Origin of the sequence: Streptomyces sp. NPDC001027 (assembly GCF_040299045.1) — a bacterium.
GTDB lineage: Bacteria > Actinomycetota > Actinomycetes > Streptomycetales > Streptomycetaceae > Streptomyces.
In genome coordinates this window covers 1-51,620 of sequence record NZ_JBEPBI010000042.1, presented here as the reverse complement: position 1 = coordinate 51,620, position 51,620 = coordinate 1, and the positions used below count along the sequence as shown (strand labels likewise).

General features: G+C 68.7%; 43 protein-coding genes and 14 pseudogenes. 39 read left to right on the top strand and 18 right to left on the bottom strand.

The genetic code is table 11. The features are described 5' to 3' along the window. Window positions 1-65: 65 nt before the first annotated feature. The 3 genes from ABT300_RS15080 to ABT300_RS15070 form a co-directional block, all read right to left on the bottom strand. Window positions 66-275 (bottom strand): transposase, encoded by a 210-nt coding sequence (locus tag ABT300_RS15080; RefSeq protein ID WP_502977942.1) that lies wholly within the window; start codon window positions 273-275, stop codon window positions 66-68. 180 nt (window positions 276-455) lie between these two features. Beyond that, a complete protein-coding gene (locus tag ABT300_RS15075) occupies window positions 456-1,640 on the bottom strand; it encodes an IS701 family transposase (RefSeq protein ID WP_351675145.1) in 1,185 nt (394 codons plus the stop codon). A gap of 198 nt (window positions 1,641-1,838) precedes the next feature. Beyond that, window positions 1,839-3,338 carry a cytochrome P450 family protein gene (locus ABT300_RS15070; protein WP_351675143.1) on the bottom strand — a complete coding sequence of 500 codons (1,500 nt, stop codon included), beginning with the start codon at window positions 3,336-3,338 and terminating at the stop codon, window positions 1,839-1,841. A gap of 259 nt (window positions 3,339-3,597) precedes the next feature. Here ABT300_RS15070 and ABT300_RS15065 point away from each other — a divergent pair, with 259 nt between their 5' ends. From ABT300_RS15065 to ABT300_RS15020, 10 genes and pseudogenes are all read left to right on the top strand, one after another. Then, on the top strand, window positions 3,598-3,858 hold the full coding sequence (locus tag ABT300_RS15065; protein WP_351675153.1) for a UBP-type zinc finger domain-containing protein: 261 nt from the start codon (window positions 3,598-3,600) through the stop codon (window positions 3,856-3,858). Between the two features lie 20 nt (window positions 3,859-3,878). Continuing rightward, window positions 3,879-5,265, top strand: a pseudogene (locus ABT300_RS15060) (NAD(P)/FAD-dependent oxidoreductase); the annotation flags it as partial. A gap of 354 nt (window positions 5,266-5,619) precedes the next feature. After that, complete coding sequence (gene glnT, locus ABT300_RS15055; RefSeq protein ID WP_351675141.1) at window positions 5,620-6,951, top strand: type III glutamate--ammonia ligase; 1,332 nt, start codon at window positions 5,620-5,622, stop codon at window positions 6,949-6,951. A gap of 30 nt (window positions 6,952-6,981) precedes the next feature. Further along, entirely contained in the window at window positions 6,982-7,893 is a 912-nt protein-coding gene (locus ABT300_RS15050; RefSeq protein WP_351675139.1) for a class II glutamine amidotransferase domain-containing protein, read from the top strand. Further along, window positions 7,890-8,582, top strand: a complete 693-nt coding sequence (locus tag ABT300_RS15045) for a GltB/FmdC/FwdC-like GXGXG domain-containing protein (protein WP_351675137.1) — start codon at window positions 7,890-7,892, stop codon at window positions 8,580-8,582. The genes ABT300_RS15050 and ABT300_RS15045 overlap by 4 nt, the downstream gene beginning before the upstream one ends. Before the next feature lie 11 nt (window positions 8,583-8,593). Continuing rightward, window positions 8,594-9,937 (top strand): FMN-binding glutamate synthase family protein, encoded by a 1,344-nt coding sequence (locus tag ABT300_RS15040; protein ID WP_351675135.1) that lies wholly within the window; start codon window positions 8,594-8,596, stop codon window positions 9,935-9,937. After that, the gene (locus tag ABT300_RS15035) at window positions 9,937-11,115 is read left to right on the top strand and encodes an NAD(P)/FAD-dependent oxidoreductase (protein ID WP_351675133.1); all 1,179 of its coding nucleotides are present in this window, start codon (window positions 9,937-9,939) and stop codon (window positions 11,113-11,115) included. The genes ABT300_RS15040 and ABT300_RS15035 overlap by 1 nt, the downstream gene beginning before the upstream one ends. A gap of 10 nt (window positions 11,116-11,125) precedes the next feature. After that, window positions 11,126-11,563, top strand: a complete 438-nt coding sequence (locus tag ABT300_RS15030) for a HutD/Ves family protein (protein ID WP_351675151.1) — start codon at window positions 11,126-11,128, stop codon at window positions 11,561-11,563. Then, on the top strand, window positions 11,556-12,758 hold the full coding sequence (locus ABT300_RS15025; RefSeq protein WP_351675131.1) for an allantoate amidohydrolase: 1,203 nt from the start codon (window positions 11,556-11,558) through the stop codon (window positions 12,756-12,758). Before ABT300_RS15030 ends, ABT300_RS15025 begins: the two co-directional genes overlap by 8 nt. A 30-nt stretch (window positions 12,759-12,788) precedes the next feature. Continuing rightward, a pseudogene (locus tag ABT300_RS15020) lies at window positions 12,789-12,983 on the top strand (S-(hydroxymethyl)mycothiol dehydrogenase); the annotation flags it as partial. Between the two features lie 418 nt (window positions 12,984-13,401). On the opposite strand, the gene ABT300_RS15015 reads toward ABT300_RS15020, so the two are convergent. Together ABT300_RS15015 and ABT300_RS15010 are read right to left on the bottom strand one after the other, a co-directional pair. Further along, window positions 13,402-14,052, bottom strand: a complete 651-nt coding sequence (locus tag ABT300_RS15015) for a helix-turn-helix domain-containing protein (protein ID WP_351675128.1) — start codon at window positions 14,050-14,052, stop codon at window positions 13,402-13,404. A gap of 88 nt (window positions 14,053-14,140) precedes the next feature. Beyond that, window positions 14,141-15,046, bottom strand: coding sequence for a LysR family transcriptional regulator (locus tag ABT300_RS15010; protein ID WP_351675125.1), 906 nt, complete (start codon window positions 15,044-15,046; stop codon window positions 14,141-14,143). Window positions 15,047-15,241: 195 nt separating this feature from the next. On the opposite strand from ABT300_RS15010, the gene ABT300_RS15005 reads away from it, so the two are divergent. The 5 genes and pseudogenes from ABT300_RS15005 to ABT300_RS14990 all read left to right on the top strand — a co-directional run bounded on the left by ABT300_RS15005 (window position 15,242) and on the right by ABT300_RS14990 (window position 19,092). After that, on the top strand, window positions 15,242-16,042 hold the full coding sequence (locus ABT300_RS15005) for an electron transfer flavoprotein subunit beta/FixA family protein (RefSeq protein ID WP_502977941.1): 801 nt from the start codon (window positions 15,242-15,244) through the stop codon (window positions 16,040-16,042). Window positions 16,043-16,062: 20 nt separating this feature from the next. Next, complete coding sequence (locus tag ABT300_RS15000) at window positions 16,063-17,028, top strand: electron transfer flavoprotein subunit alpha/FixB family protein (RefSeq protein WP_351675122.1); 966 nt, start codon at window positions 16,063-16,065, stop codon at window positions 17,026-17,028. Between the two features lie 1,110 nt (window positions 17,029-18,138). After that, complete coding sequence (locus ABT300_RS14995; RefSeq protein ID WP_351675119.1) at window positions 18,139-18,564, top strand: hypothetical protein; 426 nt, start codon at window positions 18,139-18,141, stop codon at window positions 18,562-18,564. After that, window positions 18,471-18,701: pseudogene (locus ABT300_RS44485) on the top strand (ATP-binding protein); the annotation flags it as partial. The gene ABT300_RS14995 and the pseudogene ABT300_RS44485, both read left to right, overlap by 94 nt. Before the next feature lie 223 nt (window positions 18,702-18,924). Continuing rightward, window positions 18,925-19,092, top strand: a complete 168-nt coding sequence (locus ABT300_RS14990) for a hypothetical protein (protein WP_351675116.1) — start codon at window positions 18,925-18,927, stop codon at window positions 19,090-19,092. A 136-nt stretch (window positions 19,093-19,228) separates the two neighbouring features. On the opposite strand, the pseudogene ABT300_RS14985 reads toward ABT300_RS14990, so the two are convergent. Together ABT300_RS14985 and ABT300_RS14980 are read right to left on the bottom strand one after the other, a co-directional pair. After that, window positions 19,229-20,137 (bottom strand): annotated as a pseudogene (locus ABT300_RS14985) (non-ribosomal peptide synthetase); the annotation flags it as partial. A 670-nt stretch (window positions 20,138-20,807) separates the two neighbouring features. Beyond that, complete coding sequence (locus ABT300_RS14980; protein ID WP_351675114.1) at window positions 20,808-21,128, bottom strand: TetR family transcriptional regulator C-terminal domain-containing protein; 321 nt, start codon at window positions 21,126-21,128, stop codon at window positions 20,808-20,810. A 133-nt stretch (window positions 21,129-21,261) separates the two neighbouring features. On the opposite strand from ABT300_RS14980, the pseudogene ABT300_RS14975 reads away from it, so the two are divergent. Next, window positions 21,262-21,970: pseudogene (locus ABT300_RS14975) on the top strand (IS3 family transposase); the annotation flags it as partial. A gap of 85 nt (window positions 21,971-22,055) precedes the next feature. Here ABT300_RS14975 and ltrA read toward each other — a convergent pair. Continuing rightward, window positions 22,056-23,312, bottom strand: a complete 1,257-nt coding sequence (gene ltrA, locus ABT300_RS14970) for a group II intron reverse transcriptase/maturase (protein WP_351675111.1) — start codon at window positions 23,310-23,312, stop codon at window positions 22,056-22,058. A gap of 457 nt (window positions 23,313-23,769) precedes the next feature. Here ltrA and ABT300_RS14965 point away from each other — a divergent pair, with 457 nt between their 5' ends. From ABT300_RS14965 to ABT300_RS14955, 3 genes are all read left to right on the top strand, one after another. Continuing rightward, window positions 23,770-24,393, top strand: a complete 624-nt coding sequence (locus ABT300_RS14965; protein WP_502977940.1) for an IS3 family transposase — start codon at window positions 23,770-23,772, stop codon at window positions 24,391-24,393. 318 nt (window positions 24,394-24,711) lie between these two features. Next, on the top strand, window positions 24,712-25,302 hold the full coding sequence (locus ABT300_RS14960) for a hypothetical protein (protein ID WP_351675108.1): 591 nt from the start codon (window positions 24,712-24,714) through the stop codon (window positions 25,300-25,302). 130 nt (window positions 25,303-25,432) lie between these two features. Next, window positions 25,433-26,017 (top strand): TetR/AcrR family transcriptional regulator, encoded by a 585-nt coding sequence (locus ABT300_RS14955; RefSeq protein ID WP_351675105.1) that lies wholly within the window; start codon window positions 25,433-25,435, stop codon window positions 26,015-26,017. A gap of 261 nt (window positions 26,018-26,278) precedes the next feature. Here the strand turns inward: ABT300_RS14955 and ABT300_RS14950 are convergent. Together ABT300_RS14950 and ABT300_RS14945 are read right to left on the bottom strand one after the other, a co-directional pair. Next, window positions 26,279-26,404 (bottom strand): annotated as a pseudogene (locus ABT300_RS14950) (ABC transporter permease); the annotation flags it as partial. Between the two features lie 189 nt (window positions 26,405-26,593). Beyond that, complete coding sequence (locus ABT300_RS14945) at window positions 26,594-27,046, bottom strand: DUF1569 domain-containing protein (protein ID WP_351675102.1); 453 nt, start codon at window positions 27,044-27,046, stop codon at window positions 26,594-26,596. 116 nt (window positions 27,047-27,162) lie between these two features. Here ABT300_RS14945 and ABT300_RS44480 point away from each other — a divergent pair. The 8 genes and pseudogenes from ABT300_RS44480 to ABT300_RS14930 all read left to right on the top strand — a co-directional run bounded on the left by ABT300_RS44480 (window position 27,163) and on the right by ABT300_RS14930 (window position 29,907). Further along, window positions 27,163-27,615: pseudogene (locus ABT300_RS44480) on the top strand (DUF2264 domain-containing protein). After that, window positions 27,603-27,665 (top strand): annotated as a pseudogene (locus tag ABT300_RS44475) (hypothetical protein); the annotation flags it as partial. The pseudogenes ABT300_RS44480 and ABT300_RS44475, both read left to right, overlap by 13 nt. A 146-nt stretch (window positions 27,666-27,811) precedes the next feature. Then, window positions 27,812-27,880 (top strand): annotated as a pseudogene (locus ABT300_RS44470) (DUF2264 domain-containing protein); the annotation flags it as partial. A 37-nt stretch (window positions 27,881-27,917) separates the two neighbouring features. Beyond that, window positions 27,918-28,061, top strand: coding sequence for a DUF2264 domain-containing protein (locus ABT300_RS44465; RefSeq protein WP_502977944.1), 144 nt, complete (start codon window positions 27,918-27,920; stop codon window positions 28,059-28,061). A 98-nt stretch (window positions 28,062-28,159) separates the two neighbouring features. Continuing rightward, window positions 28,160-28,642, top strand: coding sequence for a hypothetical protein (locus tag ABT300_RS44460; protein WP_502977943.1), 483 nt, complete (start codon window positions 28,160-28,162; stop codon window positions 28,640-28,642). Next, on the top strand, window positions 28,585-28,947 hold the full coding sequence (locus ABT300_RS44455) for a hypothetical protein (protein WP_502977939.1): 363 nt from the start codon (window positions 28,585-28,587) through the stop codon (window positions 28,945-28,947). The genes ABT300_RS44460 and ABT300_RS44455 overlap by 58 nt, the downstream gene beginning before the upstream one ends. Before the next feature lie 284 nt (window positions 28,948-29,231). Further along, a pseudogene (locus ABT300_RS14935) lies at window positions 29,232-29,423 on the top strand (helix-turn-helix domain-containing protein); the annotation flags it as partial. Between the two features lie 13 nt (window positions 29,424-29,436). After that, window positions 29,437-29,907, top strand: a pseudogene (locus ABT300_RS14930) (MmyB family transcriptional regulator). A gap of 27 nt (window positions 29,908-29,934) precedes the next feature. Here ABT300_RS14930 and ABT300_RS14925 read toward each other — a convergent pair. After that, a pseudogene (locus ABT300_RS14925) lies at window positions 29,935-30,381 on the bottom strand (ATP-binding protein); the annotation flags it as partial. Window positions 30,382-30,552: 171 nt separating this feature from the next. On the opposite strand from ABT300_RS14925, the gene ABT300_RS14920 reads away from it, so the two are divergent. From ABT300_RS14920 to ABT300_RS14910, 3 genes are read left to right on the top strand one after another with little or no spacing between them, the layout of a single operon-like run. After that, the gene (locus ABT300_RS14920; protein WP_351675096.1) at window positions 30,553-30,747 is read left to right on the top strand and encodes a hypothetical protein; all 195 of its coding nucleotides are present in this window, start codon (window positions 30,553-30,555) and stop codon (window positions 30,745-30,747) included. Continuing rightward, complete coding sequence (locus ABT300_RS14915; protein ID WP_351675093.1) at window positions 30,748-33,837, top strand: tyrosine-type recombinase/integrase; 3,090 nt, start codon at window positions 30,748-30,750, stop codon at window positions 33,835-33,837. It begins immediately after the preceding gene. After that, the gene (locus tag ABT300_RS14910) at window positions 33,834-34,283 is read left to right on the top strand and encodes a DUF6262 family protein (protein WP_351675090.1); all 450 of its coding nucleotides are present in this window, start codon (window positions 33,834-33,836) and stop codon (window positions 34,281-34,283) included. The genes ABT300_RS14915 and ABT300_RS14910 overlap by 4 nt, the downstream gene beginning before the upstream one ends. 73 nt (window positions 34,284-34,356) lie before the next feature. Here ABT300_RS14910 and ABT300_RS14905 read toward each other — a convergent pair. Next, window positions 34,357-34,686, bottom strand: a pseudogene (locus ABT300_RS14905) (ATP-binding protein); the annotation flags it as partial. Continuing rightward, complete coding sequence (locus ABT300_RS14900) at window positions 34,683-35,498, bottom strand: Mu transposase domain-containing protein (protein WP_351675085.1); 816 nt, start codon at window positions 35,496-35,498, stop codon at window positions 34,683-34,685. The gene ABT300_RS14900 and the pseudogene ABT300_RS14905, both read right to left, overlap by 4 nt. 74 nt (window positions 35,499-35,572) lie before the next feature. On the opposite strand from ABT300_RS14900, the gene ABT300_RS14895 reads away from it, so the two are divergent. From ABT300_RS14895 to istB, 4 genes are all read left to right on the top strand, one after another. Beyond that, window positions 35,573-35,842 carry a DUF5372 family protein gene (locus ABT300_RS14895; RefSeq protein ID WP_351675082.1) on the top strand — a complete coding sequence of 90 codons (270 nt, stop codon included), beginning with the start codon at window positions 35,573-35,575 and terminating at the stop codon, window positions 35,840-35,842. A 174-nt stretch (window positions 35,843-36,016) separates the two neighbouring features. Beyond that, window positions 36,017-36,508, top strand: coding sequence for a helix-turn-helix domain-containing protein (locus tag ABT300_RS14890; protein ID WP_351675079.1), 492 nt, complete (start codon window positions 36,017-36,019; stop codon window positions 36,506-36,508). A 144-nt stretch (window positions 36,509-36,652) separates the two neighbouring features. Then, window positions 36,653-38,071, top strand: a complete 1,419-nt coding sequence (istA, locus tag ABT300_RS14885; RefSeq protein ID WP_351675076.1) for an IS21 family transposase — start codon at window positions 36,653-36,655, stop codon at window positions 38,069-38,071. Continuing rightward, window positions 38,068-38,838, top strand: coding sequence for an IS21-like element helper ATPase IstB (gene istB / locus ABT300_RS14880; RefSeq protein WP_327579963.1), 771 nt, complete (start codon window positions 38,068-38,070; stop codon window positions 38,836-38,838). Before istA ends, istB begins: the two co-directional genes overlap by 4 nt. Here the strand turns inward: istB and ABT300_RS14875 are convergent. The 3 genes from ABT300_RS14875 to ABT300_RS14865 all read right to left on the bottom strand — a co-directional run bounded on the left by ABT300_RS14875 (window position 38,784) and on the right by ABT300_RS14865 (window position 41,473). After that, entirely contained in the window at window positions 38,784-39,590 is an 807-nt protein-coding gene (locus ABT300_RS14875; RefSeq protein WP_351675073.1) for a DUF6083 domain-containing protein, read from the bottom strand. The genes istB and ABT300_RS14875 overlap by 55 nt on opposite strands. Window positions 39,591-39,750: 160 nt before the next feature. Beyond that, complete coding sequence (locus ABT300_RS14870; RefSeq protein WP_351675070.1) at window positions 39,751-40,014, bottom strand: helix-turn-helix transcriptional regulator; 264 nt, start codon at window positions 40,012-40,014, stop codon at window positions 39,751-39,753. Window positions 40,015-41,332: 1,318 nt separating this feature from the next. Next, window positions 41,333-41,473: a hypothetical protein gene (locus ABT300_RS14865; protein WP_502977938.1), complete on the bottom strand. Its 141-nt coding sequence runs from the start codon at window positions 41,471-41,473 to the stop codon at window positions 41,333-41,335. Window positions 41,474-41,607: 134 nt separating this feature from the next. Here ABT300_RS14865 and ABT300_RS14860 point away from each other — a divergent pair, with 134 nt between their 5' ends. Further along, on the top strand, window positions 41,608-42,225 hold the full coding sequence (locus tag ABT300_RS14860) for a TetR/AcrR family transcriptional regulator (RefSeq protein ID WP_351675067.1): 618 nt from the start codon (window positions 41,608-41,610) through the stop codon (window positions 42,223-42,225). An 899-nt stretch (window positions 42,226-43,124) separates the two neighbouring features. On the opposite strand, the gene ABT300_RS14855 is transcribed toward ABT300_RS14860, so the two are convergent. Next, window positions 43,125-43,787 (bottom strand): pentapeptide repeat-containing protein, encoded by a 663-nt coding sequence (locus ABT300_RS14855; RefSeq protein ID WP_351675064.1) that lies wholly within the window; start codon window positions 43,785-43,787, stop codon window positions 43,125-43,127. Between the two features lie 453 nt (window positions 43,788-44,240). Between ABT300_RS14855 and ABT300_RS14850 the strand changes: the two genes are divergently transcribed. The 4 genes and pseudogenes from ABT300_RS14850 (at window position 44,241) to ABT300_RS14835 (ending at window position 47,133) form a co-directional block, all read left to right on the top strand. Beyond that, window positions 44,241-45,224, top strand: coding sequence for an aldo/keto reductase (locus ABT300_RS14850; protein ID WP_351675061.1), 984 nt, complete (start codon window positions 44,241-44,243; stop codon window positions 45,222-45,224). Continuing rightward, complete coding sequence (locus tag ABT300_RS14845; protein WP_351675058.1) at window positions 45,121-45,633, top strand: TetR family transcriptional regulator C-terminal domain-containing protein; 513 nt, start codon at window positions 45,121-45,123, stop codon at window positions 45,631-45,633. The genes ABT300_RS14850 and ABT300_RS14845 overlap by 104 nt, the downstream gene beginning before the upstream one ends. Before the next feature lie 91 nt (window positions 45,634-45,724). Then, window positions 45,725-45,917: pseudogene (locus ABT300_RS14840) on the top strand (transposase family protein); the annotation flags it as partial. A gap of 694 nt (window positions 45,918-46,611) precedes the next feature. Further along, entirely contained in the window at window positions 46,612-47,133 is a 522-nt protein-coding gene (locus tag ABT300_RS14835; RefSeq protein ID WP_351675055.1) for a peptidase inhibitor family I36 protein, read from the top strand. 332 nt (window positions 47,134-47,465) lie between these two features. Here ABT300_RS14835 and ABT300_RS14830 read toward each other — a convergent pair whose 3' ends face one another. Beyond that, the gene (locus ABT300_RS14830; RefSeq protein ID WP_351675053.1) at window positions 47,466-51,035 is read right to left on the bottom strand and encodes a BTAD domain-containing putative transcriptional regulator; all 3,570 of its coding nucleotides are present in this window, start codon (window positions 51,033-51,035) and stop codon (window positions 47,466-47,468) included. Between the last annotated feature and the right edge of the window lie 585 nt (window positions 51,036-51,620).

Here is a 51,620-nt window from a genome sequence, read left to right as displayed (position 1 = left end):
TACATGCTTCCCACCTGGCACTGCTTCCTCTGGAACCTCAGATCCCAGTCTCCAGGTGTCCACGATCAAGGGGAAGCTTCACACACCGCTCGCCTGCGTTGCGACGGCGGCACTGAGACTTGTCGAAGGCCGGTGGGGGCCGTTGGCGGACTCGTGGTGGCCTGGGCAGACCCCAGGGCCCAGGACGCGAGGTGCCTTGCGGAGGTGAACCTGGCCATGTCGCCGCCGGTCTCCGCGATGATCACTTCGGCGACAGCCTGGTTGATGCCGGGGATGGTGAGCTGTACTGAGATTTGTGGAGTCCAGCTTGTTCTGATTGCTGGGCAGTTTTCAGGGGCTGTGTCCGCGTTGTTTGTAGTGGCTGATGCGTGCTTGGTGTTGGCGTCGTCGGCGCCATGTCGACCAGTGCAGGATGTGGTCGATGGGGGTGAGGCGGCGGTCGGTGAGGCGGGTGATCAGTCGTCGGATCTCGGCGAGGCTGAGATGGATGAGCTGGGAGGATCCGTTTCTGCTTTCTCTGTGTCCAGCTCTCGGGCTCGCAGGACGGTGAGGCAGGCGTGGGCTGCCATGGCCAGGGTCATGTGGCGGTGCCAGCCGGGATAACGGCGAACCTGATAGTCGTCCAGGCCGCACTCCTGCTTCGCGGTCTGGAAGCATTCCTCCACGGCCCAGCGGCTGCCCGCAATGCGGATCAGTTCGTCCAGCGTGGTGTCGGCCGGGCAGTAGGCGATGTAGTAGGAGATCTCCTCGGGGCGGCTGACGCTGCGGCGGGCGAGAACCCAGTGCCGACGGTCCTCGCGGTGCCAGGGCCGCACTTCGACGCGGGCCCAGTCGTAGATCCGCCGGCCGTGGGCTCCCTCACCGCAGGAACGGCGCTTCCACTTCTGCCGTGGCAGGCCGGGAAAGAGGTCGTGGACGGGGTGATCGATGGACCAGCGGGTGACGACAGTGTCGTGCCGGGTGGTGGCCATGACGTGGAAGACGTCCGCCTGCTCCAGCTCGAACCGCCAGCCCTTGCTGAAGCCGTAGGCGGCGTCCGCCGTCACCCAGCCGAAGGGGATCTTGTCGGCGATGGCCCGGCGGACCATCGCCTTGGCCATCACCACCTTCGTCTCGAAGGCGACACTGTCGTCGATGCCCGCCCGCCGGCATCGCTCACGGTCATCCGTCCACGACGTGGGCAGATACAACCGCCGGTCGATCAGCGTGCGTCCGCGGCCGGTGGCATAGGCGAGGAACACACCGATCTGGCAGTTCTCCGTGCGTCCGGCGGTGCCGGAGTACTGCCGCTGGACCCCGGCCGAGCGGGTGCCCTTCTTCAAGAAGCCGGTGTCGTCGACGATGAGCACCGCTTCGCGGTCACCGAGGTGGTCGACCACGTAGCGGCGCACGTCGTCGAGGACCTCGTCGGCGTCCCACTCGATCCGGTTCAGCATCCGCTGGATACGGTCCGGCCCACCATGGCCCGCCTCCTCGGCCAGCGTCCAGCCGTTCTTGCGCTGCAACGGAGCGATCAGCCCTCGCATATAGGCCAGCGCCGACTCCCGCGGCTCCGACCGGCTGAACCGGTGCACGAACCGCCCGTGCACCGCATCCAGTTCCCTCGCCCACGCACACACATCAGCAAGGTCCCCACCCATAACCACACCAACGACGCACCTGGCCAGCAGTCACGGTAAACACCGTTGCAGTACTGGCCCGTGTTGCGGAAGTGGGCGGTCAGGTCCGCTATTCGTCCCGCGCGCTCACCGGTTGCGGCCAGGGTGACGGTGTGGCTGTCCGAGGGCTGTTCTGCCGAATCTGATCTGCTGGTCAGGGCATATGGGACACCGGTCTGCTCACGCCGGCAGGCAGAGCCCGGGCAAGGGAAGACGGGCGTCATCAGCAGGCTGTCCTTGGTCGCAGGACCCTCCCGCCAGACAACGGTGCGTCACCTTCGACGAACTATCAGGCTTCGTAGTGTTGACAGCAACCCCTTGGCCTCCACCTTGTGTGTGCGGCTCTTCCGTCCGGGTGACGTAGGCGTCCCAAGAATCCCGGGCGGTGGGCTGCTGTGGCCTTTTAGTGCTGCGCAACTCGTAGCGCACCGGGAGCAGCCGTAGCCCACGCACCACCGGGCCTGAACGCCACGGCAATTGGTCGGGGGGCAGCGTGAGTTCCACCCTGGAGAAGTGCTCGAAGATCCGGGCCACTGCCGTGGTCACGATCATGCTGGCCAGTTCACGGGCGGCGCTCGGGCACTGGTGCGGGCCCGCTCCCCATCCCAGATGCGCTCGTGTACTGAGATCGTGGGCGAACAGCTTGGAGGAAGTCATTGCCTGCAGGTCTTGGTGGGCGGCTGCGGCCGATACCGAGACGGCGTCGCCTGACCGTATCCAGAAGTTACCCATCCTCACATCGCGGGCGGCGAAGCGGAAGCACATGTTCGCAGTCGGCGGATTGATGAGCGCGACGCGGTTGGCCGATTCGCTGAACAAGCCGATCGAGGCGCTGTGCCGCACTGCGTCATTGCCGCGTAGCACCTCGAGCAGGGTGTTCAGCACCATAGAGCCGGTGATGTCGTTGAGGTATACGGCGTTCATGAACAGCTCGCGCCCGAGCTGCTCGTCGGTGAGCTGGGGATCCGCGAGCAGCATGTACGACGTAAGATCGTCGCCAAGTGCCGCCCGGCGGTGGGCGGACAGTCGGGTCATGGCAGTGAGGGCCCTGCTGGTGGCCAGTCCGGCGGTGGGCCCGCCGTCCAGCATCCGCCACAGGTCCATCACCAGTTCGTCGCTGAGATCGCCGGGGAATCCCAACAGATTCGCAGTCGTCATCAGGAGCAACGGCCTGGTGTACTGGGCACACAGATCAACGAATCCCACTGGACCCGACTCTGCGGCGAGTGTCGCGATGAGACCATCCGCGTGCCTGAGGACGGTCAGGCACAAATCCCGCCCCTGGGGGGTATCCCAGCTCATGAAGGGGCGAAGGGCAGAGTGGTGGGTTCGCCGGGCGCGCACGTGCTCGTCGCCGTCCATGAACATGGTCTGCCGAACCTCGTAGCCTGAGAGGAAGGGCCAATCACGCGGCAGCAAGCCCTCGTTCCTCGCCCTCCAGTGCCGAACGTCGCGGCGCCACAGGCTGTCGTTCCGCAGTACCTCTACAGCCTCCCTGTAGTCGAGAACCAGCCACACTGGAACACCCATGAGCGCCACAGGTGCGACGGAACCGAAAGTGCTGCGCAGCCGCTCGTAGATCCCGCTGGGGTTAGCGTCGAACTCGGCCGTGAGCAGTGGCTCCACGGGGAGCGACTCAAGCGTCGGGCTGCCTGGTGGCGCGCTCTCGATCTTGTCCATACGACTACGTATATCCACAGAAACTTAAAGTTTCAAGGTTTTACCAAGGGATATGCGTACAGGCGCTGCCATTCGCCACATTTCCTCCGCGAGCGAGCGCTTTGAAAGGGAGGCTTCCATCCCAGGGCGCGAGCAACCAGGGGAAAAATCCTTCCCCCTCAGCTTGGTTGCGAACGATGCGAGGCTGGCGACGCGCGGCGGCGGTTCACCGACATCGTTCTGACGAGCCAGGTCGGCCTGTAGGGCCGAGAGGATCCCCATAACAGCTACCCGCGAGCACCTTCCGGCCAGCACGGCGGTGACGGCACGTACACCGGACGGCTGCGAGGAATGCCTGGCAATCGGCGGGCACTGGGTGCATCTGCGGCTCTGCCTGACCTGCGGACACGTCGGGTGTTGCGACAGTTCCCCGGGCAAACACGCTACCGCTCACTTCAGCAGGACTGGCCATCCGGTCATCCAGTCCTTCGAATCCGGCGAGGACTGGCGCTGGTGCTTCATCGACGAGCAACTGGTGTGACGGTTGCTCAGGAGGGCTCCATGAACACTCCCAATCCGGTGATCGTGACCGTCGACGACGCCCCGCGGTGTCCCGCGCAGTCGCGCGAGACCTCAGACGCCGCTACGGCGACCGCTACCGGGTGGTGCGCGCAAACAGCGGCGAGGAGGCCCTGGAGGCACTGCGCGAGCTCAAGCTGCGCGGCGAGCAGCTCGCGCTGATGGTCGCCGACTACCGGATGCCGAAGGTGAACGGCGTCGAGTTCCTTACAGTAAGGCCGCGATGGACCTCTTCCCACTCGTCCGGCGCGTGCTGCTCACCGCGTACGCCGACAACGGTGCGGCGATCGACGCCATCAACGTGGTCGACCTCGACCACTATCTACTCAAGCCGTGGAACCCGCCGGAGGAGCACCTGTACCCGGTCATCGACAGCCTCCTTCAGGCGTGGCAGGCGACACCGGACCCGGCCGCGTCCGACGTCCGGGTGGTCGGGCACCGCTGGTCGGCGCCGTCCTTCGCGGTGCGGGACTTCCTCACCCGGAACCTCGTGCCCTATCGCTGGCTGCTGGCCGACGAGCCGGAGGGCGGCCGGCTGCTGGCCGCCGCCGGGCTCACCGCCACCCAGGTGCCGCTGGTGGTCACCGCCGACGGGACGACCCTGGTCAGACCGAAGGAGGCGGAGCTTGCCACCCATGTCGGGCTGAGTACCGCGCCCGCCGCCGAGCTGTACGACCTGGTGGTGGTCGGCGGCGGCCCGGCGGGCCTGGGCGCGGCGGTGTACGGGGCGTCCGAGGGGCTGCGGACGGTCCTGGTGGAGCGCCGGGCGACCGGCGGGCAGGCGGGGCAGAGCAGCCGTACCGAGAACTACCTCGGTTTCCCCGACGGGGTCTCCGGCGCCCAGCTGGCCCACCGGGCCCGGCGCCAGGCGGTGAAGTTCGGCGCGGAGCTGCTGAACACCCGAGAGGTAGTGGCGCTGGAGCCGGCCGGGTCCGCGCGGGTGCTGCGGTTCGACGATGGGTCCGCCATCACCGCCCAGAGCGTGATCCTGGCCACCGGGGTCTCCTACCGGCGGCTCGCGGCGCCTGGCCTGGAGGAGCTGGCCGGCTGCGGCGTCTTCTACGGCGCCGCCCGCAGCGAAGCTCCCAGCTGCAAGCAGGAGGACGTCTACGTGGTGGGCGGCGCCAACTCCGCCGGGCAGGCCGCGGTGCGCTTCTCCCGCTACGCACGGCAGGTGCACATCCTGATCCGCGGCGACGATCTCAGCCGTTCGATGTCGAGCTATCTGATCAGTCAGATCAACGCCATCGACAACATCACGGTGCATCCCGGTACCGAGGTGGCAGCCGCAGAGGGCAAGGAGCACCTGGAGCGGCTGACTTTGCGAGACAACCGGTCGGGAACCACGAGGACCGTGGACGCCCGGTGGGCTTCGGCATGGAGGGCGCACGCCGAGACGGCGTACGACCTCCAGCCGGTGCGCTGTCGCCGGCAACCGGTGCGCTTGCCGCCATGGCGGCATCCTCGCCCGCGGCAAGCCGCATGGACGGGGACATCGCCCCGGCGTGAACCTCGCAGCCTTGGCTCGACACGAGCCGCGGTCCACGACAGGCGACTCATCGCACGGCCGTCGCAATGCGCATCGGCCGTGCGATCCGTATGACCGGATCCAGGGCTCACGAGATGTGACCCTAACTGCTGCGAAACGACGTCGAAACATCTACTGTGTCTACTCAGCGGAGACGATGATTCACTTCAGTGAACAAAAACTTCAGGAGTCATCATGACCGACAACCTCGACCTGGCCGCCCTCTGTGAGGCCAGCGGCACCAAGTTCCTCCTGGCGCTCTTCGTCGACCTCAACGGCAAGCCGTGTGCCAAGCTCGTGCCGGTCGAGGCTGTCGACGAGCTGGCGACGGAGGGTGTCGGCTTCGCCGGGTACGCCGTCGGCGCGATCGGGCAGGAGCCCAAGGACCCCGACCTGATGGCGATCCCGGACGTCGCCTCCTTCACGCCTGTCCCCTTCGTCAAGGAGGGCCTGGCGATTGTCCACTGCGATCCCCACGTGGAGGGCGAGCCGTGGCCCTTCGCTCCCCGCGTGATCCTCAAGCAGGTCATCGCCAAGGCGGCCGTGGCCGGCTTCGCGCCCTACGCCGGCGCCGAGGTGGAGTACTTCCTCCTCAAACGCGACGCGGCGGGTGCCCTGGTCCCGGCGGACAGCGACGACGTCGCGGCCCAGCCGTGCTACGACGCACGTGGCGTCACCCGGATGTATGACCACCTGACCTCGATCAGCACCGCGATGAACCGGCTCGGCTGGGGCAACTACGCCAACGACCACGAGGACGGCAACGGTCAGTTCGAGCAGAACTTCCAGTACGCCGACGCCTTGACGACGGCCGATCGAGTCGTCACCCTCCGCTACCTGCTGAGCGTGCTCGCCCAGGAGCGGGGCATGATCGCGACCTTCATGCCGAAGCCGTTCGCCAACCGCACCGGCTCCGGCCTCCACCTCCACCTCTCCCTGCGCGACACCGCGACCGACACCCCGGTCTTCCCGGCGAGCAGCGAGGGCGACGAGGACTCGGTGGGTCTGGGGCTGTCAAAGACGGCGTACTCCTTCGTCGCCGGCATCCTGGAGCACGCGACCGCGCTGCAGGCGGTGATCGCGCCGACGGTCAACTCCTACAAGCGGACCGGCGCGGCCGCCTCCAGTGCGAGCGGTGCGACCTGGGCGCCCAAACTGCCGACGTACGGTGGCAACGACCGTACCCACTACGTGCGCATCCCGGACAACCAGCGCATCGAGCTGCGCGGCGGCGACGGCGCGGCCAATCCGTATCTCGCCATCGCCGCGGCCGTGGACGCCGGCCTCGACGGCATCGCCAGTGGCCTCTCCCTCGGCGAGGTCGGCACCGGTCCCGAAACCCCCTTCCCGCTGACGCTGCTGCACGCCGTCGAGGCCTTCGAGGCCGACGACATCGTCAAGGGAACCCTCGACGTCGCGGGCCCGGGGGTCGCCGACTACTTCGCGAGCCTGAAGAAGGACGAGTTCTTCGCCTACCACGCGGCGGTCTCCGGCTGGGAGCACGACCGCTACCTCACCGCCTTCTGAAGCCGGTCACCCGAGAAAGGGACTCAACTCATGTGTGGAATCGTCGGGTTGCACCTGCGCAGCCCCGAGCTGTACTCCCGGCTCGGTGAGCTGCTCACCGGAATGCTGTGCGAGATGGAGGACCGCGGCGCGGACTCGGCGGGCATCGCCGTCTACGGCAACGAGGACTGGTCGCCGCGCGGCCGGGGCTCCGTCTCACTGATCGACATCGACGTGCCCGGCGAGACGGTCGCGGCGGCGCTCGGCGCCGAGACCGGTACCGAGGTGACGGCCCTCACCGTCGACAACGTGGTGCTCGCCAGCGCGGACGTCGACTCGGAGGTACTGCTGTCCGCCGCGAGGAAGGTCTACCCGCACGTCCTCGTCGGCGGCTTCGGCGAGGACCTCGCCGTCCTCAAGGGCGTCGGCTCCCCCCGGGCGCTGGCCGAGAGCTGGGGACTTGCGAAGGCGCAGGGCTGGCAAGGCGTGGGCCACACCCGTATGGCGACCGAGTCGGCGGTCACGTCGTCGGGCGCGCACCCCTACGCCGTGGGCCCGGGCGAGTGCCTGGTGCACAACGGCTCCTTCTCCAACCACGCCACGATCCGCCGCGACCTGCGGGCGGTCGGCGTCGAGTTCGACTCCGAGAACGACACCGAGGTCGGCGCCCGCTTCGTCGCGCACCGGCTCGCGGACGGCAAGGGCGTCGACGAGGCGCTCACCGACCTGACCCGGACCTTCGACGGTTTCTACACCCTGCTGGTCTCCAACCGCGACAGCTTCGCGGTCGTCCGCGACGCCATCGCCTGCAAGCCGGCCGTCATCGCCGAGACCGGCGACTGGGTGGCGATGGCGTCGGAGTACCGGGCCCTCGCCCATCTGCCCGGAGTCGAGAACGCCCGGATCTGGGAGCCCGAGCCCGAGGTCATCTACCACTGGAACCGCCAGGAGGTGTCGGCATGAGCTCCGCCGACGAGGCAGTGCCCGTGTTCGACCTGAGCACCACGGCCCTGCGTGAGGTCAACCAGGCACTCCACGCCGCGGGCCTCGAAGGTAAGTACGTGATCGAGAACCCCCGCGGCGCCCACAACGTCGCTGTCGGCCTCGACGCTCCGGTCAAGGTCACCGTCAACGGTCACCTCGGCTACTACGCCGCCGGCATGAACCAGCAGGCCGACGTCCTGATCAACGGCAACGCCGGGCAGGGTCTGGCGGAGAACATGATGAGCGGCACCGTCCGTGTCACGGGCTCGGCCTCACAGTCGGCCGGGGCCACCGGCCGCGGCGGTCTGCTGGTCATCGACGGCGACGCCGGCGCCCGCTGCGGCATCTCGATGAAGGGCATCGACATCGTCGTCGGCGGCGATGTCGGGCACATGAGTGCCTTCATGGCACAGAAGGGCCGTCTGGTGGTCCGCGGGGACGCGGGGGACGCGCTCGGCGACTCGCTCTACGAGGCCCGCATCTACCTGCGCGGCACCGCCAAGTCGCTCGGGGCCGACTGCGTCGAGAAGGAGATGCGGCCCGAGCACCTGGAGGAGCTGGCGGGCCTGCTCAAGGCGGCCGGTTTCGAGAACGACGACCCGGCGTCGTACACACGCTACGGCTCGGCCCGCACTCTCTACCACTTCACCCACGAGAACGAGTACTGAGGCAGGACCCGATGACCCTCACCCCCGATGACCGGGCCCGGTTGGGCCTTCGCGAGTCCGCGACCTTCGACCGGGCCACCATCGCCGCGATCCAGCGTGCCGCCGAGACCGGCGTCTACGACATCCGCGGCTGGGGCGCCAAGCGTGCCCTGCCCCACTTCGACGACCTGCTCTTCCTGGGCGCCTCGGTGTCGCGCTACCCGCTGGAGGGCTACCGCGAGCGGTGCGGCACCGATGTGGTGCTGGGCGCGCGCAACGCCAAGTACCCCATCCGGCTCGACATCCCGGTGACGATCGCCGGCATGAGCTTCGGCGCCCTCGGCGCAGGCGCCAAGGAGGCCCTCGGCCGCGCGGCCTCGGCCACCGGCACCTCCACCACCACCGGCGACGGCGGCATGACCCCCGAGGAGCGCGGCCACTCCAAGACGCTGGTCTACCAGTACCTGCCCAACCGCTACGGCATGAACCCGGACGACCTGCGCCGTGCCGACGCCATCGAGATCGTCCTCGGCCAGGGCGCCAAGCCGGGCGGCGGCGGCATGCTGCTCGGCCAGAAGGTCTCCGAGCGGGTCGCGGGCATGCGGGACCTGCCCGCCGGCATCGACCAGCGCTCGGCCTCGCGCCACCCCGACTGGACCGGTCCGGACGACCTCACCATCAAGATCAACGAGATCCGCGAGATCACCGACTGGGAGAAGCCGGTCTACGTCAAGGTCGGCGCCTCGCGCACCTACTACGACGTCAAGCTCGCCGTGCACGCCGGCGCGGACGTCGTGGTGGTCGACGGCATGCAGGGCGGCACCGCCGCCACCCAGGACGTCTTCATCGAGCACGTCGGCATCCCGACCCTCGCCGCCGTTCCGCAGGCGGTGCAGGCGCTCCAGGAACTCGGCGTCCACAAGAAGCCGGACGGCGTCCAGCTCATCGTCTCCGGCGGGATCCGCTCCGGCGCCGACGTCGCCAAGGCGCTCGCCCTCGGCGCCGACGCCGTCGCCATCGGCACCGCCGCCCTCATCGCGCTGGGCGACAACGACCCGAAGTACGCCGCGGAGTACGAGGAACTCGGCTCGGCGGCCGGGTTCTACGACCAGTTCCAGGCGGGCCAGGACCCCGCGGGCATCACCACCCAGGACCCGGAGCTGCAACAGCGGCTCGACCCGGTGGAGGGCGGCCGCAAGGTCGCCAACTACCTGCGGGTGCTGACCATGGAGGCCCAGACGATCGCCCGCGCCTGCGGCAAGGCCCACGTCACCCACCTCGAACCCGAGGACATGGTCGCCACCTCCATCGAGGCGGCCGCCATGGCCCGTGTCCCGCTCGCGGGTACCTCCTGGATCCCCGGGCAGGTGTTCTGATGGCGACGAAGGCAGTGGTCGTCGGAGGCGGCCTGATCGGACTCTCGATCGCCCGGGCACTGACGCAGCGCGGACTCACCGACGTGCTCGTCCTGGAGCGGCACCAGCTCGCCGGCGGCGGCACCGGCAAGTCCAGCGGGATCGTCCGCGCGCACTACGGCGTGCCCTCGATCGCCGCGATGGCGTGGCGCAGCGTGCCGGTCTTCGAGGAACTCGGCGACCGGGTCGGCTTCCGCCAGGTCGGCTACACCGTCATCGTCGGTGAGGAGAACGCCGAGCCGCTCCGGGCCAACACCGTCATGCACCAGGGCCTCGGTATCGAGGTCGACCTGATCGACAACGACAAGCTGGCCGGGCTGTGGCCGATGATGGAGACCGGCGACGTCGCGCTGGCGTCGTACGAACCGCGTGGCGGGTTCGCGGACGCCACCCAACTCGCCCTGCACTACGGGCAGGTGGCCCGTGACCACGGCGCGCGCATCCGGCAGAACACCCCCGTCGCCCGCATCCTCACCGCGGGCGACAAGGTGACGGGTGTGCAGCTCGACAGCGGTGAGGTGGTCGACGCCGATCTGGTGGTCGTAGCCTCGGGCTGGTGGTCGGCGAAGCTGCTCGCCGACCTCGGGATCGACTTCCCGATCGAGGCCTACCGCTCGGAACTCCTCATCGTCGACGCCGGCGAGCCGCTGCCGGACCTCCCGGTCGTCTCCGACCTGGTGAGCCTGCAGTACTGCCGGCTGGAGGGCGCGGGCCAGTTCCTCGTCGGCAACAGCGACCACGCCGACTTCCAGAAGAAGTTCGTCGACCCCGACAACTACTCCAACATCGCCGCCGAGGCCAGTATCGAGGCGTACGCGGAGAAGGTGATGCACCGCTTCCCGGGCTTCCCCGACCCGTCGGTCACCCACACCTACGCCGGCGTGTACGACGTCCCGCCGGACTGGAACCCCGTGATCGCCCCGGTCAGAGGCATCGACGGCCTGATCCTCTCCGCCGGCTTCGCCGGCCATGGCTTCAAGATCAGTCCGGCTGTGGGCGACCTCGTCGCCGACCTGGTGTTCGAGGGCGACAGCACCGACCCCGACATCCCCGCCTCGGACTTCCGCCTCGAACGGTTCGCCGAGGGCAAGCCGCTGAACAGCCTGCACCCCTATGTCGGTGCCGGCGAGATGCGGTGACGTGACCGGGATGCTCGACCCCTCCCGGGTGGCCCCGACCCCCTGGCGCAACGGTGCCGGAGCCACCCGGGAGCTCGCGACCGGTACGGACGCGTCCGGCCGGGTCCTGTGGCGCGTCAGCGTGGCCGATCTCGACCACGACGCGCCGTTCTCGACGTTCCCGGGGCTCGATCGCCTCTTCGTCGCGCTCGGCCCCCTGCGGCTGACGGTCGACGGGCGGCAGCGGCGGCTCGCGGCCGGCGACCGGGCGCGGTTCGCCGGCGAGGCACCGGTCACGGTGGCCCTCGACGCGCCCACCCGGGCGCTCAACGTGATGACGCGACGCGGCGCGTGCCGGGCGGAGGTGATCCTCCGGCCGGCGGCCGCTCCTCACCTCCCGACCGGCGTCACCGTCCTGCTGGACGAACTGGCCGCCGACGTACGACTCTTCAAGGAACCCGATGACTGACACCGTTTCCTCCCTGCTCGCCGAAATCGCCGACGTCGGCACGGACCCCCAGCGCGGCGGCTACACCCGGCCCGTCTACTCCGGTGCCGAACTCGACCTGCGCTCCTGGTTCGTCGCCCACGCGCAAAAGCGCGGGCTCGACGTCGAAACCGACCGCAACGGCATCATCTGGGCCTGGCACGGCGGCGTCGGCGACGGGGCCGTCGTGACCGGCAGTCACCTCGACTCCGTCCCGGGCGGGGGCGCGTACGACGGCCCCCTCGGCGTGGCCTCGTCGCTGGTCGCCTTCGACCAGCTCGACGCCCGCGGCGTCGCCGGGCGGCGCGCGATCGCCGTCTTCCCCGAGGAGGAGGGCTCCCGCTTCGGCGTGGCCTGCCTCGGGTCACGGCTCCTGACGGGCGCGATCGACCCCGACCGGGCCCGGTCGCTGACCGACACCGACGGCGTCACCTTCGCCGAGGCGGCCCGGCGCAACGGCCTCGACCCCGCACACCTCGGCCCCGACCCCGAGACGCTGGCGCGGATCGGCACCTTCGTCGAGCTGCACGTCGAGCAGGGGCGCGGCCTCGTCGACCTCGACCGGCCGGTCGCGGTCGCCTCCTCGATCCTCGGGCACGGGCGCTGGCGCATCGCCGTGTCCGGCGAGGGCAACCACGCCGGCACCACCCTCATGACCGACCGGCGTGACCCCATGGTGGCCGCGGCGCTGCTGGTGACCGAGGTGCGGCGCCTCGCCCGCGCCGTCCCGGACGCCCGAGCCACCATCGGCCGGCTCGTGCCCGTGCCCGGTGGCACCAATGTCATCGCCTCCCGGGTGGACCTCTGGCTCGATGTACGCCATCCCGACGACACCGTCACCCGCCACCTCGTCGACGAGGTCGGGCGGGCCGCCCTCAAGCTCGCCTCGGAGGAGGGCTGCACCGCGGAGATGACCGAGGAGTCCTTCAGCTCCACCGTCGACTTCGACCCACGGCTGCGCGACCGGCTCGCCGGCGTGCTCGACGCGGCGCCGCAACTGGGCACCGGCGCCGGCCACGACGCCGGCGTCCTCAAGAACCACGTGCCGACCGCGATGCTCTTCGTACGCAACCCAACCGGCGTCTCGCACGCCCCCGCCGAGCAGGTGGAGGACGCCGACGCCGAGATCGGCGCCACGGCGCTCGCCGACAGCTTTCAGACACTGCTCTGCCGGTGAGACGGACGCGCAGCCCAAGGGCGGGAGGGCCGGGCGTGCCGCCGCGGCGCCAAGTACTGCTTCAACAGACGCAACGCGACCCGGGAGATGGCGTCGGCCGACGGGCCGGACGCCGGCACTGAGCTGTCGAATGCCCTGGGCATCAGGGCATTCGAGGAGAAGACCCCGGTGGCGGCCGGGCAGTGCACCAAGGTCAACCCGGCGGCACGTGCCGCCGGGGTGGGCTGAGCAGGGCGCGCCCTGGGACGAGGACCCGACCGACGGGCAGCTCCATCGAGGTCGCCGGAACGACACTGCGGATCCCGAACACACCCGAGCACGCCCGCGGCGCGGTCTGCTGCCTCCACGCCCCGACCTGGGCTGCGTGTTCACCGCAGACACCCCGTTCAAGGGTGGCTCCGGCACGACCGGCCAGTCCTACCCCGACCGGCCCGTCCTCGAGTCCATCCGCACGGCCCTCTTCACCCTCCCCGAGGAGACCGTCGTCCACACCGGACACGGCGAGGACACCACCATCGGCGCCGAACGCGACTCGTTCCAAGCCCTGTCGTCACATTTCCGTCTGCCCCGCGACGGGCAGGAGCCCCGAACCGTCTCTGCTGGACTGAGGTTCCTGCCGTCCGCAGCAACCTGGATGGGGGCCTCAGTTGGTGCCGTCGGGGAAAGCGATCACGGAGAGGAAGCGGATCGGTAGGTCCACGAGGTCGACGGGGCCGTGGGCTCCCTCGCCGTCGAGGATCAGGGCGTCGCCCGGCTTGAGGCGGTAGACACTGCGTCCGTGGCCATAGTCCATCACGCCTTCCAGCATGTAGATGAACTCGGTGCCGGGGTGCTGGAAGAGTGGATAGGTCTGGCTCTTCGCGGTGAGAGCCACGAGCAGGCACTCGAGGCGCTTGTGCTCACCGCGAAGGGATCCGAGGAGCTTGTAGTCATGCCCCACCTGGCTGCCGTTGCGAACGATCGGTGTGCCTCGCCCCGCCTTCACATAGGAGGCCGGGCGCTCGGCGTCAGCTCCGCGGAACAGTGAGGTCACTGGAATGTCGAGGCCTTTGGCCAGCAGGGAGAGCGTGCTGAGGCTGCACGAGGTCTGGGCATTCTCGATCTTGGAAAGCATCGCTTTGGAGATACCGACCTTGGCCGCCAGGTCGGTGACCGAAAGCCCGCGCTGATGGCGCAGTTCACGCACGTTGCGGGCGATCGCTGCCTCGAGCTCGAGCGTCTCGATCGGCTCGTCGGCATGGCGGTCGCGTGCCGTGCCGACGTTGCGCAGCAGCGCGTTCGATTCTTCTCCCATAAGTACACCCTAACGTCACAGCGTCCACTGCCAGTGGCCGCGGCTCGGCCGGCTCGTACCGGAACAGGAGCCGCCCCCACTGCGGTTGTCAGGCCGACGAGGCCGATGAACGCGCGGCCACGGCGGCCGCCGCCTCGAAGAGTGCCCGCCGGAACAACCGCGCGGCCGGGGCGAGTGACCGTGGTTCGGCGACGTACATCACGGTGGTCGGGCAGGAGACGATCCGGGCCACTCGGACCGACGCGGGCATGAATGACGTGACCGACTCCGGCAGCAGCGTGAATCCCACACCCGCGGCGACGAAACCGAGCGCCGTCTCCTGGTGGACGACGCGGGTCCGCACGCGAGGGAACGGCATGCCGTTGAAGATCGGCCTGATCTCCGCCACGAAGCCGGGCATGTCTCTGGCGGGGAAGAAGATCAGCGGTTCGCGTGCCAGGTCCTCGGCGCTGACGAGCTCGTTCGCGGCCAGTGGATGGTCCTTCGGCAGGCAGGCGACGATCTGTTCTTCGTAGAGTCTCCTGGTCTGCAGGTCGAGGGCGCCTGCTGCGCCCCTCACGATGCCGATGTCGATCGTTCCCTCGTGCACTCTTTCCACCTGCTCGGCGCTGGTAAGCGGTACGAGTTCGATGTCGAGGTCGGGCGCCTGCTCACGGAGGCTCCGGACGGCATGGGGCAGGATCGAGTAACTGGCCGAACTCGGGAAGCCGACCCGGAGGCGCCCTGCCCGACCGCCCGCGACCTGTTCCAGGTCTGCCGTCGCCTGGTCGACCTGCTCCAGGATCGCGACGGCGCGGCGGTAGAACTCGGCGCCCACCGTCGTCAGTTGCACGCTCCTCGTCGTCCGCTCGAACAACGGGAAGCCGACCTCCCGTTCGATGCGCTTGATCTGGGCACTGAGCGGTGCCTGGGACATCTGCAGACGCTGAGCGGCACGCCCGAAGTGCAACTCTTCGGCGACCGCGACGACGCACCGCAGCTGGCGAACCTCCACGGGTACAACCCTAAGAGATTATTTCTTGAATCGGCATAATTCAGCCTCGATTGATATTGGACACGCACTTCCTGGGGGGATGTACTCGTGTGGTGTCCCTGGCCCGCTTCCCGTACGTGCAGAGGCCACAGGCACCGGTCGCCTTCGTGACGGTGCACCCCAGGTCCCCCAGCGAACGCATGAGGACAGCCCCCAATGATGATCACAGTACTGGTGAAATACGTGCCGGACGCGACTGCCGACCGGCAGTTCGAGCCGGACCTCACCGTCGACCGTGAGCAGGTCGACGGTCTGCTCTCCGAGCTCGACGAGTACGCCGTCGAGCAGGCGCTTCGGATCAAGGAGGAGCGCGAGGACGAGGACGTCGAGGTCACCGCCCTGGCCGTCGGCCCCGCCGACGCGGAGGCCGCGGTCCGCAAGGCCCTGCAGATGGGCGCCGACAAAGCCGTGCTGGTCTGTGACGACGTGATCGCCGGCTCGGACGCGGTCGCCACCTCGCTGGTGCTGGCCAAGGCCGTCAAGAAGGCCAACGGCGGTGTCGTCCCCGACCTGGTCATGTGCGGCATGGCCTCCACCGACGGCGGAATGGGCGTCGTCCCGGCGATGCTGGCCGAGCGTCTCGGCCTGCCGCAGATCACCCTCGCCTCGGCTGTCGAAACCGACGGCGACCAGGTACGCGTCAACCGCGACGGCGACGTCGCGACCGAGACCGCCGGCGGCACCATGCCGCTCGTTCTCTCGGTCACCGACCAGTCGGGGGAGGCCCGCTACCCGTCGTTCAAAGGCATCATGGCGGCCAAGAAGAAGCCGTTCAGGACCCTCGACCTCGCCGAACTCGGCCTGGAGGCCGGCCAGGTCGGCCTCTCGGGGGCGTGGACCACCGTCGAGGCCGCCGACGCCAGCCCGGCGCGTACCGCCGGTGAGATCGTCAAGGACGAGGACGGCACGGGCGCCAAGGCGCTCGCCGACTTCCTCGCGTCGAAGAAGTTCATCTGAGGCAGGGGAGTCAAAGAACAATGACGGAGATTCTGGTTCTCGTCGACCACGTCGGCGGCGTTGTCAGGAAGCCGAGCTTCGAGCTGCTGACCATGGCCAGACGGCTCGGCGAGCCCTCCGCCGTCTTCATCGGCGACGCCGATCAGGCCGCCACCGCCGCCGAGGCCGTCAAGGCGTACGGCGCCGGCAAGGTCTATGCGATCGACGACACCGAGATCAAGGGCTACCTCGTGGCCCCGAAGGCCGAGGCTCTGCAGCAGCTCGCCGCCGCCACCGACCCCGCCGCGATCTTGCTCCCGTCCTCGGCGGAAAACAAGGAGATCGCCGGCCGCCTGGCGATCAAGCTCGGCTCCGGCCTGATCACCGACGCCATCGGCCTCCAGGCGGGCTTCGTCGCCACCCAGTCGGTGTTCGCCGGAACCTACACCGTCAGGGCGAAGGTCACCCGAGGCACTCCGATCATCACCGTCAAACCGAACTCCGCCGTGCCGGAGGAGGCCGTCGGCGCCGGCGCGCTGACACCGTTCACGGTGACGGTCTCCGACGCCGCCAAGTCTGCCCGAATCGTGGCCTTCGAGCTGCGCCAGGCCTCGGGGCGTCCCGAGCTGACCGAGGCCGCGATCGTGGTCTCCGGCGGCCGCGGCACCGGTGGCGACTTCGCCCCCGTCGAGAACCTCGCCGACGCGCTGGGTGCCGCGGTCGGCGCCTCGCGTGCCGCCGTCGACTCGGGCTGGATGCCGCATACCTTGCAGGTCGGCCAGACCGGCAAGACCGTCAGCCCGCAGCTGTACGTCGCAGGCGGCATCTCCGGTGCGATCCAGCACCGTGCGGGCATGCAGACCTCGAAGACCGTCGTTGCCGTCAACAAGGACGAGGAGGCGCCGATCTTCGAGCTCGTCGACTTCGGTGTCGTGGGCGACCTCCACACTGTCCTCCCTGCCCTTACCGCCGAGATCAACCGGCGCATGAGGCTGAGCGTGGGATGACGTCATAGGAGTCGCCCTTGGTCGGTCGCCGGAGACGTTGCCATCCTGTCCACTGCTTTGATGGCCGGTGCGCCTTCCGGTGGGACGCGATCTGCTGTGCCGAGCCGCGCCGCCTCCCCGGCTCCGAGTTCGCCGGGAAGCTGTTGAACCGCCGGTTCCCGACGACGCTTCACTGTCTTCGGCCCAGGCTTGCACCGTCCCGGCCTGGGACGCCTCAAGCTCGGGTCGGCGCCAGCTGCTGGATGCACGGTGATCCTCAAGCCGTCCCCGGAGACCCCCTTGGGGGCTACGTGCTCGTCGAGGTTGCCGAGGAACTGGTCGAGGGGCGCGACCGGAGGGCCTGGCCGCCGTCCTGGGCGGTTTCACCGGCCCGCCGCTGCACCACCCGGACGCCGACGCCTCGCCGCCTGCGTGCGCCGGGCCGCGGAACTGGGTGCCGATGTGATCACCCGCTGCCGGGGCGAGGACATCGACGTCCGGGCGGTGGGCGGACGGCGGGCAGGGAAAGCGCGGGTACGCACTGACGACGGCCAGGAGTTCGTCACGGACACGGTCGTGGTCGCCTCCGGCCCCGGCTGCCCGGCCTCGGGCTGCCCGTCGTCCTGCCGCCTTTGCGGGTGACCGAGCAGCAGGTCTTCCACTTCCGGCGGCGGGATCCGGACGTGCCGTTGCCGGTGCTGGTCTCCAAGGACGCGACCACGCAGGTCTTCGGCCTGCCGTCAGGCAGCGACGGGGGCCCGCGGTCACGGTCGTCGAGCACGACCGAGGCACCCCTACCACGACCCGCACCGCGACGGGGTCGTCGGCCCGGCCTCGCGCACCGCGTCAGTGGCTTCGTCCTCGACCGGCACAGCCCCCTGGCCATCGCGTCGCCCTGCTCGGGGCACGGAGACGGGTTCGCCCGGCTGATCGGGGCGATGGCCGCCGACCTGGCCACGGGCCGGGCCGAGCCACATCCCCGGTTCCAGCCGGACCGGGGAGCCTGGGCAGTGACCGAAACTCGCCCTTAATTCCGCGCTTGAGCGTCCGTACTACTGCAGTGAAACCTTGTTTCCTTCCGTGGGGCTGGCTGTCTGCGGGACCCACCGATCCACTCCGCGGAGCGTGCGCATGGACACCGCAAGTACCGCCTGGATGCTCGCAAGCACGGCACTCGTCTGTCTGATGGTGCCGGGCCTCGCGCTCTTCTACGGCGGCATGGTCGCCGCCAAGAGCGTCCCCAACATGATCACGTTGACGTTCGGGGCCGTGACCCTGGTCGGCTGTATCTGGGTCGTCTACGGTTACTCGGCCGCGTTCGGCGACTCGATCGGCGGGGCCGGGATCCTCGGTGACGTCACCGAGTACTTCGGCATGAGCGGCATCATCAACGACGACCCGAACGCCGTCATTCCGCTCTCGGTCTTCGCCGCCTTCCAGGCGCTGTTCGCAGCCCTGACGCGATCCGCACCATCACCGGCGCCCACGGCGACCCGTTGGCCGAAGCCATCGAGCTCACCAAACGGCTCAAACTCCTGCACCTGCGGCGGGCGTTGAGCGACCTGATCCCTACCGCCAAGGCCCAACGCTGGGACCCAGCCGAGGTCGTCCGCGTCCTCCTGGCCGAAGAGGCCGCCGGACGCGACGCGGCGAACCTGCGGCCCCGCCGCAAGCGGGCCGGGCTCCCCGCAGGGGCCGATCGAGCTGAAGAACCCCAGGAGCGCGACCATGAACCAGCGCCACGAGCCTCCGACGCCTATCTCGTCGTCGACCGCCACCCCGTGCTCCTGCCGCCGAAACTGGCGCGGCTCATCGAGCACCAGATGGCGAATCCGCGCCGCACCTCCCAGCTCCCACCCGCCACCACGGAACACGGCACAACCGCTGGCCGTATGACCGCCGGTGTGCGCTGCGGTGATGGCGACGAACGTCAGGGAGCAGGCTCCGGGCCTGAAGCACCGCGGCCTGCCCAACCGGGTGATCGAAAGCCTCGGGGCCGGCTTCCGCTCGGCAACCTGGTACGAGCTGGAGCAGGGCGGCAGCGTGGTGTGCCTCGTCCTGCGCGACCCCGCTCGCTCTAACTGATCGTTCATGCAGCGAAGTCTCTTGCCTCTGTGCGCTTGACCACGTGCTTACTGCAGCTCCGGCTGTGAACCGCCGCGACGACGCGGCGCTCATGACCTGCGGTTGCTGGGAGAGAAGCCGTGCGACCACTGGGGGATCAATTGCCTCCCGGCGACGGGGAAGCGAGGCTGCTGGCCATCTCGCGGATGGTCGGATGGCGATACAGCTCCCGCAGACGCAAGGACGGCAGGCCACGCGCGCAGTGTCGCGCCGATACGGACGGCGAACAGGGAGTTGCCGCCAAGTTCGAAGAAGTCGTCGTCCAGGTCGACGGGCGTGCCGAGGACCTCGCTCCAGATCACGCGCAGTTGCTCGGCGAGATCGCCGGTGACGGGCTCGGTGTCCCGCGTCGGCGCGACGGGGACCGCGGGTGCGGGGAGCCGGGTCGTGTCGAGTTTTCCGTTGGCTGTCAGGGGGAGCGACTCCAGGGCGGTGACGGTGGTGGGAGCATGTAGTCGGGCAGGACGCCTGCGGCCCGATTGCGGACCGTGGATGGGGTGCCGCTGGCGAGGACCACGTAGGCGTCGATGCGGGCGGTGGCAGCGTCGGCCGGGTCGTCGCGGCGGACCGCGACGGCCGCAGGCCGTATGCCGGGGTCCTCCAGCAGGACGGCGCGGATCTCGTCGACCTCGATCCGGAAACCGCGGATCTTGACCTGGCTGTCGATCCGCCCCAGGTGTTCGAGCCGGCCGTCCGGGCGCAGGCGTCCCAGGTCGCCGCTGCGGTACATGGTGCCGCCGGTGAACGGGTCCGCCACGAAGCGCCGGGCGGTCAGTTCCGCCTGCCCGAGGTAGCGAAGGGCGACGCCGGCGCAGATCTCGCCGGTCACGTCGGGCGGAAGCAGCCGTCCCGCCTCGTCGGTCACGTACAGGTGCCAGCCGGGCAGCGCGTGCCCGACGGAGCGGGTGGCGGCGAGGGCCAGCCGCCGGGTGAGGGTCTGCTGGGTGACGTGGACCGTCGTCTCGGTGATGCCGAACATGTTCACCGTCCGGCAGACCGAGTCGGGCGGCGGCACCTTCGGCCTGCCCCACGCCGCCACCCACACGGTCCTGCTCCCGTACGTCGCGGTCTTCAACCTCCCCTCAGCCCGGCGGCGGAAAAGTCCCGCCGCCGCGCCCTGGCCACCAACGACGTACCCCGATACCTCGCCTCCGCACGGCTGCCAGCCTGGGCGCCCCGCACTCACTGACCGAACTGGGCCTCGTGAAAACCGACTTGGACGAGGTCATCACCCAGGCACGGACTCAGCCGTACGCCAATCCCCGTCCGGTCACGGAGCAAGCGCTCCGCTCCCTGCTCACGGGCGCCCTCAAAGGAAACCTCGCGCCCTGACACCTCACCAGTCACGCCGGCGGCTCGGGGATGCGTACGCCCCCGGTAAGCGCACAGGCGTGTACCGCCCGGCCTGGACAGCCCGTCGTGGGCGAGACCGCCAGGCCAGTATCTCCTACGAGTAATACGCCGTCGCCGTCATCGACGACATGGGCTCCGCCGGCTCCGGCCTGCCCCTCAGTCGTGGCTGGCGCACGGGACCCGCGCTTCTTCGAGCGGCGCGGGTGCGGCCCGCTGTCTTGGTGGGCAGCTCCCTTTGATTCGGTGACGGTCGCGTTACGCGTTCGGTGACCACGGTGCGAGTGCGGTGCCGACCACGACCGCGATGGTCTCCTTGTTGAGTCCTACACCGAGCATGAGCCGTTTGAACAGCATGGGGCCGACGATCTCGGCGATGAGACGGTGGTGTGTGCCCGTACGCCGGGGCGGAGTTCGCCTCGTTCGACGGCGGCGGTGAGTGCGCCCGCGAAGTGTGCCTCGGCGTGGCCGACCATCTCTTCGCGGATGCGCCGTGCCTCCGCGTCCCGTTCGGCCCGTTCGGCCCGTTCGGCCCGTTCGGCGACGACCGACACGGTGACGGGCTGGTTGAGCCAGTCGGCCATCTGTTCCAGCTGGGTCTCCAGTCGAGGGCGGACGGGCCCGTTGCTGAAGGTGACCAGAGGCAAACGCCGTCGGCAAGTGTGTCCAGGAGCAGGGACTGCTGGTCGTGCCAGTGCCGGTAGACGCTGGCCCGGGCCTTGACCCCTGATGTTGAACACACGAGACACTGGATCCTGAGGATCTGAGAACGGACATCTCGTGGTCATGAAGAACTATCCGCCGGAGTTCAAGGCGGACGCAGTCGCACTGTACGAGTCGCGGCCCGATGCGACGATCAGGTCGATCGACGCCGATCTGGGGATCAATCCGGAGACCTTGCGGAACTGGGTCCGCGCAGCCGGAGCAAGCCGTCCGCGGGGACGCAGGACGCCGGAACCGGCTCAGCTGCCGGCCCCGCTGAGGCGGAGAACGCGGCCTTGCGGAAGAAGGTCCGTGAGCTGGAGGAGGAACGCGAGATCCTGCGGAAGGCGGCGAAGTATTTCGCCGGGGAGACGCGCTGGTGAACCGCTTCCAGTGTGTCGCCGACCTCCAGCGCCGTTACGGCGTGAAGCGGCTCTGCAGCATCCTCGGCGTCAGCCGCTCGAGCTTCTACTACTGGCGCCGGACCGCCGCGGACCGGGCCGCCCGGCAGGCAGCCGACGCACGGCTGGCCGCCCGGATACAGGCGGTGCACCAGGAATCAGGCGGCACTTACGGAGCCCCGAGGATCACCGCCGAGCTCCGGGAGCCGAATGCTGAGGCGGTCAACCACAAGCGGGTCGCCAGGATCATGCGGGCGTTCGGGATCGAAGGAGTCCGGTTGCGCCGTCGGCACCGCACCACCGTCCCCGACCTCGCCGCAGGCAAGGCCCCGGACCTGATCGGCCGTGACTTCACCGCGGACGAGCCGAACACGAAGTACGTCGGGTCGGGTAGCCGGAGGGAGTCTCACCCTCCGGCCCCCACAGAACCGTGCGTAACAGTCTCCCGTTACACGGCTCTTGCCACCCTGGTCACATCCAGTAGGTCCGGCACAAGCGCCAGTGCGCGAACATGCCCGGGTATCGTCGGGTGATGTCCTGGAAGCACTGTTTGGACTTCTTGAATCCGGACAGCCGCTTGTACTTCCGGCGGATCCAGCGCACCAGGTAGGCGTTGATGCGCTGGAGGAAGGGCTTCAGCACCGAGGGGTAGAACGCCCCGTAGTACTGGATCCAGCCCCGCACGATCGGATTGATGAACCGCGCGAGCTGGGCAAAGGTGTGTCCGGTACGCCGGTGGATGCGCCAGCTGCGCACCTCGGCACCCATTCTCTTCAGGGCCCCGTCGCTGACCGCGGGCAGGAAACACGGGAAGGTGACCCCGTGCTTGCTGCGCGCTTTGCGGGCGCGGAAGGTGAACCCCAGGAACGTGAACGACGTGTGCTCGTGGGAGCGTTCGCGGTTCGCGTCCTTGCAGTAGACGATCCGGGTCTTGGCCGGGTGCAGTCGCAGTCCGACCTCTTCCATCCTGTTCCTGATCGCCTCGACCAGCTGTCTGGCCCGGCGTTCACTGACGCAGTGCACAACCGCGTCGTCCACGTACCGTTCGAACGGGACGCCCGGGAACTCCCGGTCCATCCACGTGTCGAACGCGTAGTGGAGGAACAGGTTCGCCAGTACGGGCGAGACCGCTGATCCCTGTGGGGTTCCCCGGTCCCGCTGTTGCAGGGTGCCGTCGGGCAGTTGCAGCGGCGCCTTGAGCCAGCGCGTGACGTACAACTTCACCCAGACGACATCGGTGTTGGCCTCCACGGCCTTGACGACCAGGTCCCAGGGCACGCTGTCGAAGAACTTCTGGATGTCGAGGTCGACCACCCAGTCCTGTTTCCAGCAGCGTTCTCGGCACCGGGCCACCGCGTCCAGCGCCGACCGTCCAGGCCGATACCCATAGGAATCCGGGTGGAATTTTGGCTCCACTCGCTTTTCCAACCGGGCGGCCACCACGGTCTGCGCGATTCTGTCCGCGACAGTGGGCACTCCAAGAATCCTGATTCCTCCGCCATGAGCTTTGGGGATTTCCACCGCTCGCACCGGAGGTGGAAAATAGCTACCCGAGGACATGCGGTTCCAGATCTTGTAGAGATTCCCCTGCAAGTCCTTCTCGAAGTCCTTGATCGAGCAGCCATCCACGCCCGGCGCCCCCTTGTTGGCCCTAACCTTTTCCCATGCCTCCCACACTTCCCACTTCGAGATCTCAAACGGCTTTTCTGGAGACTTCAGCTCGTCCATGCGACTCCTCCCAGGTGCTCTGGTTGATCGAACGAACACAGCCACGGATGACCCGGCCCCTTCGCTCCACCCCCGTTACAGGGGCTTCTTCGCTACTACGGGCCGGTCCGCCGGCGAGATCCGACTCGGTACTCAGTCCCTCGCGGTTTCGGCCGTCTCGGGACGCTCCCTCACGCCGCTCATGCGCACGGCGATGTCAGATCTCGCCTTCCCACGTTCCACGTGAAAGCAGCAGACCAGGCACGCGTCGCCTCCATGCCGGGCACCGTCTGGCCAGTAACCGGGTTTCCGCCAGACTTGTCCTGGAGCCATATCTACAGCCCCAGTTTTGATGCCGTCTGTAAGTTTTCGACACGTCATCAGCGATTCGCTTGCGCTCGCCTTCCTGATCCCCACCTGACGCCTCCTGGGCGCCTTTTCCACATCGCTCACCACGACGGTCTTCAGCCAACGCAGCATGTGGCGGTTTGGAACCTCTCCCCGAAGAGTGGTTCCGAAGGGCCTACCTTCATCTTCCACGCAGCATTGCTTTCCAAGAGGTTCCTACCTACATTCCGCACCTCTCTTTTCGCATTCGTGGCACACCGACATCACCTACCTGCCCATCGACGGCGGGAAGTTCTGCTACCTGGCCACCGTCATCGACCTCGCCTCGCGCCGTCTGGCCGGCTGGGCGATCGCGGACCACATGCGCGCGGACCTCGTCACCGACGCCCTGGCCGCAGCCGTCCGCACCCGAGGCAGCCTCGCCGGATCAATCATGCACACCGACCACGGAGCCCAGTACACGAGCAGGACATTCGCCGAAGCATGCAGGTCAGCAGGGGCTCGGCAGAGCATGAGTTCGGTCGGCTCCAGCGCGGACAACGCACTGGCCGAGTCCTTCAACGCGACCTTCAAACGCGAGACCCTGCAGGGACGAAGAAGCTGGCCAGGCGAGCGCGAGGCCCGGCTCGACGCCTTCCGATGGCTCCACCGCTCCAACACCCGACGCCGACACTCCAGCCTCGGGCAACGATCACCGATCGCCTTCGAGAACGCCTTCCACCTCACACCAACTACGCTGGCACCAGCCGCATAACCCGTGTTCAGGATTCAGGGTCAAGGCCCCCCGGCCGACTCCGGCCCGTTCGGCGACGGCGGCGAGGATGACCCGCTCGGGCCGCCTTCGGCGAGAAGCTCGAAGGCGGCCGTAAGAACGGCCACGCGGCCGCGGCGGGCACGCGGGTCTTCGGGCGTTCGGGGCAGCGGAAGTACCTCTTCCCGACCCCCCTATGAGACAGGTTGACTCACAACCCCTCTCTGATACAGACTGTCTCACAGGCGGGGTGGAAGGCTCACCGGAGAAGTCACCGCCCGTCACAAGTTCCGCTGCAGGTCCGTCACCCAGGAGAGAGCCATGTCAATCAACGCCATCGCCCTGCGCTTCGCCGACCGTGCCACCGCCTACCAGGCACTCAGCGACCTCAAGCACATCCGCTCCGCCGCGACCGACGTCCGTGCCGCCGTCCTGATCGAGCGCCTCGCGAACGGCTCGGTGCGCATACCCGAGGGCATGGACAACGAGGAGGGGAAGAATACGGCGATCGGCGGGCTCGTCGGCTCGGTGGTCGGCATCCTCGGCGGGCCTCTCGGCGTTCTGCTGGGCTGGAGCATCGGCGCGCTGATCGGGGGCGGCAGTGACGGCAAGCGGGCCGCCCTCGCCAGCAGCGCCGTCATCGCCGCCACGCCCCATGTCCCGGCCGACGGCACGATGATCCTCGCCGAGGTCGTCGAGACCGACACCCAGGTCCTGGACCAGCTGGCCATGAGCTACGAGGCCATCCTCGAACGCCGCCCGGCCGACGCCCTGCGCGATGAGCTGAAGGCGATGGAAGAGGCCGCCGACAACGCCCGAAAGGAAGAGGCCAAGCGGAGGCGTGCGAGCAAGCACCCCGGGAAGCAGGCGAAAGAGGCCGCCACTGCGCCGACACGGGAGGCCACCGCATAGCCACCCCAGGACGCGGGGTAGCTATCCCCCTCCCCCGCATGGTGTGAGGGCGGGCCCACCGGGCCCGCCCTCACCGTCGTATCTGTGAGACGGTATGTATCGTGAGTCTCTTGTAGGAAGCAGGTGTCGGATGAGTCCATCGAAGGCGGACCCCCGTGCGCAGCGAAGCCGCACGGCGGCACTGGCGGCCGCTGTGAACCTTCTGGGGGAAGGTGGCCCCGGAGCGGTCACCCATGCCGCGGTCGCCGAGCGCTCCGGCGTCGGCCGGGCCACCCTCTATCGCCACTGGCCGCAGCAGCAGGACCTGCTGCTGGACGCCCTCGTCGGCCTGACCGAACCACTGCTGGGCGCGGGTGAGGGGAGCGTACGCGACCACCTGGTACGACAGATCACCGACCGCCTGAACTGGTTCAATCAGTCCCTCTCAGCCTCGGTCATGGCCACACTCATCGACCAGGCGGAGCGCGATCCGCACATACGAGAGCTGCGACACCACCTCTACGGCGCCGCTGTCGAAGACCTGCGCGGAGCTCTGCGGGCCGCCGTGGAGCGTGGCGAACTGCGGCCTGGCGCCGACGAGCACGCGTCGCTTCTCCTCGCGCGGATCATCGGGCCGCTGTTCTTTCAGCGCTATCTGCTCGACCAGGCGGTGGACGAGGAGTTCGTGGAGCGGAGCGTGGACAACGCGCTGGCCGCGTGGCAGCCCTACACCTGATCGGTACGCGGGACACCAGCCCGGGACCGAAGCAGCACAAAAGTGCCGGTATGACGCGTGAGCGGATCCGGTGGCCGGCCGTGGCGGACCGGGCGAGGCAGATCGTTGCGGGCTACGCCCCGCTCAAGGTCATGCTTCGCCAGGTCATGTACCGGCTCGCCTCCGAGGGCGTCCTGCCACAGGCCCCGCCGATGTACCGCCCGCCTGTTCTCACAGCTGGTCAGGTCGTCGACTTGGAACTCAAGCTGCAGGACTGTGAAGGTCAAAGTCGATACCGCCGAGCAACACGGCCGCCACGACGGAGAGTTCGAGGCCGGTGGCGTTGTCGTAGCGGGCGCTGGCGTAATGCAGCGCCCAGAAGATGCCAGTGAGGGAGGCCATCAGGCCGTCGCCGTGAACAGGACCAGCGAGGGGATGTGCCGCATGTGCCGGATCATCGTCGCCGAAACCGAGGTCGACACCGCCCAGATCGCGATGAAGCACGACACACCCTCAGCCGCCTGGGAGCCACGTAGACCCTGCCGAATTCGCCAACGGTGCGACGCGTTGCGACGGGGTGGGCGGCTCGGCGCGGTGTCAGCTCCTGGCCAGTCCGGGCAGGTGGTCGGCGAGGTGCATGGCGTGAAGCTGCGCAAACTCGTCGTGCGTGCAGCGTCCGTAGGCGGGATGGGTGGCGTGCCCGGCGGTGTGGCCGGTGAACAGGGCCACTGCGTCCGCGAGATCGGCCGCAGCGTCGGGCACCGGCAGACCCGGGTCCAATGGCGGTGCCCCCTCGATCTCCGCCCCGAGCGGATGCTTCATCGCTCCTCGGCGCAGGAAGACCAGTTTGGCCAGTCTCCCTACCGTGGCCCGGTACAGGGCGGGCTTGAGCGCCGGATATCCGGTCACGGAGTAGCGGACGGTCTGGGCGCAGTGCTGCACCGTCTGCGAGAGGTTCCAGGTGCTGCCGGGCGCCAGCAGGTCGTGCTGAGGGCGGGCGGCGTTCTGGTAAAGCGGCTGAATGAACTGCTCGAGGTCGGGAGAGGACATGGCAGGATCCTATGTGGCGATGGTGGACTCGCGATGCCAGAGGGGCTGACGGGGATACCGCTATGCGGTGACACCTAGGGTGAGGCCTCCGGGCCCGGCATAACTGTTCCCTGGCCTTGCGGCCGGGGTCGGCGATCCGGTCGAGCAGCGGTCCGGCCAGCCACTCCGGCTCGTGGTCGGACGGGCTGGAAGGGTTCGCTCGTTCCTTCCTCCTCGCTGCCTTCCGTATCGCAGGCTCCGGCGGGCGGGTCGGTCCCGCGCTCGTCGAGCGGTACGCTGCCGGGCTCGCCGCCGGGACCGATCCGTACCATCCCGAGCGCTGGCCGCCGATCACCGACCGCGCTCAGCCCATGGTCGAGGCGGCGTCGATCGCGATCGCCCTGCACGAGTCGCGGCCCTGACTGTGGGACCACCTCGACGACCTCGTGCGGCAGCAAGTCGCCGACTGGCTCGGTGACTTCGTAGGTGCCGACGTCAACGACTCGAACTGGCGTCTGTTCCAGGTCATCGCGGAGGAGTTCCTCGCCTCCGTCGGCGCCCGCACCGACGGTACGAGATATACGAGATAGACGCGGGGCTCGCCCGGCTGGACGACGGGTATTGGGGCGGCGGCTGGTACACCGACGGCGACGGGAAGAAGTTCGACTACTACAACGTCTGGGGCGCTGCCTCTGTATCCGGTGTTGTGGGCGCGGATCGCCGGCCCGCGTGCGGATGCGGGCACGGTAGCCCGGCGCTAGGGCCCGCCTGCACGAATTCCTCGTCGTGCACCAACATTTCTTCGGCTCCGACGGGGCGCCGGTCCATCAGGGGCGTTCGCTCACCTATCGGTTCGCGGCCGCCGCTCCGTTGTGGGCCGGGGTCCTGGCCGATGCGACTCCGCTGCCGCCCGGGCCGCACCCGTCGCCTCGCCTCAGGCGCCCTCAAGCACTTCGCCGAGCGCGGTGTCCCGGACGAGAGCGGCCTGCTCAGCCTCGGCTGGTACCGGCCCTTCCTCCCCGTCGCCCAGCCCTAATCGGGCCCCGCCTCCCCGTACTGGGCGAGCAAGGCGTTCCTGGGCTGTTGCTGCCCGCCGGTCACCCGGTGTGGACGGAGCCGGAGGAACCCGCTCCCGTGGACAGGGCCGACGTGGGCGTGGCCCTGCCCGCCCCCTGCTGGCTGCTGCACTCCACCGCAGCCGACGGGATCGTCCGGCTCGTCAACCACGGCAGCGACCGTCTCCCGCCCCCGCCGACGACCGCCGGGGACAGTCCCCACTACGCCCGCCTCGCCTACTCCAGCACCACGGCCCCCGAAACACCGGGGCCCGACAACCACCTCGCCCTGCGCGCCCCTGACGGCATCCCCTCCCGGCGCGGCCGCATCCACCCCCTGGGCGCCCGGGGCCGCCGCGCCGCCTCGCGGTACGGCAACGGCATCGAGACCGTCAGCGTGGTGCACGGCCCCTGGGAGGCACGGGTGCACCGCATCGACGCGCCGCCCAACACGCCGGTACGGGAGAGCGGCTGGGCCATCGCCCACGACACCGAGCCTCCCGAGTGCCGTACCGGTCCGGGCTGGGCGACAGCCCGCCGGGCCGACGGGCTGACGGGCTGACCAGTGCGATCGTCGGGCTCCACGGCTGGAACGAGGTCGAGGGCACGGTCGCGCACGCCGTCGGCACCAATGCCGTCGGCCATCAGATCCGGTTCACCAGCGACCACGAGTGGCACGAGGATCAGCACGGCACCCGGAACATCTATCACGGGACATGGGAGATCACAGGGAAGCGGACGGTCAGGCTCCATGACTGGGAGGAGGAGATCCGCTTCTCACCGGACAACTACAACGAGTTCACCGTGGTCTCCTTCGACCACGTCCTCACCAAGGACCGGGACAGTGCCGCAGAGCCGACCCGGTAGCCCACGTGCCCCAGGTGAACGCGCGCAAGAAGTGCTCAGGTCATGGGCAACCCAAGGAAGTCCCCTGGTACCGCAAAACCACCAGCTTATGGGCGGGTTCTGGATTCGGGGAGACCCTGTGAGTACCCCGCCCAACAGGCTCTCCCCTGGGCCTGAGAGGCCCTGTTGCATCGCGGGAGCACACCGTGAGCACGCGGCGCGCTTCTGCGGAGAAGACCCTGGCGTGGCCGCTCGCCCTGTGAACGAAAGGCCTTCGGACAGATGGACTCAGAGGATGGCCGCTGATGCTCAGGGGACGCGCCCGGGAACTCGCGGCCTGCCTCAGGGCTCGGCGCGATGAGCTGCGTCCGGAAGCGGTGGGCATCGCGGTCTGGGACGAGCCGCGTCGGGTGCCAGGGCTCCGGCGCGAGCAAGTGGCCCAGTTGGCCGCGATCAGTACGGACTACTACAGCCGTATCGAACAGGCACGCATCGCGGTCACCCCCGAGCGTGCTGGCTGCCGTGGCTTCCGCGCTGCGACTCGACGACACGCAGCGACACTATGTCTTCGGCCTGCTCGACCAGGAGACCAAAGCGGCTCGGCGGCCCCGGGCTCAGTGCGTACAGCCCCAGCTGCGACGCTTGCTGGACGGACTGGCGGCCATTCCGGCGTTCGTCCTGGGCCGCTACATGGACGTGCTGGCCTGGAACCACCTGGCGTCGGTTCTGATCACCGACTTCGCGAGGATCCCGCAGGAGGAACGCAACTGAGTGCGGCTGATCTTCGCCGCTCCCCGGATGCGGGAGCTGCACGCCGACTGGGAAGACGTGGCCCGACAGACGGTGGCACAGCTGCGGATGGCAGCCTCGGCCAACCCTGGCAGTGCACGCCTGGAGAAGCTGGTCGGTGAACTAGCCGAGCACGATGCCGCTTTCCGTGTGTGGACGTTCACGTATTTCCCCGGGGCTGAGTTCACGTAATTCCCCAGCCCCGGGCGCCGATGACGTCTATTTGACCGACGGCTTGGCGGGCTTCTCGGTGGGGTTCTTGGGGCGTTTGTTCGGGCGGTAGCTGGGGCCGTTCATGATGACCTGGTGGCTGGTGTTGATGAGCCGGTCGAGGAGGGACTCGGCGACGACGGGGTTGGGGAAGAGTGGATACCAGTCGCTGGGCGCCCGGTTGCTCGTGATGATCAGGGACCGTCCCTGCCGTTCGCTGACCAGTTCGTAGAGGTCGTCGGCGTGGGCCGCGGAGAGCTGGCGCATGGCGAAGTCGTCGAGGATGAGCACGTCGGGCCGTACCAGTTCGCGGATCCGTTTCTCCCAGGTGCGGTCCGCATGTCCGCCGGCGAGTTCGGCGAGGATGCGGCTGGTCTTGGCGAAGCGGACGTGGGCGCCCTGGCGGACGGCGAGGTGCCCCAGCGCCTGGGCGATATGTGTCTTGCCCACCCCGACCGTTATCAGCGGGGCGTGAGCCCCTCGATTCTCTGTCTGCAACGAGCGTCACCGTGAGCGTTCTGCGTCGTTGATGCATTGCTATCAACGGGAGTTCTTCAACGAGACGGAACGGCATCAGTGGCGCATAGCTTGGCGGTCCGGCCCGCGAACGGTCGGCGGACGTGGACCGTGATCGACGAGAAGTACCGAACCGTCGCACCGGTCGAGGACTGGCTGGAGGCCCATCGGCAGCTGTGGTCGCCGAACACGGTCCGCGGCTATGCGACCTCGCTGGCCCAGTGGTGGACATTCCTCGAACAGCGCGACGAGACCGGAAGGTGGGGCGATCTCGGGGTCCCGGCGGTCGCGGGGTTCCTGTCCTGATTGCGCATTGGCCGCACCGTCGAGCACACCCTGGTCGAGCCCGAACAGGCCCCGGAGGCCGGGACGTTGGAGGCGAGACTGGCCGCGCTGATCTCCTTCTATCGCTGGCAGGAGGCGGTCTTCTCAGTGCCGGTCGCGGGCCGGCTCATGCGCGGGACGCCGCGACGGGCCCCGGCCCGGGGCCTGCTCGCGCACCTGGACGCCCGCACCGCTCCCGCGCCGTCCTCGCTGGTCAGGGTCCGGCGCCAGCGGCATCATGGGCGCCCTCCGCTGCTGCTGCCGACCGAGATCCAGGCGATCCTGGACGGCTGCGCGATGCCGGACGCCACGGTCAGCGACTGGAGAGGGAACCTGCGCGACCGGCTGCTGTTCGCCCTGCTCGCAGAGACCGGCATGCGCCTGGGAGAGGCCCTCGGCCTGCGGATCTGCGACTTCGTCATGGGCCGTGGCTCCACTGCCTATGTCGAGATCGTGCCTCGCGAGGACAACACGAACGGGGCCAGGGTGAAGATGATGCGCCCGCGACGCGTCTATGTCGGCAGCGACCTGGAGCGACTATTCGCCGACTACCTCACGCACCTCGCCTGCCGGGCCGCCGAGTTCGGCATCGAGATCGATACCGGATCGCCGCTGCTGGTGAACCTGGAGCGGCCGCCGCTGCTGGCCGCCCTGCGCGAGGGCACGGTGCGAGACAAGGTGTCCGCCCTGCGCAAGAAGGGCGTCGGCCCCGCCTCCTGGACGCCGCACTGGTTCCGGCACAGCCACGCGACCGCGCTGTTGCTGGCCGGGACGCCGGAGTGGGTGGTCTCCCGCCGACTCGGTCACGCACATGTGCAGACCACGCTCGACCTTTATGGCTGGGTCCCCGCGAGGACGAGGCCCTGCGGGTCGCGGCGAACTGGAAGTCGTACATCTCTGCCTGGCAGGTCGACGATGGCCGGTGAACAGCGTCATCTCCATGCGGCCAGCGACAAGGATCCGTTCTGGCAGCTCTGGACCGAGCTGCCAGAGCCCTGGAAGGGGCCGGTGATCAGGGACGGCATCGACGACTGGGAGAAGATCACAGAGAACGGCGACCGGAGCATCGACCTGACCGGTCTGCCCAAGCTGATCGCCGCCGAACTGGCCTGGATGGCGCACTGGCAGGCCATGGACGGGACCCGCTCCTCGGTGCTGGGCACCAACCAGTTCGCGAACATCCTGCGCCGCGCGATCCGCGACCAGCACCCTTTCCCGGCCTCGATCCGGGACATGGACTGGGAGACCGCGGCCGCGTTGCAGCGGTGGTTCTATGCAACCCGCTGGGGCCGCCTCATTCCCCGCGGCAGCGTCGCCCGGCTGCGAGTGATCTTCCGCTTCTCCCGTCTGGCCCTCCTCGCCCGCTGTTCGGACGGGCCCTGGTGGTCTCTGGACGAGTGGCATCCGCGCTGCGACCCGCGGATTCCGCTGGCCGAGCACGAACCCCAAGCCCACTACGGCTGTTCCCCCTCGAAGATCACTCAGCCGTGGCTGCGGGAGGCCGTGAAGTGGTGCCTGGGCACCCAGTTGGAGGCCAGCACGTTGCGCTGGTCGACCGTGAGCCAGGAAAGGATGCGGTGCTTCGCCCGCTTCGACCGGTGGCTGCAGACCTTCACCGACCCCCTCGACGTTCTGGGCGACCCGGTCCACGCGGTCCAGCTGGCCGCCGCCTTCCGCCGCTGGGACACCGATCCCGCCAACCGGCTCCTGCGACAGAATGAACAACGGTTCGTCGGGCAGCCCGTCCATCCCCGCCTGGTCAACGACGACCTGCGGGCCGTCGCCGAACTCTTCGCGTTCGTCGCCGCGAACCCCATCGAGGCCCGCCAGGTCCTCGGGCCGAACCCGTGGTCGCGTGTCACCGACGCGCACGCGGCCGGCTGGTTCCGGCAGGTCTCCCGCATCCCTGACCGGCGCGAACTCAACGACGAGCACTACGTCGACGACCACGCGCTCGCGCAGATCCCCGCCGCACTGCCCCTGCTCGGGCTCGCCCGCCACGAAGAGATGGCCCTCACCCGCGGTGACGGACAGCAAGTCACCGCCCACGGCTTCGACGACCCGCAGGCCATGCGCATGATCCTGCTGCAGATCCTCACCGGACGACGGGCCAGCGAGATCCGCACCAGCCGCTTCGACTGCCTCTCCCCGGTCCCCGACCGGGCCGTCGACGCCGCCGAAGGCGAACAGATCGCCCGCTTCCACTACGCACAGAGCAAGATCGACATCGCGCCGGACAACATCCTCGTCGACGCCGAGGTCGTCGCGGTCATCGAGGAACAACGACGGTGGGTCCGTGAGCACTTCCCCGGCATCACCCCGCGTCACCTGTTCCTGCAGCGGACCGGGAACCGGCAGGGCGACAAGCCCTACCCCTCGGGCACCTACAGCTGGATGCTCCGCGAGTTCAGCAAGATCGTGAAGATCACCGACAGCAAGGGCAAGTCCGTCGGGCTCAGTCACACCCACCGCTTCCGTCACACCAAGCTGACCCGGCTCGCCGAACTCGGCCTGCCCGTCCACGTGTTGATGCGCTATGCCGGACACGCGACCCCGTCGATGACGATGCACTACGTCGCCGCCCGCCAGGAACACGCCGAGCAGGTGTTCCTGGCCACCGCGAAACTCCGCGCAGACGGCACCCACGTCACCTTTTCCCACGACGACCACGACAGCCTCCACCTGTTCAACCGCGCCGACCGATTCCTGCCCCACGGCTGGTGCCTGCTGCCGCCCCTGCAGACCTGCGACAAGGGAAATGCCTGTCTGACCTGCTCGGTCTTCGTCACTGACGCCTCCCACCAAAGTGCTCTGGAACGGCAGTTGGACGAGACCGAGGCCCTGATCAACCGCAGCACCATCGCGTTCCAACAGCGGCACAAACGCCCGATGCCCGAGGACAACGTCTGGCTGCTGCAACGACGAGCCGAACACGCGGCCCTCACCAAGCTCCTGGACACCCTCCGCTCCAAGCCCGGACGCGCCATCCAGGGCGCCGGCTGCGGCGCCGCCCCCGCCGGCCCGGTCCCGCTCACCCTCGACCTCGACCGCCACCGAAGGACCCGGCCATGACCGACGACGCTCGCACCAAGCGCACCCAGACACTCGCCACCGCCGCGAAGGCCAAGTCACAGGCCAAGACCACCGCGGCAGAGAAGGCGATCCGCACCCTGGTCAAACGCGGTGAGCCGATCACTTTTCAGGCCGTCCAGAGGGAAGCCGGCGTCTCCCATGCGTTCCTCTATAACCACCCCGACCTGCGAGGACGCATCGAACGACTCCGGGCCCAGGCCCGGTCCGTTCCCGCACCGACGCCTCCGGCGGACGAGCACAGCACTCTCGTCCTCGCACTGACCGGCCAGATCACCCGCCTGAAGAAGCAGCACCGAGAAGAAGTACAGGCCCTGCGGGACGCGCTCGAACGAGCCCACGGCGAGAACCTCGACCTGCGACGCGAACGCGCCCGCCGAGGCGGCGACACCCCCGTTCCGCGGACGCGAACCATCGGCCCCTGCTGACCACGTCACATCGATCGAAGAACCATCCTGAGCTGCAAAAACATGCTCAGATCGCGAACGAACCGGCGATAACGACCGGGCCGAACAGAATGACGGACTCGCCCGCGTGCAGCCAGCGCAGGGCGCCCAGGTCCCGGATCTGGGCGGCAGGCAGCTTTGAGGAGGCGGTGAAGTCGAACTCCTCCAGGGTGACTTGCTGCTCGAACTTGGCCCGCTGGAGCCTGCGTTGGAATGCGACGGTCTCGCGGCGGGTGATCTCGCCCTGGCAGAGGACCTGGAGGAAGTCAAGGTGGCCGAGTTCGCCGCCGTGGGCCTGGGCGAGGCGGGCGTCGAGGGTCTCCAGCATCCCGGACAGCCTCAGGGACTTCAGTGATTCGCGCAGGGCGCTGTCCATCACGCTCATCGTGCCGCCACCTCGTCTTCACCGTGGACCTGGTCGTCGCGGGTGCCGTCCGGGGTGTCCGGGGGTGCGACGGAGCCGAACAGTCCCTGCGGGCCGTGGAGGAACGCCGCGGCGCCCGCGTCTCCGCTGGTCTCGGGCTCGGGGTCGGTCTCGGTGCCGGCGATGAGGATGCCCTTGATGGTGCGGTAGGACGGGTCGCCGACCGTGATCGCTCTCGCGCAGGCGGCCTCCAGGCGTGTGTCGCCGTACTTCTTGCGCAGCCCGAGGACCCCCTGGGCGGCGCGGAGCCGGTAGAGCGCGTTGACCTCCAGCAGCTGGTCGACGACCTCGCGGCAGGCGGCGCCGATCTCGGACGCCTGGGTGCGGCACCAGACGGGCGTCTTCATCTGGAAGGCGATCTTCTCCGGCGGGTAGTCGCTCTTGTCGGTGCGTTTGCCCTGCTCAAGTGCCGCGTGGGTCTTGACGAGGTCGCCGTCGAGGAAGACCTGCACCATCGTGGCGGTGGAGCGGACGTCGACTCTTCGGCCGATCAGTTTCCAGGGCACGGAGTAGAGGGTGCGGCCGACCTTGATGTGGATGTCCGGGCCGACGGTGGCCGTTGACCAGCGGGCCAGGGTGAACGGGGTGGGCGGCAGCGGCAGCAGGGCGGCGGCCTCGAGGGCGCCGAACACGGCCATCGGGGCGGCGCCGCCCAGCGGCCGGCACTGCCGTTGCCCGGCGACCTGCCGGCTCCAGGTGACGGCCTCGGTCTGCATGTGCTCGATGGAGGTGAACTCCCGCCCGCGCCAGAACGAGTCGCGGACGTAGGGCATGGGCCGCTCCACCCTGGGCTTGGACAGCGCCGTCAAATGCTCCTGATCCGCATGGTGCAGAGCGTCTTGTGCGGGTGACGCACCCGTTCCATCCGTGGCACGGCCGGTCGTACGAGTTCGTTGTCCGGCGCAAGAACTGGGGCGAGGACCGCGTCTACTTCCGCGACGAGTCGGGAGAAGTGGTGTCCGTGCCGACGGCATGGACCGATGCGGGCGGCGAGGACCCCTTCGTCGTCCTCGCCGCGGGTCGTAGCCCGTTTCGCACCGAGGACCTGCTGGCCCTGGCCGACCTGATCAAGCACCTGGAAGGCCGCGGCGGCAGCGCCCAGGAGATGACGCCGTGACTGCCTTGAGGATCACGCCGCGGCGGTGGGGGCGTGTCCGGCGCGCGGTGATCGAGACAGCGCACGCCATGCCGACTGGCCTGCGCAGATCCCTGATCCAGTGCCTCCGCGCGCTCTTGGCCGTGATCAGTGGCGACGTAATTCTTGAGGCAGCGATCGGATGTGGGAGGTGGCATGGCCGACACGGTGGCGAGCGATCCGAAAGAAGAGGCACTGCGGGCGACCAGGACGCTGAACCCACGGCCGGAGGCCGTGGTCGATGCGGTGTTCACCGTGTCAGAGTTCTGCGATCCGCGGGATCTGGTGCAGGTGAAGTACGAGATGGTGCGCCGGGTGCGGGTGGACAAGGTGCCCGCGGCCCGGGCGGCACGGGACTTCGGGTTCTCCCGGCAGGTCTACTACGACGCCGTGGCCGCGCTGGACGCGGGCGGTCCGGCCGCGTTGGTCCCGGGCAAACCGGGGCCGAAGGGGCCGCGCAAGCTCACCGACGCAGTCATGGAGTACGTCGAGACGCGGATGGCCGCCGAACCATCCCTGCGTTCCAAGGACCTGGCCGACGCGGTCGCCGAGAAGTACGGGCTGAGTGTCCATCCGCGCTCGATCGAACGGGCACTGGCCCGCCGCGAGGCCGCACGCACCCAGGAGTTGCCCAAAAGCCGCAGCTGACAGCCCTGCGAGGGCGGTGGTGTCGGCGTACACGTGAACGTACACAGCCGCGTACGGATGAACGTGCTCAGTTCTTGATGCGGTGAGGTCGGCGCGTCGGCAGTCTGCTCCTGTGTCTTCGGGGTGGCAGAGAGGCGGCTGACGGTGGTTCTGGACCCGCATCGCTGGCTGGAGTTGAGGCGTTTCCGCGGTCTTTACGAGTCCGGTGCGATGAGCCTGTCGGAGATCGCCAAGGCGACCGGGCTGAACCGTCGCACGGTCAGCAAGTACCTTTCGGGGCAGGCACCGCTCGCGCCGCCGAAGCGGGCGCCGAACGGGAAGCCGAAGGCTCGGGTGGTGGACGAGGTCGCGCCGCTGATCGACGCGATGCTGCGGGCCGAGATCCTCATCAAAGGGGCGGTGGTCCACGAGCGCCTGGTCAAGGATTACGGCTTCACTGGCAACTACCAGCGTGTGAAGATCTACTTGCAGGAAGCCCGGCCGCGGGTCGCGGACGAACTGGGCATCAGCCCCGGCGAACTCGCCGGTCTGCACCGCCGGTTCGAGGTCGTCCCCGGTGCTCAGGCGCAGGTCGACTGGGGCGACGAGGGCAAGGTCCTCGCCCATGTCGGGATCCCTAAGGTCTATTCGTTCCACATGACCTTGTCCTACTCGCGCGATCCGTTCTGCTGCTTCACCACCAGCCAGGACCTGGCGACGTTCTTCGACTGCCATCGCCGCGGGTTCGCGCACTTCGGCGGTGTGCCGATGACGATCGTCTACGACCGGACCAAGACGGTTGTCCGTCGCCACGTCGCTCCTGGTGAGGCGGTTCCGCTGCATCCAGAAGCGGTGGCCTTCGCCGGGCACTACGACTTCGATATCGACGTCCTGGCCGCCTACCGCCCGACCGGGAAAGGACGGGTCGAGCGCCAAGTCCTGATCGTCCGCGATCATGTTCTGGCGGGCCGGGCGTTCTCCTCCGTCGATGAGATGGACGCCGCGTTCACCGCCTGGGTGCCGATGCGGCGGGCGAAGGTCCACGGCACCCACGGCGAGGTCATCGGGCATCGCGCCGTCCGTGACCACATGGCTTTGCGGCCGCTGCCCAGGACACCCTATGCGGTCGCCCAGCGGCATCTGCGGCACGTCGGCAAGGACTGCCTGGTCGCCTTCGACGCGAACCTCTACTCGGTGCCGGCCCGCAGGGTCCGTGCCCGTCAGCTGGTCGAGATCCGGGCCACAAAGTCGCAGATCAGCCTGTACTCCACCATCGCCGACGCCAACGGTGAGACCCTCCTGGCCGTCCACCCGCGGGCTGTTGGCCGCGGCGCCCGCATCGTCGACGAAATGCACTGGGACGGCCTGCCCAAGGGCGACAACCGGCGCGTCACCACCGGCGACGTGATGCCCCGGCCCCGCCACCGGGATGTCCTGGGCGAGGAGGCCGGACCGCTCAAGGCCCTGCTGAACCGGTCCGCCGCCAGCCGCATCGAGGTCAGCCGGCGTCCGTTGTCGGTCTATGACGAGCTGACCGGCACCCGTCCCTTCACCACCAATTCGACGACGAGGGAAGCCCGTTGAGCCAGCTGGTCACCGCCCGCATCCGCAGCACGGCCGCCAAACTCGGCCTGCCTCACCTGGCCGAGAGCCTGAACCAGTACGCCGAGCGGGCCGAGGAGGGCAAGCTCGGCTACCTCGACTTCCTTGACCTGGTCCTGGCTGAAGAGCTTGCGGTCCGCGATGACCGGCGTTTCCGCCAGGGCCTGCGACTGTCGAAGCTGCCGCACCACAAGACACTGGACGACTACGACTTCTCCTTCCAGCCCGAACTCGACCCGCGCAAGGTCAAGGACCTGGCCACCCTCTCGTTCATCGAGGCGAAGGCCAACGCAGCTCTTCTGGGCCCGCCTGGAGTAGGCAAGACACACCTTGCCGTCGCCCTGGCCGTCGCGGCCTGCCGGGCCGGGTTCTCGATCTACTTCACCACGCTCGACGACATGGTCCGCCAGCTGAAGACCGCCGAAGCCGCAGGCCGGCTGACCAGCAAGCTCCGTTCCTACCTGCGGCCCAGCGTCCTCGTCGTCGACGAGGTCGGCTACCAGCCCCTCGAACGCGCCGAGGCCAACCTGGTCTTCCAGGTGATCTCCAAGCGTTACGAGAAGGGCTCGATCATCCTGACCTCGAACAAGACCTTCAGCGAATGGGGCCAGGTCTTCGGCGACGAAGTCCTCGCCACCGCGATCCTCGACCGCCTCCTGCACCACTGCGACGTCATCGCGATCAACGGCCCCAGCTACCGGCTCAAGAACCGACTCGCCGCCATCGAGCGCGAGACCGACGTTGCCTGAGAGCTGAGCACGTTTATCTGTACTTGGCTGAGCACTTCAGGGAGTACGCGGACATAGGGGAGCGGACTGAGGTCGTAGAGGGCCATCACGTCGGCCGGAAGCGCCAGTTGGCCGGCTCTTGCTGCTGTGGCCGGGACCAGAATCCAGGTGCCCGCAGGGGTCTCAGGCGCAAGCAGCGGGCGCGGGCAGCGGTTTCGGTGCCGGGTCCGGGCAACACACCGAATCGCCTCGATGGGGCAGGCGGCCAGGTAACGGACATAGAGCAGTTGCACGATCGGCCGGGCCGGTCGGCAGACAGCCCGCTGCCGCGCAGGTTCGTTCGGTGGGCTGGACGCCGGGACGAAAGCGCCGGTGTTGATCATGCGGCGGGTATGCACGGCCAGAGCCCTGCGCAGCCCCGCCAGGCCGGTGGCTGCCGCCGGGGCATCCCGTGCGGGACAGAGCACAACGTGCGGAAGACGGCACCAGCTGCTGTTGTCCCCGGCCGGATGGGCGACACCGGAGCTGACGTGCCAGCGGCAGGCGGCCGGGACCGCGGCCGCCGGCAACTCGTGCGGATGGAGACGGACCATCCGCTCGTCACTGCGCCGGTACCACTCGATTCGATTACCGCACTCGCGGCAGCGGCTGTTCTGACCGCAACGCAGCAGACGGCTGCCGCCAGCAGGAGCCACCCGCAGCGAACAATGCACTGGGACGGGAACCGGGCTGCTGTCATAGCGCCTGACAGAAGACGAAGGTCTGGATCGCATGTGAGTGAACCTGCCAGCCAACACGCCGCACACGCGGCAGCGGTGCTGCCGTATCGCCCGGTCAGCCCAAGGAAGGGCGACTGGTGTACGAGACGGCGCGCGCGTTTTCGATATGACGTCGCCGCTTCAGGTGATCTATGGCAGTCGCACGGGCGGGCCGTCAGTCGTGACCGGAACCAGGTAGGTCGTGACCGTGACACAGCGTGCCGAACAGCTCCTCGAACGGCGTTCCCAGGGCGTGCGCGAGGGCGTGCCAGGTCTTGAGCGTGCCGATGGTGCGCCCCTGCTCGATCTCGATGACCGTACGTCTGGCCAGCCCGCTGCGGGCAGCAAGCTCGTCGTACGTCCACCCACGTACGGCCCGCAGGCGCGCGAGCTCCAGCCGCAGCGCATTGAGGTCCGGATCGGGCGGCAAGATCGTCACCTGACCATCCGACGGTGCAGACCCCTGCCCTGTCAGTGCAGACCTCTGCCCTATTTCCCCAGGTGGTGACCTAGGCGCAAGGGCAGACCTCTGCACTACGCTGGCCGCCGCCCAATGCCGGGCAAAGACCAGCAAGAGCATCAAGAGGAGGACCACGCCCATGAGGCTGTGCGCCCCATGCATGCCAGCGCCGCGCGCGTGGACCGTGGAACTGCGGTCGCACACCAGCGGACTCGTCCTCGCCTGCCAGCAATGCCCGCACGACAGCGACACAGTCGCAGCAGCCTCAGCCCGATCAGCCGCCCTCACTCACCTCGCCCACCACGCTCACAAAGACATCCTCCCGCCCCACCTGCGGACCTGCCAGTGCCACCAACGAGGCTGCCGCTGGCACCGCCCCCACCGCGGCTGCGTCGGCCCCGTCCGACTCCTCCTCGCCAGCGAGCGCGGCGGCCGGGTATGGAGACTCGCCGACACCTGCACCGCCTGTGCAGCAGCAACAGAGCACGCCGCCGTCGTCCCCGACACCGATCTGCCCGACCCTCGGCCGTCACCATCCAGCACCCTCCGGCACAGACGACAGTCCAACGGGCCGGACAAACGGATCCGGGTGAGAGAAATGCTCTGCTACCTGGCCACCACACTCCCGGACAGCGCCACGGCCGCCACCCGGCTCATCGCCCTGCAGTGTGCTCTGCGCATCAACGCCAGCATGTGGGTCACCGTGCCCCCGGGGCTACTGCGAAGCCTCCGCCTCGCCGACTACCCCGGGGGGCCATGGCGAGAGCTCGAGCAAGTGCGGTGGCTGCACAGAATCCCCGGCCCCACCGCTGGCACGGTGGTTGCCCAGCTACTGGATACCGCGCTGCTCACTCAGGCGCCCGCACGCCCTGACCGGTGTCGTGCCGCGGATTGGGCGCTGCGCGCCGGCCGCCCGCCCCTGGCAGGGGTGATCGGCCCGCTCCCGCAACTGGTGAACCTCTATCTTGCGGCATGCAGCGACCCCGAAACCGGCCGAGGACAGAGCGAGTGTGACCGGATGGCACGCGACTGCGGTGTCCGGCTTGCTGAACTGTTCGACATGCTCGAGCACCTCACAGCAGCCGGGTTGCTGGACTCATGGAAGAGTGCACCAAACGCGGAAGACCTCCATTGGATCCAGCGGCTTCCGCGATGAACCGCTCCGGGTCTGATGGAGGCTCGATTCCCTGAGAGGATCGAGCCATGGCACGTCCGTTTCCCTACCCGCCTGAGCTCCGTGAGCGTGTGGGCAGGAGCCGCCGCTGACAGCCCGTCCGGTTCTGGTAAAGCAGCGCGTTCACGACCGCGCGCAGGTCGCAGGAACCTGGGGCCCGGTCGCCGCCCGTGCCACCCGCTCCTGCTTCCACGCGGTGACCAGCGGCTCGATCGGCGCCCACTGCTCGTCGGACAAGCCGGTTGCGCACGGCATTCGTTCCATGCCCGCGACTCCATCATGCACACGACATGACGCGAGGGGGAACCACTCCATCACCCGCGAACGGGTGACACCACACATCATCAGGAACGGGACTTTACGCCCCCTCAAACCGAACTGTTTGGTATGCTTGCCATATGACCGCTACACGTGACTCCACCGGCGCCGACACCAGGGAACGCATCGTTGCTGCGGCGACGGCAGAATTCGCCCGTTATGGAATTGCTGGAGCGCGCATCGATCGCATCGCCAAGGCCGCCAAGACCAGTAAGGAGCGCGTCTACGCGCACTTCCGCGGCAAGGAGCAGCTATACCGCTTCGTCTCCGGCCGCGAACTGACCGCCGTGGCTGAGGCCACCCGTATGGACCCCGCGGACCTGCCCGGTTACGCAGGACGCATCCATGACTACTTCACCACCCACCCCGAACGCCACCGCCTGATGGCCTGGGGACAACTGGAGCTCGGCCCGGACGATACTCCCGACGACGATCCCGTGAGGCAGACACTGGTCCATAAGGCCGAGCAGCTGCGTGCCGCTCAGAAGGCGGGGGGCCTCGATCCCGACTGGGATCCGCTGGACGTCCTCGTCATCGTGAACCAGATCGCCACATCCTGGGCCAACCAGCCCGGCCTTGCTGTCGAGATCCCCCAGCAGGATTCCGCCGACTATCTGGCGGCCCGTCGTGCAGCCATCGTGAGTGCGGTCCAGCGCATCTTCCCTGCAGCCGAGGCTTCTTCCGGCGATGCGCTGTGACCGCATGCGCTGAGGTCAGCATCAAGTGGCACCCGCCCGTGTCGGCAGACGCCGATCGCGACATCGCCCCACTCCAGGCCGTAGATGCCCCGCCGACCGTCATCGAGGATGTTCTCTACGACGCCCAGCAGCGCGGCGAACTCCGCCCTGACGTGGACCACCGTTCGGTGGCTGCGGAGGCGTTCGCGGCGGCCGTTCGCAGGGTCCAGTACGCACATCGCCCGCCCGCGCGGGGTCGATGCGCGTGGCGTGTGTGACCGGTTCCTAGATCAGTTCCTGCACGGAGTGGGCGAGGTGGCGGACCCGACCGGTTCATCGGTGGTTTGTTCCCGCTCCGGCTCGCTGCTTCGGTGCGGGCGCGCGGGGCGGCTCCGCGTGGTCTTGTCCAGTCGCGCTCATCTCCCTCTCGGGAGGGAGATGTTCGGCGCTCTTGTGTCTGTCCCGAGCCGAGTCTCCGGACGGGACAAGCCAGTGGTCGAAGGACCGCTGAATTCCGCCGCTCGCCCAGGCTTGCATTGAAACGCTCGTAGGAAGACTGGCCACCAGCCCCGTGCAGCCCCTCGCCCGACACGCTTGCGCTCGGCGAACGGAGCATCGGCACGGCTGCCACGGCATGGCGGATCTCGCCCTGGTGGCCGCACCGTTCGAGGGCGGGGCGGTGCCGTCGGAGGAAGGCTTCGGCAGATTCATATCCGTTGTGGGTGCGGGCGGCCCTGTCGGCGCCCTTGCACCGCGTCAGCGGTCCAGCAGTACGAGTAAGCCAGCAGAGATGAGCGTGCCGTCGGTGCGCGGAACGTTGCCGTGCATACCCAGCACATCCGATGCCTGAACTTCGTAACAACACAACGCGCGAGCAGCCCTGGCCGGGAGCTGGGGCCAGGGCTTTTTGTGCGGCCGAGTCAGTCGTCCTTGACCGTGAGGCCGGCGTGCTGGGCAAGGTCAGGAGCGAGGTCGAGCAGCTGGCGAGTGTTGATGATGGCGCCGCGCAGATCCTCGGCCCCGGATGCGAGGCCCAGTGCCGTTACCTCGCGCAGGTCCACCTGGGCGAGAGAGCCTTTGGTGAAGTCGACCTGCTCCAACGAGGTTCCGGGGAAGGAAACTCTCTTGAGGGTGGCGCCGCCGAAATCCACGTCGCTCAGGGAGCAGTCGATGAAGGCGACATCCCGCAGCGTGGCTCCCCGCAGGTTGACGGAGTCGAGCTTGCACTGGTGGAAGACCGTGCGCTGCAGCTCGGCCCCGTGAAGCTGTGTACCGGCCAGGAGGCTGGAGCGGCACTCGGTGTCGAGCCAGGTGGTGCTGGTGAGGTCGGCGCCCAGCAGGCGGACGTTGTGCATCCAGACGGTGTCGAACCGGCCGTGCTGCATCCGGCCGCCGTTGAAGTTCACCGAGGAGAACGCCGACTCGATGAAGCGGCTCATGTCGCGGTCTGAGTCGTCCATGTCCTGGCTGTCGATGTGGATCCACTCGTACACCTCCTTGCGCTGCACTTCTCGGGTGAACGGTTCAAGGTGATGTGCGTACGGCAGATTGGAGAGGTCACGGGGGGAGCGATGCGTGCGCATCAGCGTCCTTTCGCGGTGCGACCGGGCCCCGATGCGGCCCGGAAGGGCGCAGGGGCAAGGCGGAGAATGCCAGCATGCAGCCGTGCGCCGACCGGCCTGACCTGGATGGCCGAGACCTCCGACAAGGGTGCACCCAGCAATTGCTACACCAGGTATCTTAAATCGGCAAACGTGACCGCTGCGGGCTGCGGCGGGCGCGCCCCGCCGCCTTCTCGATGGACAGTCGGCGTGTAACTGATGTGGCCGGGCTGGGCGGGTCTTGATTCGGGAGGCGGCGACGGCGCGTTCGCGGGCGGCTCTGGTGCAGCGCACCATGGCCGGAGGCCTCGAATGTGCCGGGTCGCTCGGGTGGGTGTCAGGACCAGGCATGAACCGAACTGTTTGGTTTGACTCGGGCCATCGGGGGTCGTAATGTCGAACCAGATAGTTTGGTTTGCCTCTAGGAGGAACGACATGCAGCACAGGACGCTTGGTAACCAGGGCTTGGAAGTCTCTGCGATGGGCTATGGCTCGATGGGGCTGACCATGGCCTATGGCCCCACCGATGAGAAGGCGGGTGTCGCCGCCGTCCGTCGTGCCTACGAGCTGGGCGTCAACTTCTTCGACACCGCCGAGCTTTACGGCATGGGCACCGGCTCCAACGAGATCCTGCTCGGCGAGGCGCTCAAGGACGTCCGAGACGACGTGGTGCTCGCCACCAAGTTCGGCTTCGACGTGGCAGTCGATCCGACCGGCGCCACCCTCAACAGCCGTCCCGAAAACATCCGCAAAGTTGCCGACAACAGCCTGCGCTACCTCGGCACCGACCGCATCGACGTGTTCTACCAGCACCGCGTCGACCCGGACGTGCCGATTGAGGAGGTCGCAGGAGCCGTCAAGGAGCTGATCGACGCGGGCAAGGTGAAGTACTTCGGCCTGAGCGAGGCCGGTCCGCAGACCATCCGCCGCGCTCACGCCGTGCAGCCAGTCTCTGTTCTGCAGACGGAGTACAGCCTCTTCGCGCGCGAGGTCGAGGAACTCTTCCCGGTCCTCGACGAACTCGGTATCGGCTTCGTGCCCTACTCGCCGCTCGGCCGCGGCTTCATCACCGGCAACGCCAAGCCCGCCAGCGAGTACGACGAGACCGACTACCGCAACTACGACCCGCGCTGGCAGCCCGGCAACTTCGAGAAGAACGTCGAGGCCGTCAACCGGCTCGGCGAGCTCGCGGAGACCAAGGGCATCACGGTCTCGCAGCTCGCCCTGGCCTGGCTGCTCGCCCAGGGCGAGCACATCGTGCCGATCCCCGGCACGCGCAGCGTCGCACGGATCGAGGAGAACGCCGGCGCCACCGATGTCACCCTCACCGAGGCCGACCTCGCCGCCATCAAGGAGATCCTCCCGCGCGGCGGCTTCGGCGCCCGCTACGCCGACCAGGCCATGCCCACCTGGACCTGATCCTGGGCACCGGCGCTGTCCGGAACACGCTGGGCCGGGAGCCGATGCCGTCGGTCTCGGCCCAGCGCATCACCACGTCGTCGCTGGGACCGTCGGGTGGAATGAGACGCACCCTCGAAACCGACCGCCGTCGACTCTCGCCAGGTCGCGCTCCGGGCCTGCCAGGCGCGCACTTCATGAGGACTTCGCCCGCCGGTACGACCGGATCCGGCGGGGTACCCAGCGGGCATTGGAGGAAACAGCCCGAGCCGGGCACCTGGCAGAGGGAGCCGACCGGGAAAGCGCAGCCGCCGAATTGACTGCACTGATGAACGGACTCCAGGTCATGTGGCTGCTTACACCGAAGGCCGTTGACATGGCCGGACAGCTCCGAGCAGCTATCCAGCGCCTGCTCGTCGTCCCACTCTGACTCCCGTGGCCGACCTGGACCAAGACGAACTTCACGGGCCGGGCGGTGTGATGTTACGGGTCACGGACCGGGCGCTGCCGAGGGCCGGCTGGTGGTGGCCACGCTGAGTCATCTGCGGCAAGACCTGCCGCACGCGGTGCTGGGACTGCTGTTGGGCGTCGACTGCTCCACCGTCATCCGCGCGATCGCAGAAGTACGCACACTCTTGGCGGAGCGAGGATGCGCGGTCCCCGACCATCCCGGCCTGCGTCTTCGGGACGCTGCCGGATGTGTTCGCCTGTGCGACATCCCGTGAGTTCTCCTGAGCCCCGCTGAGTCTCCGTGTCCGTGGCCAGGGGGTTGTTCCCCCTTCGGGTGGCCTGCGGTCTAGTGACGTAACTTCGGGATTCTTGAAGCGTTCTCACCGCGTCCGACCAATTCGCAGTCGGGTCGAAGGTGAGGGGGCTCGGGTTGGCGGCGCTGGCAGTTGTACGGGACCTGCGAGACCCACCAGCCTGTGGTTGGGCACGCCCCTCCACTAGTGAATACATGGAGTGATGACCGAGAAGAGGATCCTGGGGACCACCGAAGCAGCCGGTATCGGCGCAATTGATCTTGGAGTCCCGAGTCGACCGCACGAGGAATGGCCCCGGGCAAGAGTCGCCCCGGGCCGTTGCCGGTCGTGTTGCCGTTTGTTGCCGGTCATGACGCTTCGCCTAGCTAGATGAGCAGCGATTCCCGCACCTGAGCCGGGTCGGCGCGCAGAGTTGGCAGATACAGAAAGAACCAAGATTTTTTGGCAGGGCCCCTTCATAGAGTCTGAGGCGTCGAACGGCGCGGCGAGCCAAGGGGGTTCGCCGCGGACCGGCGCATGCCGGAGGAAGCCGTACCAGCCGCTTGTACGGACGTTCTCCAGCAGCTGCCCCGGTTTTCGAAGAAACGGGCGACAGGCCAAAAGCACGAACCCACGCACGGCACAGCATCGTGGAGGTACACGGAATGCGATACACACCGACCGCTCTTCTGACCACGGCCGGAACCGCACTTGCCCTGCTCGCCGGCGCCGGCGCCGCCAATGCCGCACCTGCACCGGCACCCGCGCAGGCGACGGTGCAGCAGCAGATCGACGGCATCCTGGCCAAGAACCCGGACGCCGTCCAGACCGGCAAGACCACCGTCACCCTGGAAAAGGGCGCCGTGACGCTGCGCATGGCCGGTGCGACAGGAGTGGACGCATGCGGCGCGGGTCTGTTCTGTCTGTGGGAGCACGCCGACTACGGGGGCCAGATGGTCAGCTGGAAGGGGTCCCCGGTGCTGTGCAAGGCGAACCGGACCATCAACCTGACCGACTACGGGTTCAGCGACAGGGCGTCGTCCTGGGCGAACAACTCCGACTACCTCGCCGATGTCTGGGAGCACGAAGACCGGGGCGGCAGGCGGCTCTGGACGGAGCTCCCGGGGACGTACCTCAGGGAGAACCCCGACGGCGATGAAGCGACCAGCCTGAACTGCTACGCCTGACCTTGATCTCTTCTCTCGCCCGCCTTTCAACCTGCTGAGATCTCCCGTTTCCGGGCGCACATGATGCGGCCGTCCTTCACGTTTCGGCACCGTGAGTCAACGGAGCGTGCAAGGACGGCCGCTGAGGCGTGTATCCCACCCCGGCACAGCCGCACGATGTCCACGGCTTCGGTGGCGTCAAGGTCTGCGACGGAGACACGAACGGTCGACCACAGCAACTGGACACCGGCCGCCTCACCCTGGAGCCGGCTGCACAGGAAGGACCGCACAGCCGGGCAGCGGTCGGCCGACGGCTACGACGAGCCGTCGCGCTGACTGCGAGAAACGGCCCGTCATGGCCGACGACGGGACGCCCGGGATCGGCGCTGTGGGGCGACGGGACCGGCTGAGCCTTCCCGGGTGGCGAGGCGCTGGCGTAGCGCTGCGGCGTCGACCGTGCCGAGGGCGTCGTAGATCTCCAGGGCCTCGCGGAAGTACGGTGCCGGGTCTTCCTCGCATGGGGAATTGAGGGCCCGGCCGAGCAGGTCCAGGGCGTGTGCCTGCCCCTTGCGGTGGCCGGTGACCCGGTGCAGTGCGAGGGCCTGGCGGGCGTGGGCGGCGGCGGTGGCCGGTTCGCCGTGGTCGAGTGCGCCGCGGGCCATGACGGTCAGCGCCTCGCCCTCCACGAGGGCGTACTCCGCGTGGCGGGCGATGGCGAGGGCCGAGGCGGCCTGGTCGCGGTCTGCCGGGACAGTCAGGGACGCGAGTCCCAGAAGAGCGCGCGCCTCCTGGTCGTGTGCGCCGCGCTCGCGGGCCAGCTTCAGTGCCTCCCGGTACGCCTCGGACGCCTCACCGTGTCTGCCGAGGGCGAGCAGGATGCTGCCGAGGGTGATCCGGGCGGCGGCGCGGAAGTATTCGTCGACGTCGTCGTCGCTGAGTTCGGCGGCGGTGCGCGCCAGTTCCAGGGCTTCGGCGAGGTCGCCGGTGTCGCGACGGGCCGATGCCTGGAGCCGTAGCACGTATGCCTCGCTTCCCGGGTCGTCGCTGCGCCGGGCCATGGTCAGGGCGGTGTCGAGCCGGTGTGCCGCCCGCGCGGGCTCGCCGAGCAGGTGCAGGGTGCGGCCGATGTTGGCCTGCCGGTGGATCCGGCTGTGCTCGGAGTCCAGGTCCGCGGGCAGATGTTCGGCCCGCAGCAGACAGTCGAGTGACTCGGACAGGCGGCCCAGGTCGCGCAGGACGTGCCCGAGGTTGTCGAGAACGACCGGATGCTCCTCCGACAGGCCGCTGCGCCGGTCGAGTTCCGTGGCCGCCTCCAGGTGCTCCGCGCTGCGCCGCAACCGACCGGTGAACCGGGCGACCGTACTGAGGTTGGTGTGCGCGGTGGCGGCGCCCTCGTGCCAGCCGGCGGCCTGGGCGAGGGTGAGGAGCTGTTCGAAGTGGGCGGTCGCGGAGTCGGTTCGGCCCAGCTGGAGATGGGCGTGGGCGACCAGGTTGTGCACGGCTGCCTGGGCGAGCGGTTCGCCGGCCGCCCGGGCGGCGACCAGGGCTGCTTCGCCGACGGCCGTCCAGTCCACGGCGAGCTTGCGCGTCCACGCGTAGCCGCGCAGGGCGTCGGCGAGCCACCAGGAGGCCGGGTCGCCGCCGGCGGCGGCCTGCTGGACGGCCGCGGCCAGGTTGGTCAGTTCACCGTCCAGCCAGCCCATCGCCGACGACACGTCGGTGATGTCCACGGACACGGACAGGGATCCACCGTCGGCCCTCTCCCGGGCACCGGGCAGGCGCTGTTTCCCGGGGTAAAGAAACTGGGCGCAGCGGTCCACCGTGGCCAGCAGCCAGGCGTACAGGGCGGTGGAGGCGGCCCGGCGGGTGGTGTCGCTCTCCTCCAGGCGCAGCTGTTCGGCGGCGTAGAGCGCGAGCAGGTCGTGGAAGCGGTAGCGTCCGGGCCGGTGTTCGCGCAGCAGATGCGCGGCGGTGAGCCGGTCCAGTGTCCGGGCCGTCTCTCGGACACCGAGGCCCGCGACGGCCGCGGCAGCATGCAGGCCGGTCTCCGGTCCCGGGACCAGCGCCAGCAGCCGGAACATACGGCGGGCCTCGGCGTCGAGGCCGTGGTACGAGAGGTCGAAGGCGGAGCGCACGGCGGTGCTCGGGTCGCCGGTGACGGACAGGGCCGTCAGCAGGTCACCCTCGCGCAGGTCGTCGGCGTGCTCGCGCAGGGTGTGCCGGGGCGAGTGGCCGAGGTTGGCGGCGGCGATCCGCAGGGCGAGCGGGAGGTGGCCGCAGGCCCGCGCGAGGTCGTCGGCGGCCTCGGGGTCGGCGTCGACGCGGGACTCACCGAGGGTTCGCACGAGTAGCAGTCGTGACTCTTTGGGGGTGAGCACGTCGACGCCGATGCGGTGCGCGCCGTCGCGGGCGGCCAGTCCGGCGAGCCGGTCGCGGCTGGTGACCAGTACCGCGCAGCCCTGCCCACCGGGGAGTAACGGGCGGATCTGCTCGGCGTCCGCGGCGTTGTCCAGGACGACCAGCATGCGCCGCCCGGCGGTCAGGGTGCGGTACAGGTCCTCGGCGGCCTCCGGCGTGCCGGGTAACCGTTCGGCGGCGGTGCCCAGGGCCAGCAGAAACCTGACCAGCGCTTCCACGGGACGCACTGGCGCCCGCGGCGATTGGCCGCGCAGGTCCACGAAGAGCTGGCCGTCCGGGAAACGGTCCCGTGCCCGGTGTGCCCAGTGCACCGCCAGCGCGGTCTTGCCCGCTCCGGCGGGTCCGGTGAGCGCACCGACCACGCCTCCCCCGCCATCCGTCGCTCCGGAGGGCGTGAACAACGCGTCGAGACGGGCCAGTTCGTCGGGACGGCCGGTGAAGAAGGGGGCGTCGTAGGGCAGCAGTGCGGGCGGCCGGTACGACGACGAGGGAGTCGGTGAGACCGCTGGTGAAGCCGCCGGTGCGGCCACCGGACGGGCGGCTTCCCCGCGTAGGACGCGCAGGTGGGCGTCCGTCACCTCCGGCCCGGGGAACACGCCGAGCTGCTCGTCGAGGCGGTCCCGGAGCCCGGCATACAGGTGCAGGGCTGCGGCCTGCTCTCCCGATGCGGCGAGGGCCAGCATGAGCCGGGCGTGGACTCCCTCGTGTAGCGGTTCCAGGTCGGCGACCTTCTGCAGCTCCTGTGCGGCGTCCTGGGGCCTACCCAGCGCGAGGGCGCCGTCCGCGTATGCCTGGAGCACCGACAGGCGGAGCCGGGTCAGGGCGGTGGCCGAGGGGTGTTCGCGCAACGAGGCCGCGGCCCCGTGGAGGACGGGGCCGCGCCACAGCCCCAGCGCCGTCTTGGCGACGCCGTACGCCTCGCCGGGGTCACCGGACGGGGTGGGCGCACAGCTCGCGGACGAGACCCGCGCGGCCAGTGCGGCGAACCGCGCCGCGTCCGACTGTTCCTCCTCCAGCGCCAGCAGATAGCCGTCCCGCGTACGGCGCAGTACGCCGACCGGAGGATCCTGCGGTCGGGCCGACACGGCGAGCAGGCCACGCAGCCGGGTCACGAAGGTGTGCACCTGCTGCAGGCAGGTCGCGGGTGGGGCGTCACCCCACAGGATGTCCACGATCTCGTCCCGGGACACGGGCATGCCCCGGTGGAGGCCCAGCAGAGCGAGCAGACTGCTCTGCTTCGAGGAACCGCACTCCACGGGCCGCCCCGCGACCCGGAGCACCAGCGGACCGAGGACCTCCAGTCCGACCCGCTCGGGCTCCGGCCCCAGCACGGCGCTCAGCCTGAGCATGGAACGGCTGTGCGGCGAGCGCGCCCGGCCGTGCTCGATCTCGCGGATGCTGCGTGTACTCACCCGCGCCAGCTCCGCCAGTCGGGACTGACTCAGGCCCAGCCGATTTCGACGGCCGCGGATCCATGCCCCCAGCTCGTCAGGCGTGTACTTCAACGTCTTCCATCCCGTGCATGCGTGACCGGCGCCACCGAACAGTGCAGGTCAGCGCTTCATCGCCAACGCGCGCTCGACGGTACATCGCCGCTCAGGCGCCGCAGAGACTCTTCTCGGCCAAGCGGCGGAACGAGGCGTTCAGGAGTTGAGAGGCTGGTGGTCGAACCAGACGAAGCGGACGGCGCCGGCCCGGCGAACCTCTGTCTCCGGCGACGGCGATCCGCCTGGCATGCGGCCCGGGCACCGACTTCATGTGCCTAACCGCCGCCCCGTGTACCGCTTCACGCACGACGCGCCCTCGATGCCCGCTGTTCGGCCAGGTGCTCGACCACCGATCACGGCACATCCAAGGGGTCCTTGCCCAGGCGCAGCGGACGAGATCACCCGTCGTGGAGCGCGAAACGCCGATACACGTTCGGTCCGACGACCGTGTCGTACGCCCCGATGCCTGCCCGATCCAGCGCGTTGTTCCAGCGGTGATCCACCCGAAACTCCGCTCCACGACCCAGCGCCGCGGGATCACTGAAAAGCCTTTGACCTGCTCGTTCCGTGGAACGACGTCGACGTCGATACCGAGCGAGGCGC

Bases quoted from the DNA above. Each gene is read 5' to 3' on its own strand.
- ABT300_RS15075 (WP_351675145.1), bottom strand. From the start codon at position 1,640: ATGGGTGGGGACCTTGCTGATGTGTGTGCGTGGGCGAGGGAACTGGAT.
- ABT300_RS15070 (WP_351675143.1), bottom strand. From the start codon at position 3,338: ATGGACAAGATCGAGAGCGCGCCACCAGGCAGCCCGACGCTTGAGTCG.
- glnT (WP_351675141.1), top strand. From the start codon at position 5,620: ATGACCGACAACCTCGACCTGGCCGCCCTCTGTGAGGCCAGCGGCACC.
- ABT300_RS15050 (WP_351675139.1), top strand. From the start codon at position 6,982: ATGTGTGGAATCGTCGGGTTGCACCTGCGCAGCCCCGAGCTGTACTCC.
- ABT300_RS15045 (WP_351675137.1), top strand. From the start codon at position 7,890: ATGAGCTCCGCCGACGAGGCAGTGCCCGTGTTCGACCTGAGCACCACG.
- ABT300_RS15040 (WP_351675135.1), top strand. From the start codon at position 8,594: ATGACCCTCACCCCCGATGACCGGGCCCGGTTGGGCCTTCGCGAGTCC.
- ABT300_RS15035 (WP_351675133.1), top strand. From the start codon at position 9,937: ATGGCGACGAAGGCAGTGGTCGTCGGAGGCGGCCTGATCGGACTCTCG.
- ABT300_RS15030 (WP_351675151.1), top strand. From the start codon at position 11,126: ATGCTCGACCCCTCCCGGGTGGCCCCGACCCCCTGGCGCAACGGTGCC.
- ABT300_RS15025 (WP_351675131.1), top strand. From the start codon at position 11,556: ATGACTGACACCGTTTCCTCCCTGCTCGCCGAAATCGCCGACGTCGGC.
- ABT300_RS15015 (WP_351675128.1), bottom strand. From the start codon at position 14,052: ATGGGAGAAGAATCGAACGCGCTGCTGCGCAACGTCGGCACGGCACGC.
- ABT300_RS15005 (WP_502977941.1), top strand. From the start codon at position 15,242: ATGATGATCACAGTACTGGTGAAATACGTGCCGGACGCGACTGCCGAC.
- ABT300_RS15000 (WP_351675122.1), top strand. From the start codon at position 16,063: ATGACGGAGATTCTGGTTCTCGTCGACCACGTCGGCGGCGTTGTCAGG.
- ABT300_RS14995 (WP_351675119.1), top strand. From the start codon at position 18,139: ATGGACACCGCAAGTACCGCCTGGATGCTCGCAAGCACGGCACTCGTC.
- ABT300_RS14990 (WP_351675116.1), top strand. From the start codon at position 18,925: ATGGCGACGAACGTCAGGGAGCAGGCTCCGGGCCTGAAGCACCGCGGC.
- ltrA (WP_351675111.1), bottom strand. From the start codon at position 23,312: ATGGACGAGCTGAAGTCTCCAGAAAAGCCGTTTGAGATCTCGAAGTGG.
- ABT300_RS14965 (WP_502977940.1), top strand. From the start codon at position 23,770: ATGTGGCGGTTTGGAACCTCTCCCCGAAGAGTGGTTCCGAAGGGCCTA.
- ABT300_RS14960 (WP_351675108.1), top strand. From the start codon at position 24,712: ATGTCAATCAACGCCATCGCCCTGCGCTTCGCCGACCGTGCCACCGCC.
- ABT300_RS14955 (WP_351675105.1), top strand. From the start codon at position 25,433: ATGAGTCCATCGAAGGCGGACCCCCGTGCGCAGCGAAGCCGCACGGCG.
- ABT300_RS14945 (WP_351675102.1), bottom strand. From the start codon at position 27,046: ATGTCCTCTCCCGACCTCGAGCAGTTCATTCAGCCGCTTTACCAGAAC.
- ABT300_RS44465 (WP_502977944.1), top strand. From the start codon at position 27,918: ATGCGACTCCGCTGCCGCCCGGGCCGCACCCGTCGCCTCGCCTCAGGC.
- ABT300_RS14910 (WP_351675090.1), top strand. From the start codon at position 33,834: ATGACCGACGACGCTCGCACCAAGCGCACCCAGACACTCGCCACCGCC.
- ABT300_RS14900 (WP_351675085.1), bottom strand. From the start codon at position 35,498: ATGCCCTACGTCCGCGACTCGTTCTGGCGCGGGCGGGAGTTCACCTCC.
- ABT300_RS14890 (WP_351675079.1), top strand. From the start codon at position 36,017: ATGGCCGACACGGTGGCGAGCGATCCGAAAGAAGAGGCACTGCGGGCG.
- ABT300_RS14875 (WP_351675073.1), bottom strand. From the start codon at position 39,590: ATGCGATCCAGACCTTCGTCTTCTGTCAGGCGCTATGACAGCAGCCCG.
- ABT300_RS14865 (WP_502977938.1), bottom strand. From the start codon at position 41,473: ATGGAACGAATGCCGTGCGCAACCGGCTTGTCCGACGAGCAGTGGGCG.
- ABT300_RS14860 (WP_351675067.1), top strand. From the start codon at position 41,608: ATGACCGCTACACGTGACTCCACCGGCGCCGACACCAGGGAACGCATC.
- ABT300_RS14855 (WP_351675064.1), bottom strand. From the start codon at position 43,787: ATGCGCACGCATCGCTCCCCCCGTGACCTCTCCAATCTGCCGTACGCA.
- ABT300_RS14850 (WP_351675061.1), top strand. From the start codon at position 44,241: ATGCAGCACAGGACGCTTGGTAACCAGGGCTTGGAAGTCTCTGCGATG.
- ABT300_RS14845 (WP_351675058.1), top strand. From the start codon at position 45,121: ATGTCACCCTCACCGAGGCCGACCTCGCCGCCATCAAGGAGATCCTCC.
- ABT300_RS14835 (WP_351675055.1), top strand. From the start codon at position 46,612: ATGCGATACACACCGACCGCTCTTCTGACCACGGCCGGAACCGCACTT.